The sequence below is a fragment of the Zobellia roscoffensis genome, assembly GCF_015330165.1.
Classification (GTDB): Bacteria; Bacteroidota; Bacteroidia; order Flavobacteriales; family Flavobacteriaceae; genus Zobellia; species Zobellia roscoffensis.
This window is the reverse complement of sequence record NZ_JADDXT010000002.1, coordinates 4,325,368-4,383,038: the sequence shown is the minus strand read 5'-3', so window position 1 is coordinate 4,383,038 and position 57,671 is coordinate 4,325,368. Positions and strand designations below refer to the sequence as shown.

Here is a 57,671-nt window from a genome sequence, read left to right as displayed (position 1 = left end):
AAGATTATTTTAACTAAAAATAAAGATAATAACACTCTTAAACCTAAAAATAAAACAGTTTTTTCTTACTTTTTTAAATTCAAAAAACTACAATTTTTATATTTTTGTGATCGAACTTATGTAATTAATTACCATTCATCTATCAATTTTAATCGCCTTATAAATAATTCTTATATTACATCAAAACTTTGACTTAAATGAATAGATTTAAGCGATTGGGGTGGGGGTTGCTTGCTCTTATTGGTGTACTGGCAGTGGCTATTGGCAGTTTTACATATCATTTGAAACCTGACTACGACGGTGAAACAAAACTTCGGGGTCTTTCTGAGGAAGTACAGGTTTATTACGACACTTACGGAATTCCACATATTTATGCGGAAAATGATGCAGATGCTTTTAAGGCGCTTGGTTATGTTCATGCGCAGGATAGGCTTTGGCAAATGGAGTTGTTGCGTCGTATCGGCAGCGGTAGACTTGCGGAAGTTTTTGGAAAAGATTTACTGGGAACGGATAAGTTTTTCTTGGCATTGGGCGTAGATGATTATTCCTCAGAAACCATAGCTAAAGTAAACAGCAATGATGAGTCGGTTCAATTGTCATTGGCTTATTTAGATGGAATTAACCAGTTCATTGACGAAGGCCCTACGCCTGTAGAGTTTTACCTTACTGGTACAGAAAAGAAACCGTTTGTTTTAAAAGATGTGTACAATACTTTGGGCTATATGGCTTTCAGTTTTGCTATGGCGCATAAAACGGATCCTTTGTTGAGTAGGATAAAAGATAAATTGGGTTTTGAGTATTTAAAGGATTTAGAAATAGATAGTGATACAACTACACTATGGATAAAGAACTATCCCCGTAATCGAGCGGATTCTATACAAAAATCAATTTCCGAGGTGATGTCTTCTTTGGAAAAATTATCAATTCCTCTTTTTGAAGGGAGCAATGGTTGGGCAATAGCAGCAGAAAAGACCAAAAATGGAAAAGTCATTTTTGCAAATGACCCTCACATAGGGTTTTCTCAGCCTTCCGTGTGGTATGAAGCTCATGTAAGTACGCCTAGTTATGAGAAGTACGGGTATCATTTAGCAGGTGTGCCGTATCCTGTTTTAGGGCACAATAGGAAGTTAGCTTATGGTATGACCATGTTTGAGAATGACGATGTTGATTTTTATTACGAAAAAACACATCCAACGGACCCAAGAAAGTATAAAAAGGGGGATGAATGGAAAGATTATGAGATAATATCTAAAACTATAAAAGTCAAAGATTCAGACGATATCCATTTTTCCTATAAAAAAACACATCATGGCCCTGTTTTAAATGGTATTGCAGATCAGGTTACCGGAGAACGACCTGTTTCTATGTGGTGGGTATTTACCAAGGTGGAAAATCAATTATTGAATAGTTTGCATAATATGTCTTACGCAAATGGCCTAGGTGAATTTAAAAAAGCTTTAGAAGGGCTTCATGCACCTGGTTTAGGTATTGTTTATGGGGATGCAGAAGATAATGTGGCCTATTGGGCTGCGGCTAAGTTGTATACGATTCCGGACAGTATACATACAAAATTTGTGAGTGAAGAAGGTAAGGGGCTTCCTGTAGAAAAGGAATATTTAGATTTTAGTGAAAACCCCCATACTATTAATCCACCTTGGCATTATGTTTATTCAGCAAATAATCAACCAGATTCTATTGCAGGAATGTTGTATCCTGGTTATTATCTTCCTGAGAATAGGGCTAGACGAATCTTTCAACTTTTAGAAAGTAAAGGTGATTGGGATAAGGAAGCTGTTGGTCATATGATTAATGACAATACCTCTCCGGTCAATGTTGAAATTGTAACCATGCTCCTTAGTAAACTAAAAATAGATGGCCTGAGTACGGGGCAACTGAAAATTTTAGATGCTTTAAAACAATGGAGAGGAGATTACCCGAAGACAAGTATAGAGGCTACTGTTTATCATAAATGGATGTATTGTATTTTAAAACACATTTTTAAAGATGAATTGGGAGATATTCTTTTTGAAGAAATAATGAATACGCACCTAATAAAGCGTACCATGGCTCCTATTTTTGCTAATGAAAATTCCATTTGGTGGGATGATATTAGCACGTTGAATATTGCAGAAAGTCAAACTGATATAGTCAATGTTTCATTTCGGGAAGCATTACAAAATTTAGAAACAACTTTAGGAGAAGATAGTGCTTCATGGGTTTGGGGTAGAGTTCATACCATAGAGCATGGTCATCCTATTGGTCAAATTGAGGCGCTTAGGTCATTTTTTAACGTGGGGCCATTTGGGGTAAACGGAACGCGTGAGGTTATAAATAATTTATATTTTCCGTATACGGAAGATGGGGTTTATAAAGTTAGCTCGGGACCTTCCACTCGCAGGGTAATTGATTTTTCTGATGTGGAAAATGGTATAAGTATTTTACCAACGGGCCAGTCAGGCAATCCATTTAGTGAGCATTATAAAGACCAGGCAGGAATGTACGTGAATGGAGAGTTCCGTAAGATGATGCTTAATAAAGAAGAGATAGTATCAACTTCAAAATCACAACTTACTTTAAAGCCTGATAATTAGGGATGCAGATTGAAATATATTTAAATAAAAAACTAACCATAGTATACTAAATAGCAAATAAATATGCTCACCAAAGTTTTTGGAAGTGCCGTTTTTGGAGTAGATGCAACTACTATAACATGCGAAGTAAATGTTGATAAAGGAGTTGGATACCACTTGGTAGGTCTACCTGATAATGCCATAAAAGAAAGTAACTATCGTATTGCAGCAGCACTTTTAAATAATGGGTATAAGATTCCGGGCAAGAAAATCACCTTGAATCTTGCTCCGGCGGACTTACGAAAAGAAGGTTCCGCATATGACCTGACTCTGGCCATTGGTATTCTAACGGCATCAGGTCAGATTAAATCAGAGAACGTAGAAAAATATATTATAATGGGTGAGCTTTCGTTAGATGGAAGTCTTCATCCTATAAAAGGAGGATTACCAATTGCAATTAAAGCAAAAGAAGAGGGTTTTGAAGGTTTTATTCTTCCGAAGGAAAATGCAAAGGAAGCTGCTATTGTGTCTGACTTAAAAGTCTACGGAGTTGAGAATATAAGTGAGGTTATCGAGTTTTTTGATAAAGGAACTCCGTTAGAACAAACTATTATCAACACGCGAGAAGAGTTTTATAAGACATTGGATTTTCCTGAATTCGATTTTGCAGATGTAAAAGGACAAGAGAGTATAAAGCGTTCTATGGAAATCGCTGCGGCAGGCGGTCATAATATTATTTTGGTGGGACCTCCCGGAGCGGGAAAAACAATGCTCGCCAAACGGTTGCCATCAATTTTACCGCCTATGACTCTGCATGAGGCTTTGGAGACCACAAAAATTCATAGTGTGGTTGGAAAGATAAAGAACATGGGACTTATGAGTCAGCGTCCGTTTAGAAATCCTCATCACACTATAAGTTCTGCTGCACTCGTCGGTGGAGGAAGCTATCCACAACCAGGTGAAATTTCATTATCACATAATGGTGTCCTATTTTTAGATGAACTACCAGAATTTGAAAGAAGAGTATTAGAAGTAATGCGCCAGCCTATGGAAGACCGAGAGGTGACCATAGCACGTGCGCGTTTTACGGTTACATACCCCAGTAGTTTTATGTTGGTGGCGAGTATGAACCCTAGTCCGGGTGGCTATTTTAATGATCCAGATGCTCCAGTGACTTCCTCTCCGGCTGAAATGCAACGGTATTTAAGTAAGATTTCCGGGCCCTTGTTGGATCGTATTGATATTCATATTGAAGTGACTCCGGTTCCTTTTGAGAAATTGTCAGAAGATAGAAAAGGAGAGAGTAGTGTGGATATTAGAAAACGGGTTACAGCGGCAAGAGAACTTCAGACCAAACGCTTTGAAGAGCTTCCAAGTGTTCATTATAATGCACAAATGAATACAAAACAGATACGGGAATTCTGTAAGTTGGATGAAGCTTCAAAAGAATTATTGAAGAATGCTATGGAGCGACTGAATTTGTCTGCACGTGCCTATGACCGTATTTTAAAAGTAGGACGCACTATTGCGGATTTAGCAGGTGTGGAGGCGGTAAATGGAACTCATATTGCTGAAGCTATACAATACCGCAGCTTGGATAGAGAGGGTTGGTTGGGGTAGTGATTTCTGGGAGTTAAGCCATAAAAAAGCCCCTAACTTATACTAAAGAAAGGGGCCAGGTAATCTAAGTTTGAAATTTTGACAATCCTAAAATGGAGAATTGTTGTAAAGAAAAATCGCCATCGCGATTATAAAAATTACATTGAATGCAACATAGGCGTAGGTGAGTTTGTCTCTTGTTTTCATAAAATGATTATCTGTTGTTCCTTCACAAATGTAAAAGTATACACGCATAATAAAGCAAAGAAAAACCCCACAATTTTTGGGTAAAAGTTCCCTGAATTTTGGGGTATTTATTGATGCGTTCCTTTGTCAGATAAACGTTCAGCTTTGATAAAGGTATTCTGATGTCTGCATTTATTGGGGTCAGGGTACTATTGTGAAAAATATAACATACAGCGACCATAAAAAACAAAAGGCGCAAAAGGCATAAACAAGATAATCGTTAAGTGTAGTTTTTTCTTTCATAGTAAATGGTTTATATATAAAACGTAATTCTATGATGTTGATACCGGTATATATCGTGCAAAGGGCATTAAATTCGATTGAAAACCAGAACGTCGGTAAGCAGTAGTTATAGTTCTACGAAAGGAAAAGGTCAAAAATCGCCTGAACAGCCTTTTAAAACAGTTCGTCTAGCGTTAAAATTAGTGTAGGAGGTGTAGGGTTGGATTAAGTACGTTAGCGTTGTTACTTGTATAGGCAGCTAAGAGCGCTGAAGTTGAATTGTAGGAATTTATATGGTTGTACGTATTAAGTACCTAGAATAGCTTTTTGCAGGGGTAGCCTTTTATTTTAAGTGTGTATGAGGGGTAATACTTATAACTGGAACTCCCCGTTTCCGTGGTCTTCTTTTCCTTTCTTGCTGGCAGCAAAGACATCTTTTAAGATATAGGCAACTATGATGGTTATACCTATAGCAAGAAGAGGAATAGCATAGGATGCATTCAGCATGTTTAAAAGGCTTCCGGCAATAATAGCCAAAGCACCTATTACCATAGCTAAATTCCATAGTACACGGGCCATGTTATTTTTTTGTCTACGGTCCTCGTCCAAAAAGTAGGCTGTGCCTTCCATGATGAACCAAGTAATAAAAGAAATGGCGATAAGAATTTGAAATAACAGGGTAAAAGGTAAGTCTACTACCCTAAAAAGCCCATTAAGAGCCCAACTTGTTACCATTACCATTTTAACAATGTCAATAAAGAGTTTGGTGTCCTTTTTCCAGAAACGGATAGTATATAGCACAAGAATAGCCGTAAATGCTATAAAAATAGTTTCTGTGGCATACGCCCAATGAAAAATACGTGATAACATGCCCAACAACAAAATTGCGATTGAAATTCTCAACGGAGTCTTTAAAATCTTTGTAATATTTGACATGGCAATAAGGTTTTAAGTTTATATCGCTTTGATATGTACACGCAAGCCTTCCATTATCCCTAGAATATTTGTAACGGTTTCTTTAAGATAATATTTTATAAGAACGTGAGGTATTCTTATAGTGGTAAAGCCATTCTTGAAAGAATGCATGGCTTCTTCAAGGTCATTTATAGCTTGTTCATGAGTCATCATGTGGTACTCAGTATCTACTTCAATATTAAGTTTTACTCTAGAGATAGCTATGTCTATAGATTTTGAGCCATCCCACCATTCCAACATAGAAGGAATGCCTGCTTCCTTTAAACCATAATATAGTTGTATAGCTTCACGAGGGGTTTTGTTAATCTCTATTAACTTTAGCATTCTTGGTCTATGTTCACTACATAATTCAACACCTAAGGTGTCCATTGAATGTTTGTGGTCCGTATAACCAAGTTCTTTATTACATTCTAAACAATTCATTTCAGTAGGTCAATTTGGCCCCTGTTAAAATGAGGGGGGAAGTTCGATTTGGGATAATAATAACCCGTAAATTTTCTGGATATTATAAAGATTCGACATACAGCACCCTAGTTTTAGATGAACTGCAATTTTTTAGATAAACGGCATTAAAAAATGTTAAAACTGTGGTGAAACGAGGGCTTACGAGAGATGGTTTATTGGGTCTATTCTTGGTTAAGACAAGGTGTTTTCTCACAAAAAGTCTAAAAGTTAATGAGTATTTTAGAAATTTAAATTTTAAGATGAAGGGTAACTATATTGATTTGAACTGTGATGTTGGGGAGGGTATTGGCAACGAAAAACTACTACTGCCTTTGCTTTCTTCCTGTAATATAGCTTGTGGAGGTCATGCGGGTGATAGGAGGACAATGAGTCATGTAGTGCAGTTGGCAAAAGCGAACAAAGTATTAATGGGAGCTCACCCTTCATACCCTGATAAAGTCAATTTTGGAAGATTTTCTATGGAGATTGATTCAAAAGAACTTATTACGAGTATACGGGAGCAAGTAAAAAACTTAGTTGAGGTGATGAGGAAAGAAGGAGTAAAACTTCATCATATAAAACCACATGGAGCTCTGTATAATGACATAGCTAAGAATACTTCTTTGGCACTTTGTTTCTTAGAGTCTATTGAAGAGTACAGGAAAGATATTTGTATTTATGTGCCATATGCTTCAGAAATAGCAAAGGAAGCATTGCGGGAAGATTACAAAATACAATATGAAGTATTTGCTGATCGCAATTATCAGGCCAATTTAAGTCTGGTGCCCAGAAAAGAAAGTAAGGCCCTTATAATAGATAAACGACAAGTTTTAAAGCATGTGATAGAAATGGTAAATTACAATAGAGTGAAGACCGTTAGTGGAGAAGTAGTTTCAATTTTAGGAGATACCTTTTGTATTCATGGAGATACACCTTTGGCATTAGAAATAGTATTGTATCTTACTCAAGAATTACCAAACCATAATATTTTTATAAAAAAGTGAATAATTATTCTATTTCCATACGTCCTTTTGGGATTCATGCTATTCTATTAGAGTGGCCGGGCAGGGTAGATGTGGCTATTTTAGAAGATATATTGCAATTTACCCAGTATCTTAAAAAATGTTGTTTAAAGAATGAGGAATGGGAAATTGTACCCGCATATAATTCAGTCACGCTTATCTATAGGGAAGAACCAATTAATTTTAAAGAATTAAAGACTAAACTCCTTAATTGGTATAAGGAAGATATTAAGGTGGTGAAACGTCAAAAGGTGTTGTGGCGTTTGCCCGTGTGCTATGATGAGGATTTTGGGATTGACTTAAATGAAATTTCTCAAAAATCAGGAAAAAGTATAAAGGAGATAATCGAGCTACATACATCTCAGGTGTATACGGTGTTCGGTATAGGTTTCTTACCGGGGTTTACATATCTAGGTGGGGTTCCAGAAGAATTACAATTTAATAGAAGGGAGGAGCCGCGTTCTAAGGTTTTGAGTGGCGCCGTTGGTTTAGCAGGGAAGCAAACCGGCGTTTATCCTCAGGAATCACCTGGCGGGTGGAATATAATAGGAAATTGTTCTGTGCCTATGTTTGACCCTAAAGCAGAAGAACCATGTTTTGTAAGTGTTGGAGACCAAGTACAATTCTACAAGATTACAAGGGCCGAGTTTGATTTGCGTAAAATTGAAAGTGAAGTAGGTATTTACAAACTGGAAAAAATAGTATTAGATGCTTAAGGTGCTCAAATCAGGTCTTTTTACAGCTGTACAAGATATTGGTAGGTACGGTTATTTAAACAAAGGTGTTCCTGTTGCAGGTTTTATGGATGGTTTTTCTGCAAAGAAAGCCAACCAGCTTTTGGATAATGATGCCCATGCCGCAGTATTAGAAATAACTATGACGGGACCAACCTTGCTGTTTGAAGAGGAAACGTATATTAGCATGGGAGGGGCTTTGCTTTCTGCTACGTTAAATAATGAGCCTATTGCTAATTATGAGGTGATAAAGGTGAATAAAGGAGATATCCTCTCTTATGGGAAGCTTAAAAAAGGTTTCAGAAACTATCTAGCTGTAAAAGGGGGCTTTAAAGCACCTTTGGTCTTAGGGAGTCGTTCATTTTTCTCATCGGTAACAAAAAAGAACCACTTAGTGGATGGTGATGAATTGGCGTATGATGTGTGTTCGTATTTTGAGCCAAAAATCAGCAAGTTAATAGTAGATTCCTTTTTAGATGAAATAGAATTGAAAGTGGGTCATGGACCTGAGTATGAAAATCTTTCGGATAAACAATTGGAAATGTTGTTTGGAAAGAAATTCAGTATATCTAATGAAAATAATAGAATGGCCTATCAGCTTGAAGAAAAAATAGAAGGACTCCAAATTTCTATGATTACATCTGCTACGCTTCCTGGAACGGTGCAGTTAACTCCATCTGGTAAATTGATTGTTTTAATGAAAGATGGTCAGACCACAGGGGGGTATCCGCGTATTTTACAACTGTCGGATAGGGCAATTTCTGTACTTGCCCAGAAAAAATATGGTGATGAGGTTCGTTTTAAATTGAATTCACAATTATAATCAAGAATTTCTGCGAATAATTTATTGGTATACACTAACATTTTGTCTAATATTGTTCTAATGAAAACAAACACACGTGCTATCATAGTGGTGAAGGTCATTCTCAAAAGGGAGTGATGCAGTTTTTCATTGTTTAGAAAGGCCTGTATCTAATTTATTTGATATAGGCCTTTTTTTGTTTTTCGGATTGTGGTGCAAGGAAAATTCTGATTTGCCCATTATTGTAAAGAAATTCGGTTCAATTAGTGTGAATTGAATATGATAAAATTTACTAGTTAAAATATTGAAAATTAGTATTTTATATAATTTTTTAAGCTATTGGATTTAGATAGGAAAGCCACACTTAAAATGTTGAAATTAAGAAAAGAATACCTTTGAGTATAGAGAGTACATATTGTAAAAAGAACAACCAATTATATAGCGCTTAATGGAACTGAATAAATACAGTAAAAACGTAACACAAGATTCAACACAACCAGCTGCACAAGCAATGCTTTATGCGATAGGTTTTAAGGATGAAGATTTTAATAAACCATTAATTGGGATTGCAAGTACCGGTTACGAGGGGAATCCTTGTAACATGCACTTGAATGATTTAGCCAAATTGGTAAAAGAGGGTGTTAATTCTAAAGAAACTGTGGGTCTTATTTTTAATACTATTGGTGTAAGTGATGGTATATCTATGGGAACCCCTGGAATGCGTTTTTCTCTTCCGTCAAGAGATATTATTGCAGATTCTATGGAGACCGTTGTTCAGGGAATGTCATATGACGGTCTTGTAACTGTTGTTGGCTGTGATAAAAATATGCCGGGAGCCCTTATTGCAATGTTGCGTCTTAATCGTCCTGCTATATTGGTTTACGGTGGTACCGTAGCATCAGGATGTCATAATAATAAAAGATTGGATATTGTTTCTGCTTTTGAAGCATGGGGAGAGAAAGTAGCGGGCACTATGGAAGAGCCCGAATACAAAAATGTCATAAAAGAATCAATTCCGGGAGCCGGGGCTTGTGGAGGTATGTATACAGCTAATACAATGGCATCTGCAATTGAAGCTTTGGGTATGTCTATGCCTTACAATTCTTCTAACCCAGCTATTAGTAATGATAAAAAAGAAGAAAGTATAGCTGCGGGTAAGCAAATGCGTATACTTATTGAGAAGGATATTAAGCCTTTGGATATTGTTACACGTAAATCTCTTGAGAACGCTATCCGTTTAGTGACAATATTGGGTGGTTCAACAAATGCGGTATTGCACTTCTTGGCTATTGCAAGAGCTGCGGATATTGATTTTACATTACAAGATTTCCAACATATTAGTGATACAACTCCGTTTATTGCGGATTTAAAACCTAGCGGTAAATATTTAATGGAAGACGTTCACCGTGTTGGTGGAATTCCAGCGGTATTGAAATATCTATTAAAAAATGGAATACTGCATGGTGATTGTTTGACCGTAACAGGACAAACCTTGGCGGAGAACCTAGAAAGTGTACCGGATTTAGAAGAAGGTCAAGATGTAATCATGCCTTTGGATAAGCCTATTAAGGCTACGGGGCACTTGCGTATGTTGTACGGAAACTTGGCTGAAAACGGTTCAGTCGCAAAAATTACAGGTAAAGAAGGGTTGTTGTTCAAAGGAACGGCAAAAGTATTTAACGGTGAGTATGCTGCAAATGATGGTATTCGTACGGGCTTGGTGAAAAAAGGAGATGTTGTAGTCATACGTTATGAAGGGCCAAAAGGAGGACCGGGTATGCCGGAAATGCTAAAGCCTACTGCAGCTATTATGGGTGCAGGACTTGGTAAGGATGTTGCTTTAATAACAGATGGTCGCTTTTCAGGAGGTACACATGGTTTTGTTGTAGGGCACATTTCTCCAGAGGCACAAGAAGGTGGGAACATTGCCTTGGTAGAAGATGGGGATATTATTACTATTGATGCTGAAACCAATTCAATAAATGTTGAGGTATCAGACGAAGTATTTGCAAAAAGAAAAGAATCTTGGGTAGAGCCTGAGTTGAAGTTCAAAAAAGGAGTGTTGTACAAATATGCACGATCAGTATCATCTGCCGCGCAAGGTTGTGTAACTGATGAGTTTTAATGAATATGAAAGGGTTTCTCTAAACACGATGAGAAATCAGAAGCAGAGTGGTCTCTGCAATTAGTTATATAAGGATTACAGACCTATGGAAACATTAAAAATGAAAACGGAGGAAAACCCAAAGAAAACAAAAATGAAAATAAGTGGTGCAGAAGCCATCATACATTGTTTGCTGGCTGAGGGTGTGGATTTGCTATATGGTTACCCTGGTGGTGCTATTATGCCCGTTTATGACGAATTATATAAATTTCAGGATAAACTTACCCATATCTTAACGCGTCACGAGCAAGGTGCTACGCATGCCGCTCAGGGGTATGCTAGGGTTTCGGGTAGAGTAGGTGTCGCCATGGCAACATCTGGTCCTGGGGCAACCAACTTGGTTACAGGTCTGGCCGATGCTCAGATAGATTCTACACCAATGGTGTGTATCACAGGTCAGGTTACGCGTCATTTGTTAGGTTCCGATGCATTTCAGGAAACGGATATTATTGGAATCTCTACTCCGGTTACAAAATGGAACTATCAGATTACTGAAGCTTCTGAAATTCCCGAAATAATGGCAAAGGCATTCTATATAGCCAAGTCAGGTAGGCCAGGTCCGGTTTTGGTAGACATTACTAAAAACGCTCAAATAGATGAGTTTGAATTTAGTTATGAAAAATGCACGGCAGTAAGAAGTTACAATCCTGTGCCTAAGCCTAAGGTTAAGCAAATTGAAGCTGCTGCGGAACTTATTAATAATGCCAAGAAACCACTTATTGTTTGGGGCCAAGGTGTAATTTTAGGTAAAGCGGAAGAAGAGCTGAAAGCATTGGTAGAAAAGTCAGGGGTTCCTGCTGCTTGGACTATTATGGGGGCTTCGGCTTTAGATAATGAGCATCCCTTAAATGTGGGTATGGTCGGTATGCATGGTAACTATGGACCAAACGTATTAACGAATGAATGTGATGTGCTAATTGCTATCGGTATGCGTTTTGATGATCGTGTAACAGGTAATTTAGATACATATGCCAAACAGGCTAAAGTTATCCATTTTGAAATCGACAAAGCAGAAATCAATAAAAATGTACACGCAGATGTACCTGTTTTAGGTAACTCCAAAGAAACGTTGGGTATGTTATTGCCTTTGATCAAAGAGAATAAACATGAGGCTTGGCACAACGAATTCAAAGAGAAGTATAAAGTTGAATTTGATCAGGTAATTAAAAACGATATTCAGCCTACAAAAGAAGGGTTGACCATGGGTGAGGTTATTGAGCAGATAAATATAGAATCTGAGCAAAAAGCCGTAATTGTTACGGATGTAGGACAGCACCAGATGATCGGTTGTCGTTATGCAAAGTTCAAACAAAGCAAGAGTAATATAACTTCTGGTGGTCTTGGTACCATGGGGTTTGCACTTCCTGCAGCAATTGGTGCCAAAATGGGAGCTATGGACCGTGAGGTAGTTGCAATTATTGGTGATGGAGGTTATCAAATGACTATTCAAGAACTGGGGGTTATCTTTCAGCATAATGTACCGGTTAAGATAGTTGTACTTAATAATGAGCACTTAGGAATGGTACGTCAGTGGCAGGAACTTTTCTTTGATAGAAGGTATGCTTCAACTGTAATGACGAATCCTGATTTTGTTAAGATTGCAGAGGGGTATAGTATTGAAGCGAAAAGAGTAAGTACTCGTGAAGATATGAAAGCAGCGGTTAAAGAAATGATGGCTTCTGAAAACCCTTATTTCCTTGAAGTAAAGGTTGAACAGGAAGATAATGTGTTTCCGATGATTCCTTCTGGGGCTTCGGTTTCTGAAGTTCGCTTGAAGTAATTGACCCAAAATAAGGTTTGCCATTAAATATTCAAATAAATAAGAAAAGTGTTAGATTCCAATATACAGGACAAACCAAAAATCCATCAACAAATAGAGCAGAAATCCAAAGAGATAGGTTTTACTATGCCTTCGGATGTGTATATAGGCACGCTGTTAAAAACCCTTATGGCTTCAAAACCAGAAGGAAAGTTTTTGGAACTGGGTACAGGAATTGGCTTGAGTCTTTCTTGGATGGTAGATGGTATGAATGCTGATTCTGAGTTGATTTCAGTTGATAATGACTCAAAGCTAATTGATATTGTTTCGGAATATTTCAAAGCAGATAAACGTGTAAAGCTTATTTGTGAGGATGGTTCGGAATGGATAAAAAGATATTCGGGAGATAAGTTTGATTTGATTTTTGCCGATGCTTGGCCAGGAAAATATAGCGAAATAGAAGAAATATTAAGCTTTGTGAAAGTTGGTGGTTTTTATGTAATCGATGATATGACCGCGCAACCAAATTGGCCAGCAGGACATGAGGATAATGTAGCGCGATTAGTTGCTTATTTAGAGAACCGAGCAGACTTTACATTAACAAAATTGAATTGGTCCACAGGTTTGATTATTGCTGTTAGAAATAGCTAAATTTTGCTACTTCTTAGACAAAGAGTGTTAGATAGAGGTTGAAAAATAAACTAGTAAACAAGTAATTAGTAAAAATGACACAAGTAACACATAGTTGGAACGCCCAACTTTATAATGATAAGCACGCTTTCGTATACGATTACGGCAAATCGCTTATTGAGTTGCTTGCACCAAAATCGAATGAGCGAATACTTGATTTAGGCTGTGGTTCCGGTGAATTGACTTTTGATATAAGTGGCTTGGTGAAAATGGTAATGGGGTTAGATAAATCTCCGGAAATGATTGCTAAGGCGAAGTATAATTTTCCTTCTGTTAATTTTGAAGTTGCAGATGCTGCTAATTTTAAAGTTGAAGAAAAATTTGACGCTATTTTTTCGAATGCAGCACTCCATTGGGTGGTGCAATATGAAGAGGCAATAGCAAGTATGTACCAGGCTTTGTGTACTGGTGGTAGAATAGTTGTTGAGTTTGGAGGTAAAAATAATATACGAACTATAAGTGATGCACTCCGGGAAAGTCTTTATAAGCGAGGTTATGAGAAACAAGCAAGGATTAATCTTTGGTACTTCCCATCAATTGGGGAATACACTTCAAAGTTAGAAGAGGCTGGTTTTGAAGTTGTTTTTGCACAATGGTATGATAGGCCAACTGAATTGGTAGATAATCATACAGGTATTGTAGATTGGATTACTATGTTCGGGTCTTCCTTTTTTGATGGTGTCACTAATGAAGATATCATTGAGATAAGTAAAGAAGTACAAGATAAGGTAAAACCAGAGCTATTTAAAGACGGCAAATGGTATGCTGATTATAAACGGATTAGGGTTGTAGCTCGTAAAAAGTGATTGCCCTCCCTCGAGTGCGGTCGAGTGGTTTTGTGAAATGAGAATGTTTTTTATCGACTGCGCTCGATTAAACTATATTAAAAAGAACAATGGAAAAAGAATGGTTTACCATATCGGTATATTCGGAAAACAATGTAGGTTTACTGAATAGAATTTCTGGAATTTTCTTAAAGAGGCACATTAACATAGAAAGTTTAAATGTTTCAAAATCAGAAATAGAAGGTGTTTCTAAATTTACAATCGTTGTATACACTACCGAAAAGTGGACCCGTAATATCGTGGGCCAAATAGAAAAGCAAATAGAGGTGATAAAAGCGTTTTTTCACACAGATGAAGAAACTATTTATCAAGAATCTGTTTTGTTTAAAATAGCTTCTAATTTACTTTTTGACGAGAGACAAATTCAAAATATCATTAAGGATAACAATTCGCAAATTGTAACGGTTGCCCGTGACTTTTTTGTAATAGCAAAATCTGGTCGTAGAAATGAGATTAATGAAATGTATGATCAATTGAAACCTTTTGGTATTATGCAGTTTGTGCGTTCGGGTCGTATTTCTGTTTCAAAAGAAGAAATGCAGATTACCGCTTTACTCAATGAGTTTTATCAAGATAAATAACTAAATAGAAATCAATAATTAATTTAATAAAGGATTCCGGCTATCGTCTATTTTAGAATAACTTTGGGTGGAATTTGAAAAACACGATTGAAAAATGGCAAATTACTTTAATACACTATCATTAAGAGATCAGCTGACGCAACTGGGCAAATGTAGGTTCATGGATGCTTCAGAATTCGCAGATGGTGTATCAGCTTTAAAAGGGAAAAAAATAGTTGTTGTTGGTTGTGGGGCTCAAGGCCTTAACCAAGGTTTGAATATGCGTGATTCAGGATTGGATATCGCCTATACCTTACGTGATGCAGCAATTAAAGAAAAAAGACAATCGTTTTTAAATGCCAGTGAAAACGGATTCACAGTTGGTACATATGAAGAATTGATACCTACTGCTGATCTAGTGATCAACCTAACTCCGGATAAGCAACACACTGCTGTTGTTGGTGCTGTAATGCCATTAATGAAAAAAGGAGCGACTTTATCCTATTCTCACGGTTTTAATATTGTTGAGGAAGGCACTCAAGTTCGTGAAGACCTTACGGTAATCATGGTAGCTCCTAAGAGTCCAGGTTCTGAGGTGCGCGAAGAATATAAAAGAGGTTTTGGGGTGCCAACTCTAATTGCGGTTCACCCAGAGAACGATCCAGAAGGAAAAGGTTTAGAGCAAGCTAAAGCGTATGCTGCTGGTACAGGTGGTCATAGAGCTGGTGTTTTGGAGTCTTCTTTTGTAGCTGAAGTAAAATCAGATTTAATGGGTGAACAAACTATTCTTTGTGGTTTGTTACAAACAGGTAGTATTCTTTGTTTCGATAAAATGATCGAGAAGGGTATTGATGCTGGTTATGCTTCTAAATTAATTCAATACGGGTGGGAAACCATTACGGAAGGTTTGAAATATGGTGGTATTACCAACATGATGGACCGTTTGTCTAACCCAGCGAAAATTAAGGCTTTTGAATTGTCAGAAGAATTAAAAGACATTATGCGTCCTTTATTTCAAAAGCATATGGACGATATTATGCAAGGAGAATTCTCTAAGACCATGATGGAAGACTGGGCTAATGATGATAAAAATTTATTAGGATGGAGAGCAGCTACGGGAGAAACTGCTTTTGAAAAAACACCTGCAGGAGATGTAGAAATCTCTGAGCAAGAATTTTACGACCATGGTGTATTAATGGTGGCAATGGTAAGAGCAGGAGTAGAGCTAGCTTTTGAAGCAATGACAGATTCTGGTATTATTGGTGAGTCTGCTTACTATGAGTCATTGCATGAGACTCCGTTAATCGCTAATACCATCGCAAGAAAGAAATTGTTCGAAATGAACCGTGTTATTTCTGATACTGCTGAGTACGGTTGTTATTTATTTGATCATGCATGTAAGCCATTATTGACAGACTTCATGAAAAAGATAAATACTGATGTAATCGGTAAAGCATATGCTGCAGATAAAAGTTCTGGTGTTGATAATGCTAAATTAATCACAGTTAACAAAGCGCTTCGTGATCACCCAGTAGAAATTGTAGGAGCAAGACTTCGTGCATCTATGACGGCTATGAAGCCGATTGTGTAATTAATAAAACGACCCTGTCCTGTTTTTAGACACTCCTGTTGAAGGAAGTCAAAATTCTCGACAGGGTTTTTTAATATGACTTACTTTCCTAACATATCCGATATAAAAAAGGCGGCGTATACCATAGCTCAGGTAGCAACGGAAACGCCATTAATGCCTAGCATTCGTTTGTCAAAAGCTTTTGGTGCCAATGTACTCCTGAAGCGAGAAGATTTACATCGTGTACGGTCTTATAAAATTCGTGGAGCATTTAATAAAATTAGTTCGCTTTCGGAAAAGGAAAGAGAAAATGGGATTGTTTGTGCCAGTGCAGGTAATCATGCTCAGGGTGTAGCTTTTGCCTGTAATCACCTCAAGATTCAGGGAACCATATACATGCCATCTGTAACTCCAAAACAGAAAATTGAACAGACCAAAATGTTTGGTGGCGAATGGGTAACAGTTGTATTGGAAGGTGATACTTTTGATGATTCCTCAAAGAGTGCCCGGGCGTTTTGTGAGGAAAATGCAAAAACTTTTATTCATCCTTTTGATGACCCTAAGGTTATAGAAGGGCAGGGTACGGTTGGTTTAGAGTTGTTGGAACAGTTTAAACAACCAATTGATTATATTTTTGCTGCCATTGGTGGCGGCGGATTAGCCTCAGGGTTGATAGGAGTTTTTAAGGAACTCTCACCAAACACCAAAATTATGGGCGTGGAGCCAGAAGGAGCTCCATCCATGAAAACATCCATTAAGAATAACATTAATACTGAGCTATCTAAAATTGATAAATTTATTGATGGGGCTGCGGTTCAGAAAGTAGGGGATCTCACTTTTGAAATCTGTAAAAACGGACTTCATGATATGGTTACCGTTCCAGAAGGAAAGGTTTGTCAGACTATTTTAGATCTTTATAACAGAGACGCCATAGTTGTTGAGCCTGCGGGTGCATTGACCATTACGGCTTTAGATATGTTTTCTGAAGAAATTAAAGGTAAAAATGTAGTTTGTATTCTTAGCGGAAGCAACAATGACATTACCAGAACGGCTGAAATTAAGGAGCGAGCCTTACTTTACGGTCAGCTTAAACATTATTTTATCGTTCGTTTTCCGCAAAGGCCTGGCGCTTTAAAAGAATTCGTTGCAGAAATTTTAGGTCCAGATGATGATATTACTCATTTTGAGTATTCAAAAAAATCTAGTCGAGAGAACGCTCCAGCTATTGTTGGTATTGAATTAAAAAGTCCTGAAGATCTACAACCTTTGGTGCAACGAATGAAATCCAATAATTTTTACGGGGATTATTTAAATGATAAGCCAGATTTGTTCCAGTATTTGGTTTAAGGTTTCACAATTTGCACTTTTTTTATGAAAATTTGATACGGAAGGGTTTATTTAATTTTCCCATAACCAACACTGATATGTTAATTATGTATTTTCGTTATGCCTACTATGGTAGTATTTTAATCGATGACAATAAACCATTCTGAAAATGAAAGAAATACCCGAAGAATATCAGATTAGCCAAACTATAGACCAAAGAAAATATTTGGTAAACGGAGAACTAAAAACATGGTCAGGAAATTCTACTGAGGTGTTTTCTACTATTTCTTCAACTGAAGAATACAAGCCTACATTGCTGGGTAGTATTCCAGATATGGGAGAGCCTGAAGCTTTAGATGCATTAGATTCAGCTATGAAGGCTTTCAGTAGAGGGCAAGGTGTTTGGCCAACAATGCATGTAAAGGATCGTATTGAATGTATGGAGAACTTTGTGCGTCAGATGAAAACGAAGCGCGAAGTAATCGTTAAGCTTTTAATGTGGGAAATTGGTAAGTCATTACCAGATAGTCAAAAAGAATTTGATCGTACGGTTGATTATATCAATGACACAATTGAGGAATATAAGGACTTAGACCGCAATTCTGCTAAATTTCAAAAGCAAGATGGGGTTTATGCACATATAAAAAGAGGCCCATTAGGCGTTGTTCTTTGTCTAGGGCCATATAATTACCCGTTAAATGAAACCTTCGCTTTGCTTATTCCTGCAATTATTATGGGGAATACTACCATTTTTAAACCAGCAAAACATGGGGTTTTATTGATTACCCCACTTTTGGAAGCTTTTCAAAGTAGTTTCCCTAAAGGTGTGGTAAATATTATTTTTGGTAGAGGTAGGGCAGTGGCTGCTCCAATAATGCAAACCGGCAAAGTTGATGTACTTGCATTGATTGGAAACAGTAAATCTGCCAATGCATTACAAGAGCAACATCCTAAAAGTAATAGACTTCGCTTGGTTTTAGGTCTAGAGGCTAAGAATCCAGCAATTATTTTACCAGATGCCGATTTAGATTTAACTATTGATGAATGTATTGCGGGCACTTTGTCTTTTAACGGACAGCGTTGTACAGCGCTTAAAGTTATTTATGTTCATGAAGATATTAGAGAGGAATTTTTAAAACGATATTCAAAACGAGTAGATTCACTAAAATTTGGAAATCCTTGGGATAGCGGAGTGAAATTAACGCCACTTCCAGAACCGGGCAAACCAGCATATATTCAAGAATTGATTGATGATGCTGTTGCAAAAGGAGCTAAAATAAAGAATAAAAAGGGAGGTCAGCAATTCGATAATTACATATGGCCAGCAGTGTTGTATCCTGTAAATAAGGATATGCGAGTATATCAAGAAGAGCAATTTGGGCCTATTGTACCCGTACTTTCGTTCTCTGATATTGAAGAGCCATTGAACGATATGGCCGAAAGTAACTATGGGCAGCAAGTGAGTTTATTCGGAAAGGATGTGTATGCGCTGTCTCCGTTGATTGATACTTTGGTGAATCTGGTTTGTCGTGTAAACCTAAATAGTTCATGTCAACGTGGACCGGATATGTATCCGTTTACGGGAAGAAAAGATTCAGCACAGGCAACTTTAAGTGTTCATGATGCATTGCGCTCTTTTTCTATTCGGACTTTTGTAGCTTTTAAGGATAATGATTTGAATAATGAGACCGTTCAGCAGTTATTAGAAGCCAAGTTATCTAACTTTGTCAGCACTGATTATATTTTGTAATCCACGTCAGTCTACTAAGAAAATGCGAAGCTTTTCATTATAAGGCTAAGCATCTTTTAGGTTTTTACTATATATCTTGAGATATCAAATATTACCCCTTGTATTAGGGGTAATATTGTTTTACGGGTAATATTGAATAGAAATTTGATAATTACCCATATTTAAGAACCGTTTTCTCGTCATATCTTTGTTACAAAATTTTGATTAATTTTTGTGTAAGCTCCAAATCTTACAAATAATTATGTTTAACTAAAAAGATGTGCGCTATGAAAACAAACACAGCAAACAGAAAAGCATTAATTGCTTTAGCGATAGGCGGTTTTGGTATTGGATTGACGGAATTTGTTATCATGGGAATTCTTCCTGATGTAGCTAAAGGTCTAAATATTACCATTCCTCAAGCTGGTCATTCTATTGCGGCCTATGCACTAGGTGTAGTAGTGGGAGCTCCATTATTAACAAAAATAGGAGCCAAGTTAAATTCACGAACGGTTTTATTGTTATTGATGGGGTGGTTTACCTTATTTAATACACTATCCGGTTTTTCAGATAGTTATATCACGTTGTTGATTACTCGATTCTTATCAGGATTACCACACGGAGCCTTTTTTGGTATAGGTGCCGTAGTTGCTGGGAAATTGGTAAAGGCCGGAAAATCAGCTCAAGCAATTGCCGTAATGTTCTCTGGGTTGACCATTGCCAACGTTATTGGTGTGCCAATGGGAACGTATATAGGCCACCACTATGATTGGAGTTTGTCTTTCTTTATGGCGGGAATCGTTGGGTTTATGGCAATTTTAAGTGTGCTTTTTTGGATGCCAAAAATAGCACCGGACTTACCCAAGGCACAATCAAATGAGAATAAGGGGTTGAAAAATGGTGAGTTATGGGCGCTTATAGCATTGACAACAATTGGAACCGGAGGATTTTTTGCTTGGTATAGTTATATAGCTCCATTAGTAACGGATATTGCCGGAATGGGAGAGCATATGGTTAGTTATGCTATGATTTTAGCAGGTCTTGGCATGGTAGTCGGTAATTTTTTAGGAGCAAAAATGGCCGAGTGGTTCGCACCATTAAAGGCAGTAGCAATAAGTTTAAGTTTTATGGTAATTTTATTATTGATAAACGCTGTAGTTGCATCAAGCCCACAATTATTATTGATTATGACTTTTTTGATGGGATTGGCTTCTTTTACGGTTTCAACCCCCATACAGATGGCAATTATCAATACATCCAAAGGAAATGAAATGTTGGGTTCTTCAATGAATCAAAGCGCTTTTAATATGGGGAATGCCTCTGGAGCTTATTTAGCTGGATTGCCCATTGCGTACGGATATGGCGTGGTTTATTCCGGAGTTGTTGGAGCTATCTTAGCGGGTGTTGGCGCGGTTATGGCAGTCTCAATTCTGGTGTATAGAAGACAAAAAGCAAATAAATATAGAAAATTGGCTTATAATAGCTAGGTGTAGGATAGAAATTTACCTAGCAACTGAAAGCTGAATTACAGTTTAAATTATATAAAAAAACCTCCCAAGAATATTTCTTGGGAGGTTTTTGCTAATATGAATATCATTAAACGTTTGAAGCCAACCAATCGCCAACTTCGCTTGTTTTGTACGATTTGGCATCTTCGGAAAGGTCTTCGGTTACAATACCTTCAGCTAAAGATTTATTCACTACACGACGGATATCGTCTGCTTCCTGTTGTAGACCAAAATCTTCAAAAAGCATAGCTGCTGAAAGTACAGTTGCCAATGGGTTGGCAATGTCTTTTCCTGCGGCTTGTGGGTATGAACCGTGAATAGGCTCGTATAATTTTGTTTTTTCACCAACAGAAGCAGAAGGCATTAATCCCATAGACCCAGAAATAACAGAAGCTTCATCGGTTAAGATATCCCCAAAAAGGTTTTCAGTAATAATTACGTCATATGCTTTAGGCCATTGTACCAAACGCATGGCTACGGCATCAACAAATTCATAGGATACTTCAACTTCAGGATAGTCTTTTTCCATAGCTTGTACAGTTTCTCTCCATAAACGAGAAGATTCCAAAACGTTGGCTTTATCTACACAACAAAGACGTTTTGAACGGGTCAATGCCAATTCAAAACCTTTTTTCGCTAAACGTTGAATCTCTGCACGAGTGTAGGTCATGGTGTCAAAAGCAGTGTTACCATTATCTTTTCTTCCACGTTCTCCAAAATATACACCACCTGTCAATTCACGAAGGATAATTAAATCCGTTCCTTCAATGCGCTCACGCTTTAAAGGCGATTTGTCAATTAAAGAAGGAAATGTAAAAGTTGGACGTACGTTCGCAAAAAGACCTAATTTTTGTCTCATTTTCAATAAACCTTGCTCTGGGCGAACTTTTGCCGAAGGGTCATTGTCAAACCTCGGGTGACCTATAGCTCCAAAAAGTACAGCATCTGCATTAGCACAAACTTCATGCGTGTCGTCTGGATAAGGTTCTCCAACAGCATCTATAGCGGCAGCGCCTGTCAACGCAGGTTTCCAGCTAATTTCATGCTTATATTTTGTTGCGATTGCGTCGCAAACTTTTACGGCTTGGTCAATAACTTCGGGGCCGATTCCATCTCCGGCCAATAGTGCAATGTCTAGTTTCATTATTGTATTGATTCTATTTATATAATATTAAGCATCTTTTCTGTAGCCTTGATAGCGGATACCGTTTGATCGGAATCCAAACCACGGGTAATAAATTCTTTATTGTTGTTCTGCCATGTAATAATGGTTTCACAAAGTGCATCGGAATTACTTCCGGGCGGGATTCTAACGGCGTAATCTATTAATTTAGGCAACTCAATTTTTTTGGAAACATAGAGTTTCCGAATTGCGTTCATAAAGGCATCGTATTGTCCGTCTCCTTGCGCATGTGCTTCTAAAAGCTCTCCGTTTATTTCCAAAGAAACTGTTGTGGACGGTCTTAATCCTTTAGAGTGGGTGAGCACGTAAGATTTTATAAAAACCTTTTGCTGGTAGCTTCCACTATCTAAAATATCGGAAATAATATAAGGTAAATCTTCCTTGGTAACTCGTTCTTTTTTATCACCCAGTTCAATAATTCGTTGGGTAACTTTTTTAAGCTCATCATCATTCAAGGTGAGCCCAAGCTCTTGAAGGTTCTTCTGAATATTTGCTTTACCGGATGTTTTACCTAAGGCATATTTACGTTTTCTGCCAAAACGCTCTGGTAGTAAATCGTTAAAGTACAAGTTGTTCTTGTTGTCCCCATCGGCATGAATTCCGGCAGTTTGTGTAAATACATTATCGCCAACAATAGGCTTGTTGTATGGAATTCCAACACCTGTAAACGCAGAAACAAGCTTACTTACCTTAAATAGTGATGATTCGTTTACGTTAATATCAACATCGGTTAAAAAATCATTTATAACCGCAACTGCACTGGCCATTGGGGCATTACCTGCACGTTCACCCATTCCGTTAACGGTAAGGTGCAGTCCGTGGCAACCGCCTTTTACGGCTTCCATAACATTTGCAACGCCAAGGTCATAATCATTATGTCCATGAAAGTCAAAATGGCTGTTTGGGTATCGGGCAACTGTTTCTGAAATGAAATCGAAAGTTTCGGTATGTGTCAGAACCCCTAAGGTATCTGGCAACAAAATTCTTTTAACGGGCTGTTGCGTTAAAAAATCTAGGTATTGAAAAACGTATTCTTTTGAATTCCGCATTCCGTTACTCCAATCTTCCAAATACACATTGGTCTCAATATTGCTTTCTGCAGCAAGCGCTATGGTTTTGGCAATATCAGAAAAATGTTGTTCAGGTGTTTTTTTAAGCTGATGGGTAAGATGGTTTAAAGAACCTTTAGTAAGTAAGTTCTGAACTTTGGCGCCCACTTGGTTCATCCAATCTATAGAAACACCACCATCTACAAAGGTTAAAACCTCTACTTTGTTTAAGCACCCCTTTTCTTTGGCCCATTGAGAAATTTGTTTTACCGCTTCAAATTCACCTTCCGATACTCTTGCGGAAGCAACTTCAATACGGTCTACTTTTAACTCTTCAAGTAGAAGTTTGGCCAAAGTAAGTTTTTCCGAAACCGAAAAAGATACTCCTGAGGTCTGTTCCCCGTCCCGTAGGGTGGTATCCATTATTTCCAGCTTTCTTTTCATTTGCTCTAGATGTTCTTTATACTATTTTTTTGGATTGATTTATCTGGTATTGTAAAGGAAAACAATCTGCTGAAACCAAGGTTCAGCAGATTGTTTCTTAATGCTTCTTATTGACTGCGGCTTATAAAGGCCTGTCAGAAGCAAATTCTTTAATTTCCTTCTGGATATTTAAAAGGTAATCAATATCATCAAAACCATTTAAGAGGTTCGCTTTTTTATAAGCGTTGATGTCAAAGCTTTCTGATTCTCCACTACCTTCAATAGTAATGGTCTGCTCGGGTAGGCTCACTTCAAAAGTAGCATTAGGGTCCGCTTCAATTGCTTTTAATACTTTATCAAGAAACTCGGCACTTACTTGAACCGGAAGAACACCGATGTTCAAACAGTTGTTTCTAAAGATATCAGCAAAGAAACTAGAAATCACAACGCGGAATCCGTAATCGTAAACTGCCCATGCCGCATGTTCACGAGAAGAACCAGAACCGAAGTTCTTGCCACCCACTAGAATTTTACCGCTATAGGTAGGGTTGTTCAGTACAAAGTCTTTCTTTTCAGTTCCGTCACCGTTATAACGCCAATCTCTAAAAAGATTATCGCCAAAACCTTTACGTTCAGTAGCTTTTAAGAATCTTGCAGGTATAATTTGATCGGTGTCCACATTCTCTATAGGAAGAGGTACTGCCGATGATTTTAATGTGTTGAATTTATCGTATGCCATTTTGTTCTAGTTATTCGTTGATGGTTGTTCGTTGATGGTTTAATTTTTCTTCTTTGCGAAAAATAACGATCAATTTTTAACCGGCAACCATTTCTGTCATTAACTCTCTTGGATCTGTAACCTTTCCTGTAACAGCTGCAGCTGCAGCAACTAACGGGCTAGCTAAAAGGGTTCTTGAACCAGGACCTTGTCTACCTTCAAAGTTTCTGTTGGAAGTACTAACTGCGTATTTTCCTGCAGGTACTTTATCATCGTTCATAGCTAAACAAGCAGAACAACCAGGCTCACGAAGTTCAAAACCGGCATCGTTCAAAATTGCTAAAAGACCTTCATCTTTAATAGCTTTTTCAACCTTGTGAGAGCCAGGAACCAACCAAGCAGTAACATTAGGTGCTTTCTGACGTCCTTTAACCAAAGAAGTAAACAATCTAAAATCTTCGATTCTTCCGTTGGTACAGCTTCCTAAGAAAACAAAATCGATAGGTTTCCCCATCATACTATCGCCTTCACTGAAGTTCATGTACTGCAATGATTTTTTATAAGTAGCAACGCCACCCTCCACAGCATCCGCTTGCGGAATACCATTAGAAATTCCGATGCCCATACCCGGGTTTGTACCGTAGGTAATCATCGGTTCTATGTCTGCTGCGTTAAAAGTAATTTCTTTATCAAATTCTGCACCTTCTTCTGTAGGTAGCGTTTCCCAATACGCCATAGCTTTATCCCAAGCTGCACCGTCAGGAGTAAACTCTCTTCCTTTCACGTATTCAAAGGTTTTCTCATCTGGAGCAATCATACCTCCACGAGCACCCATCTCAATACTAAGGTTACAAACGGTCATACGCCCTTCCATGGTCATATCGCGGAAAACTTGTCCGGCATACTCAACAAAATAGCCAGTAGCGCCAGAAGTAGTTAACTGAGAAATAATATACAAAGCAACATCCTTAGGTGTAACGCCTCGGTTCAAACTGCCTTCAACATTAATTCGCATACTTTTTGGTTTGGTCTGCATAATGCACTGCGTAGCCAATACCATTTCTACTTCAGAGGTACCAATACCAAAAGCGATAGCTCCAAAAGCACCGTGAGTAGAGGTATGGGAATCTCCACAAACAATGGTAGCACCTGGTTGGGTAATACCATATTCAGGACCAACAACGTGAACGATACCGTTCTTTTCGTGACCCAGCCCCCAATATGAAATACCAAACTCATTTGAGTTTTCCTCTAGCATACGAAGTTGGTTCGCAGAAAGAGGATCTTCAACAGGAAGGTGTTGGTTGATCGTAGGCGTGTTATGGTCTGCCGTAGCAAACGTTTTTTCAGGATGCATCACTTTGATACCTCTAGTTTTTAAACCTAAAAAAGCAACGGGACTCGTTACTTCGTGCACCAAGTGGCGGTCTATAAACAATACGTCTGGTCCGTTTTCTATGTGTTGTACCACATGTGAATCCCAAACTTTATCGAATAATGTCTTTTTTGTATTCATCTCATTTAAATTCTAAGCTCACAAATCTAACGAAAGTGGGCGTTGTTAGGAAATTATAGTGGTTGAAAATTACGATGTTCAACGTATGTAATTCTATTTTTTTGTGTTTTATAAGTTGACGAAATGCATATTCGTGGACCATTTTTTTTGGTGGTAAGTAAAAACACCGTTGAAAGGTAATGTTCTTATCCGATTAACGAAATATGAATCACGATAACGAAAAAAATATCGGAGCTTAATAATAGACCCTACTTTTGTTGTGCTATATGTTTAAATGGCAAGGTCTATTATCCCAAATTACCTTAAACCTACTTGTTTATGAAGCTGAATTCTATATTTATCCTTTTGTTCATTGCATTTTCTTCTGTGGTAATGAAGGCGAATAATTCACCCATACCTGTAACGGTCAATGAGAGTATTACGGTTACGTTATTCTTTCCTTCAGAAATAAAAAAGGTAATAGAACCAGCCCCCCATTATAAATTCAGCTACGAACCAAACGGTAAAATGGCAACCCTGTTAGCCAGAAAGGGAGCGGCCAGTAATCTTACTGTTATTACCAAGGATGGTAGTATTTTTTCATTTCTTTTACAATATAATACTCAAGTCAACAACTTCACCTACATGTTGGCTGAAGATCAAGCAATAGGAAAAATGAATGGTTCTAGTGTTGTCGCGGTAAGTGCTACAAATATAGAGCTGAACACTCATGATGAAAATGCTGCCGACCAAAAGCCTATTGCGCAAACAGAACCTGATACTTCTGAAAATCCATTCTTAAAAGAAAACAGGTACACTAAGGAAAAAGAGGTGGTTAATTTAAAAGCTAGTAATCCTTCTGTAGAAGAAACACCTGAAATTACCGGAAGTAGTCTTTATAACTCGGATAGGGAAGGGTACTATCAGATTTTTTGTGAAAACAGTTATAAACAAAAAACGCGATTCAAAAAAAGTTCAAACACGATAAACTTAATAGGGCTGCATCTTAACAATATCATTAAGGACCACAATGACCTGCATTTTGTATTAGAAGTGAAAAATGATTCATGGACGGATTACAAGGTAAAATCGTTGAAATTTTTCATCAAATCTCCGGATGGAAATCACGAAATAGAAATAGAAGAATTGTTTATTTATAACTTACAGGAGACTATTAAGGAGCACAGTGGCAATCATCTTGTGTTTGTTTGTAAAGACTTTGTTCTTGGTGAAGGTCAGAATATGTATGCCATTTTGGAAGAGGAGGGTGGCAGAGAACGCTCTGTAATGTTAAGTTTAAATGCAAAACAAATCAAGCCTAGTAGATAAACTACTTGTGCTTTTCTCGCGATATTTTAAAAAAGAAAGTTATCTAAATGTTTAGGTAGCTTTCCTTTTGGTTTATCATTGGTTTTTAGTTCTATCGCCAGCGCACTACTTAAGCGGTATCTCCTCCTAGTTTCTTTCTAAAATTATAAAGAGAAATTAAGACTCCCGCACCAATTAAGAGGTAAAGTCCGTACGATTGTAAAAAAGAAGTTTCCGGGGATTTTGCCAAGGTAGGATTAGCCGGGTCGTAATAGACCGTTACAGAATCATTAACCGATTTTAAGGTGCCAATAAAAGGAATAGCCAATAATTCTACCCTACTTTGATATGGCTCACCATTTTCTCCAGTGTAGGAAACCGTAGCAAAAGACCTTGTTCCTCTTGCTTTTATATTGTTGTGTATTTCGGTAATCTTAGCCTCGGTCTCAATCCAGTTTTTAGAAGAGTCCTGAGCACTAATGGGCCAATAGAGTAGGGTGGACAAAAGAAATAGTAGGGATGTTTTCATTAGGGCATCTTGTTTCTACAAATATGCACATCATTTTGGTATTTCAAGAAAATTTTAAAGCTTTAGTTGGTTGCTATTTTTGAACGCGAATCTCTTTTGAATAGCTCAACTCTATTTTACAATGACTATATTTTCATAAGCTATCTAAATATTTAGATAGCTTTGTTTGTTGTTTCTTACTCTGTACGGCACTCGTTACAAACGAGCGCTAGCGAGGGGCTTAATCTATTTCGTATTCTTCATATAAATTTTCAATTTCATTAAAAATGTTTTCTGGGATCCCTTCAATATATTCCTCTGAACTCAATACTTTTTCTCCATCTATTTTATCAAACATAACCGGTGGTATTTTGCTACTATCTAAATCAGGATATTCTTGTGTCCAGTCTAAACCATCATCATCTTTTGGGTTAAAACTTAAATTTTGGTTACTATAAAATCCAGAAGTATATTTTTTTTCAATCTCATTTTGATATTCAAAACCATGTTTAGGACTTGACATCCAGTAAATCATTAGAATAGTTGCTATTTCTGTTTGTTGATTTGTAATTAACCATTTCAAAAAAGTTTTACTACTATCATAGTTCCAATCTATGGCCATTTTGTGCCATTCTATCGGATTGACTGTTTTTGCATAATCAATTATTTTATCGTCTGCTATTTTTCTAATTTCTTGTTCAGTCATAATTAAAATTTTAACTACCCCAGCTAGCGCTCGTATTTCACGAGTGCCGTCCCAGTTACTTCCTATCGAAAACCTAAAAACACCAATGGTAAAACCAAGGCTTTTATTGCCAGGGTTTCTTCCTTTACCATTTTCTACTCATTGTTTAAAAATACAAAAGCTATCTAAATGTTTAGATAGCTTTGTTTGTTGTTTCTTACTCTGAACGGCACTCGTTGCAAACGAGCGCTAGCGAGGGAGGCATGAATGTTTAATAGTTACATCTGAGCCACATTAAATGAATATTTCTCATCCTCTCTAGGATCTTTATAACCATCAAATTGATTTACGCTTTCTAATTCAAAAGAAAAACCAAAGTTAGCTTGGGGATATTCTAATTGCTTTTTATGTTTATAGGCTTTTATATTTATCAAATATTTCCCTTTAGGTATATCGAACCTATGAGAGCCATAGCATTTTTGACCATCCAAAGTTTCGTACGAATTAAAGTCTTTATCTTTTGGGTAATCTTTTGGGTTCCAATTATGAAGATTACTTAAAGAACCTATCCATAAGCTATTATCATTTCCAACCTCTATATTAAACCCTTCTATCTTATAAATTTCAATCCAATCCTCACTTAATGCCTTATTGACTTGAACTATATACTCTATAGAATCAATGGGAAGGATTGGTAACCATGCACCTTCCTCTATTGACTTCAAATATTTGTCATGATTCTTTTGAAAGAAACTTAAAAGTTTTTTGCTTTTTATCTTTTCACTCTTTAAAAACGAATTCATCCTATCTGGTGAAGAAAGATATAATCCATAATCACTTACTTCTAATTGTTTATTTGCCATATCATTATTTACACGGTATTTTACCTTTTTTATGTAATTCTTGTAGTTTTTCTATTCCTTCCAAAGGAGTTACATTTTTAAGTAGCTTGTTATCAGTACCTGGTATTTTCATATATCCTTTTACATCTATATCCTTATATGCTTTCTTAGCAGCTTCAAAAAACTCATCAGAAGTACCTTTAAATTTACTTCCATGATAAGGTATCCCTTCATCTATTAAATCTCTATGTAATTGTTTATGTAAATCTGCTGTGTTAGCACCGTTGTTTGGATACCATGAAAAAGCATTATCTGGTGAAAGTTCACCAATCCCAAGACTTTTAGCTATACTTCTTGGCATAAGATGGTGTCCCATTCCTGACCCTAATAAATCGGAATATAAACCATATTGGTCAACCCAAGCATTACTGTCATGAGTGTAACTATACATATTGGGCATGCCCCCAGCAAGCCCAATCGGATCCTGCGATATATAAACTCCTTCATCAGCCGAATAATACCTAAACCTATTATAGTATAACCCAGTCTCTGAATCCTCATATTGCCCTTGATATCTAAACGGACAATCTTCCAAAGAACCTTCAACAAGTTTACGTACTTTTCCGTAAATATCATATTCAACCGCCCAAGTTTTTTTGCCTTGCGCATTGTACATTTCAACAGGGGTGCCCAAGTAATCTGTAATGATAGAGAATTGCTCTCCATCAATAATTTTAGCGGTAGGTTTGAATGTTGCTTCGTCAAAGACCCAAGTCACTAAATTATCTATTGGTTCTTCTTTATCCTTAGAAAGCATTCCCCATTCATCAACCACCCATTCAGGACGGTCTTTTAGCGGGTATTTCCATTCGTGTAAGGGTATGTTGCCGTCCCACACAAAGCGAGTTATGCCGCTTCTCGACTGCGCTCGAAGTGGCATTGTTTTTTTGGCGGTTCTACGACCTAGGGCGTCGTATTCAAATTCTACTCTTTCTCCATTGGTTTTGGTTACCGCTTGTAGCATACCGTTGCCGTACCATTCGTAGGCTTCATCTCCGTCTGGTGTCCGCTTTTCAATCAGGTTACCTTCATCATCATATTTAAAGGAGGTGTTACCATCTTTTAGCAATTGCCCACCAGCGCCATATTTTCTATCGCCTTTATTTCTGGAGCGGTAGAGGTTGCCCACTTCATCGGGCAACTTATAGTCCATATCATTGTTCTCATATTTGGCGGAAGCTAAATTACCAAAAGCGTCATGTGTATAGCTTACCTGTCCTTTATTCAGCTCGTCCACCATTCGGGTCAAGCGGTCGTTTGCGCTCCAATTGTAGGTGCGGTGGCGCATTTCGCTACTGCCACGGGTTACCTTTTGTTGAATAGGGCGCCCTGCTTCATCATATTTCATTTGGGAAACAATTCCGCCAGGGAGCAGGCGTTCTACTTCCATACCAATGCTGTTATACGCAAAGTCAGCACGCCAAGCTTGAGCATTTTTAGTCGCCCCAGTTTTCTCTTCTGATTGTATGTCATTGACTTGGGCATTCATCGCTTCAATCTGGCCCAATCTGTTGCGCAATAGGTCAATTTCTGCACCTAGGCTACTGGTAATTTGTATCCGGTTACCCAAGTTGTCATAGGCGCTTTCAACAAGGTGCCCATCTTGATTTTCGGCAATGACCCTGCCCGCCTTGTCGCGAATGAGTTGTACGGTACTATTTTCGTTTACAGCTTCAATCAAGTTACCATTACGGTCATAACTGTAGGTTTCCCAAGTGCCATCACTATGTTCGGCACGGGTAATCCGCCCATTGGTATCGTACTCGTATTCCGTAAACTTGCCACCAGGGCGGTTTACCCGGTAAACTTTACCGGCCCGGTCGCGTTGATACATTCGGGTAAGGCCATCAAAACCGGTTTCGGTAATAATCTCCCCATTGGGGTTACGTTTAAAGCGGTACCGCTCTCCATGTTCATTATCTATATAACGCAGTTGCTCTTCCGTATCATAATTGAAGAATACTTTTCGCCCCCGTTCTTCCCTCATTTTCAGGCTTCCCATTGGGGTGTATTCAAACTTTACTTTTCCATTTTTTTGATGTAGTTCCGTAACTTCATCATAGGCATTGTACTTTAATTGTACGGCATTGTTATCTGCTTCTACCACTTGTTTTAAGCGGTCTAAATCGTCATAGATGAAATTCTGTTCGTGACCGGTCGCATTTTTTGTTTTATGACAACGGCCCCAAGCATCATACATCCATGTAGCAATGGCTTTATTGGGCAGTTGCATTTTAGACAGGTTAAAATCCTTGTCATAACTTAGTGTAGAAATATTCCCGGCATTGTCCCGCACTTCGCTTATGAGTCCGTTTTCATTGTAATCAAAAGAGGTTACGCCACCATCAGGCGAAATTACAGCATGCAAACGGTCTTCTTTAAAGGTACGTACCGTAGAACCGCCAACGGGAGGTTTGGTGAGTACCAAACGGTCATTTTTATCGTATACGAAAGTAGTTACAGCACCATCGGGCATAATGGCAATCACCTTGTTTTTGTTTGCAAAGACTTTGCTTTGGGCAAAGGTCAAAATATTTATGTGGTGCTTGAAGAGGAGGAGGGCAGAGAACGCTCTGTAATGTTAAGTTTAAGTGCCGAACAGATTAATCGTAGCAAATAAAGTAATTAACTTTTCTGTCAATACTTAAAAATACAAAAGCTATCTAAATATTTAGATAGCTTTGTTTGTCGTTTCTTACTCTGTAGGGCACTCGTTGCAAACGAGCGCTAGCGAGGGACTAGAAATTTTCTTAAGCCTTGCTTCTTGGGTAATTTTATATTTATTTTATTAGAAATGACAAAACCTATCTAGATGTTTAGATAGCTTAGTTTGTTCTTTCTTACTCTGTACGGCACTCGTTACAAACGAGCGCTAGCAAGGGGGGAATAATCAAAATGCATTTAAAACCTCTATACCATTAGCTTCAAATTTATTTGGGTTTCTTTTTATAAGATTTTCGATTACCTGCTTTAATAGCATCAAATTTTCTGAACTTATATTTTCTAGTTTCACCTGTTGTATCATTTCCTTTCTTGACGCATCATCATTTAAAACTCTAAGCACCATTGTTTCTAACCATTCTTTAGCTTTTTCTTTCATAAAATGAATTGACTCTAAAAACTTTTCTGTGGCCCTGTCAGTACCAAAAATTTGATCATATGCCTCGATTCCGTGAATCAAAGAAAACATCACTGCACGATCTTCTGTATTATCATCAAACGCCTGGCAATAGAATTTTATATTGTCTATATCATTAACTCTATATAATGCATTCATTGCCTCTTCAAAATTTTCGATTTCTTCATCTGAGCGCATTAAGCGATTAGCTATTAATCTCTTAACTTCTTTCTCTGTTTCCATCTATATGCCCAAAATCAATTCTTAAAAGTCCATTCTTCATATTTTTCATCTATCATTTTTTTAACAATTTCGTACTTCTGCCATGTGTCTGGTTCGTGAAAAACAGTTTCATTTTCATCGTCCGATAAATCAATATAGTCATCAAAATATGCATTGGTTCCATAGTAGAACTCCGCAAATCTGTTGGTGTTAGGGTTCAAATTTTTAGCGGCCAATCGCGAATCAGAGGATAGTTTAAGAAATTTAGCACCAGTAATTTCCCTATTCTTGAATTTATCTATGTTTTCGTTAAAACGTTCTTTTAATAAATCACTTTCAAATCCTTTATCCAGGGCCCAGCCCATAAACATGCCCATATGTGTTAGTGCAGCTTCTTTCGGGAGGTCTTTTGGAAAATCGTTTGCAATGTGCCATTTGCAATCGTCGTAGACTGAGGCATCTTTTTTAGCATTATAGTATCCAGGAAAGTTGGGGTTTTTGGTTAAAATTTCATCTAGGGTTTCCGTCATGATATTGAACTGAACAAGACCCTTTATTTTTTCGGGAGCAGTTCCGGAGAAAATCGACTTCACAATTTCCACACATTCGTCGTAAGTGGCGTATTTTTGAAGACATATATGTTTTTCCATATCGTATGGGATATCAACTACCCATTTGTCCTCACCCTCCCACGTAAATTGTATCGGTTTTGATTCCGTTTTAATTCCAAAAAAAGAACCCTCAACATCCGATAGTTCGTAAAACTCTTTTAAACCCTCTTGAAGGTTCAATTCTTCATCTTGAAGCTCATGATTGGCCTCCACATCATATAAAAATATTTTCACACCCTTATTTTAACTTACTAAGCATTTTTATAGCCTTCAATTTAGCTTCTTGAACATCCCCAGAAACATCTCCGTAATTCGATTCTTTTATGCCCAATTTCTTTTTATGCAAATCTTGCAGGGTAATAATCATACCTGTTAAAGCTTCCGGATCTTTTTCACTCTCAATCGCTTCCTTAATGTATTTCGTAACCCTGTTTTTAACCGATTTCTTGTTATACCAAATTTGTCGCATGGCCGTGGCGGCATAGCCCCTTAGCTGGCCATCTTCATCATTTATCATTCGTTCATTTAAAACATCCAAATCTGTCATTGTTGTTCCTACCCAGCCCATAACAATTATGCAACGATAACGGATATCCCTATTTGCAGATTTTATTTCGTCATGAACAATTTCTTTTACGAGAGGACTTCTAAGGTTACCGAGTATTTGAATCAAATCGGCTTTTAGCAAGGGATTTTCAATTCCGTCTTTGATTTTTGTTGCAATAAAAGCAGATACTTTTTTTTGGTCTTTTCTTTTTGAAAAAAAAGAGCGTATGTCTCGAACAAGGTATGGATCGTCTCTATCATTCAAAATGTCTATGTGGAACTGTAAAACATCTTCATCATCATCTTTTAATAGAAGATTTTTAAACTCAAAAATTCCGTCATCCGAATCTTCTAATGCTTTTAGTTCTTTGTATTTTATTTTAAGTTTAGAAATATCCATTTAATTTAGGGTTTTGGGTTGTAAGGTTTATTTGCGGGGCCAAAATCGTGATATTGATCACCACACACTTTATGCCGTTTGCGATGAACTGATTTCTGTTGTGTTTTCATGTTATCCGCTTTATCCAATTTTGCCTTGCCTTTATTTGTTGTTCTAGTGTATAAAGGTTTTTCGTGTGATACTTCATGTCCTTTTGGCACTTTTTTACCATCTGAATCTAAAATTTGTTTTCTTGCCCTATCGGAAAGTCCACTATTGGGGTCTTTGGCATCTCGCAATAAAGTTTTCCTTCGTTCTGCCGCACTTCTTTTATATGCGTTTGAATTTTTCCCCTTCGCCTTAGGATCTTTTGCAAAAGTACCATCTTTATTCCTTAGCTTCCCATTTTTATCCCTAAAGGTTCCTGGAGGGTCTGCAACTTCATCTAGTTGCTTCACAACATCATCTGCGCCTTTACCACCAGCTTCCAATACTTCATCTGTGCCTTTTGCAAAATGTCTCAGGACTCTACCTCCAACTTTTTCGACGACCTTCCCAGCCCCCAAAAACAAAAAACCAAGCGCAACTTCCTTAAACAAGGCTTCTTCGTCCCCATCCTGTGAGTAGTCATAAAGGGCTTTAACGGTCAACAAACAACCCGCAACTTCCAAGGCGGCAACAGTAACTGCAATTCCTGTTGCTAAGGCACCAGAGGCCGCTCCTATAGCAGCTATGGCAGCAAGTGCCGCACCACCGGTAACCACTATTAAAGCAACGGCAGCCACTACCAAGACCACTTTTCCTAAGGTTTCCCAAAAACTGGATTCTTCCTCGGCACAGGCAGCCGTAGCATCTTCGAGGGAGTAAAAGATTTCTATTTTACCACCAACACCACAAGGTAATACCGAGTCTTCTAATAAGGGATTAAAAAAGCCTACGAAAATTCCATCCTCGAAGCCGTCCCACATAATCGGGGCGGGTACACAGGCGCTGCTGGTTACCGTACAAACACCCATGGGTTGTACGTTCACCATAGGCACCATATCACCCGTGTTGGCTACGGGCTCGTCAAACAAGAACGAATTATTGTTGTTCGTAATCATGAACTCCATGGGCACAGTGCCCTTATCACAGGCTAAATAGGTGCCTTGCGGTACATATTTTTTATTCGCCATGTGTTTTGTTTTCTAGTTCGGTAATTTCTTGTTTGCTCTCGGTCATATAAAAACCTGGAATCTTAACTTTTACTTGTTGTGTTCCCTTAACTAGCCAATGCTCACGGTCAAACTCCAAACGTTCTTTATAGTCCACCTGAAGCTCAACTTTCATATTTATTTTGTCCTTAAGGGTACGTATGAACTTGGTCAGTTCCTTGGCATCTAGTTTATCCTCGTCAACAGTGCCAATACCTTCAATGACCAAAGGGGCTTTGGCATTCCCCGGCGATTTGAGCTTGTATTCGATTTTTAAGGGTAGGGGCTGGGTGACCAAAAACTTGGCGAGCTGCCGCTTTACGATGGTTTCAGAAGTAGCGCTATAGGTACCATGTAGACCTGGAAATAAAAAGTATAGAGCGCCGGAATTGGCAACCTCTTTTTCAAAACTACCATTGGCTAGGTTGTCCTCTACAATGGCGATGGTTTTGTTGATTTGCTCACGAGTATCTTTGTTGGCTTCTTTTTTCCATTGTTTACGAACCTTGGTCCATTTTTCGATTACCGTTGGCTTGTTGTATATTTTTTTGAAATTTCCCTTTTCATCGGTACCTACGGAGATATCGTGTAGCAGGGTATTCATTTCTTTGTTTAGTTTTTCCGTGGCACCGCCCTTACCATAAGTTTCGGAAATTGTTTTCACATCAAAAATGTGGCCCTTGCCTGAAATATTGGGCTGCACATAGGTTTTTTGTAAAACGGTTTCAGATGAGTTTTTCATCATCATGTCCTTTGTGGCTACAATAGATTTTGATGTATGGCGGTAGTTTTTATGCTGTAGGGCATAAGGTTTTATCTGCAGTTCTGCCTCCATCTTAACCTTTGTTTACATGAACTTCACCACCGCTAAGCTTGCTAGTTGATTTGCCGTGCATGGCGAGTTCGTTTCCAGAAAGGATATCCACTTTGTCGTTTCCAACAATATTGGTAGTCGTTTTTGCTTTTATCTTAACTTCGGCTTCATTACTTCGTATGTCAACATTTTCTTTACCACTAATTTGAACGGTAGCTTCAGTACTATGCATACCAATAGCTTCTTTGGCTCCGATGGCGATGGTCGATTCTTCCGATTTCATCGTCAGCGCATTTTTAGCCTTAATATCTATAGTATCTGCAGTTAACGAAAGATTACCAGGAGCACTTATACTGATACTGCTATCTTTAGTATTCAGAAAAATCTTGTTGCTGTTTTTATCCGTTATCGTAATACTTTCTTCACCATCCGTATCGTTCAGCTCGATCAAATGCCCACTACGGGTTTTAATGGCCTTTATGTTGTTATCCGGGTCATAAAAATCGCTCTTGGCGTTAACATTGTATCCGGCACTGGAGACATACGGTTTTTCCGGGTTTCCGGCCTCAAAACTAACCAATACTTCTTCTTCCTTTTCCGGGATAAAATAAAAGCCTTTTCCGCTGCCACTATATGGGGTAGGAACTTTTATCCATGGCGTACTGGTACCCATAGGTTTCTGCCAAGGGAACTGTACTTTAATTCTTCCTAAACCATCCGGATCGGCATTGTCCAGTACAAGTCCGCGTTGATCGGCCGCCCTTGGTGCTACAAAACTGTTAGAGTAGGGTAGGTGCTCTGTACCTTGAGGTACGCCCTCAAAAGAATTAGTGTAATGTCCGCTATGGTCAAAACGGTGTACTACTTTTATAATATCGTAAGACCCATAGGAGTCTTGTTTTGTGGGGTCAGTAAAATTAAGTCCTTCTAGTTCAAGCGTATCGCCCACGCGCATCGCTACCAGTTCCGAGGTCCCGGAAGCGGTGACCATACCAGATGCTCTTCCAAAGGTATTCACCTTGGTGGCCGTATCAAGACCGGCCTGAGCGCTGTACTCGTGTTGGCCAACGGTATAGTCGTAACTTCCCTTTTTATTGAAAACGGCATCCGATTCTCCCTTTACTGGCGCGAGATACGGATGGGACGAATTTGCCACATGAGAGGATGAAGTTGCTTCCAAGAGTGTATCGTTTACCCAGTCATGTCCTTTTATGTCAAAAACCTGTTCCCTTAACGAAGTGGAAAGATTGAAAGAAAGTACATCCTTTCCGTAAACGCCATTAAGGGTAGTACTGCCTGCTCTTCCAATACAAAAATCCAAACCATTATGGTAGAGCCAAACTCCGTAGCGACTACAGAGCCTTTGCAGAAACGAAAGATCGCTTTCGTTGTATTGAACGGTATAAGGTAATGTAACGTCTGTACCGGTTCCGATACTTTTTTTCAATATATCTGTGGAATGTCCTTTTAGGGTATCTTCTACAACCTGCGATAATGATGTGCCTTCTTCATAACTGAAGCACTGTACCGAATTGGCCAATAGAACCGCCGGGCCATGGCCAGAGATTACCAACGTACCGGCTGCACCGGCACCTTTTTGAAGGTCCACATTGGTAATGATTCCTGTAAATTCCATTTTACTACCGTTCAGTCCTATAGACATTTTCTTGCCGATAAAGCCAAGTGCATTTTTCATAAGAGGACCTGCATAGGTTTCGGTGGCATGCGCCGGAAAGGAGACCCTAAAGGCACTGTGGCCACCTATGGCCTGTTCTACGGAAACGGAATAGCCCGAATTGGGGAGAAACGTGTTCCCGTTTAAAATAAGCTTGATCTCTACAATTTTGGACATGCGGTTGTATTTAAGCGGTTTAAGGTATTTAGAAATATACGAGTAACCAAAAATTCAGGATTTAAATCGATGAACGGTATTTCGCACAAGTTCTCTTTTTACATACGGTTAAATGTAGGGTAAGGGATTGGAAAGGTTTCACTTTAAATGAAAAAAATAATTTGAAGATTCTATCTTTAAATCATAATTATTTACAATTGTTTAGCCAACATTGCCACGGGAATGGTCATTGCAATCGATTTAAATTCTTAAAGGTTGCTACCGATAATATCGAGCCAATTAATAAACCAGTTTCACTTTGATTCAAAAGAGTTTTGAGAATTTTGTAGTTCTATAACTACTGAGATGTTGGTATATCTCACAAATTATTTTTTAGGCAATAGTACAATTCACAAAGGTCAAAAAACAGGATATTTTAAAGTAATATTATTTTGATGGTCATTTTGAAAAAGGTAGTCTTACTTTTTTGTCAAAAAAGGTTAATGAAAAAACCGGAATATAGATACTATAATTTAAGCGTAGCTATATGGCTGCGTATATTTAGTTTTAGTGCTAGTTTTTTCTATTGTTGCTCCATTCGGTATATTCAGTAGTTTCCTGTGATTTGATGATGTATTCATGGCCATTTTCACGTGTGCCATAAGAAACACTTTTATACCTGCGCTCTGGTTGTGCCATATCTCGCGGGCGAATAACGTACATGCCTCCTACTTGTTCAGGGAACATTTCCTCTGGTTTTTGTATAATGAACAACACGTCCTCACGACCACCATTTGCAGTTGGTATCTTATAAAGTTGCAGTTCAGGATCTTCGTAGTTGCTGTATCTTTTTATTCGGAGCGTGTCGCCCAGGGGCATGTAAATTTCCAAATACCACCAACCTGCGGAATAACTATAGCTGTTTAGCCCCTGGTTCTCTTTCTCAAAAAAGGTGCTTTCGTATTCCTTCATCTTAATTAGATTATTATCTGTTGCCCCTTGTTGAGGGTGGTAGTACTCCGGGGCCAAATCTCTAAGGTCAACCATTTGTAAATCTTGGTCCTCTTTTTCCGGATATTGGTCTTTTAAATTTTCAGGTGTACCCTCCAAGGTATTTTCCATAAAGTACCATTTATCCTCAATTTTAAGATAGTACTTATTTGAATTATTTTGGGATATAACTACATGTGAGGCCTGATTATAACATTCTTCAAACTTGCCCATCCATATTTTTGGATCTGTTTCCATAGCCACAAATTCATAGATATTTTCTATCCTTTTCAGGGAAAATGGATCTAGGAATTTATGTTTGGTGGTATCTCCATTTACAATCCAGTTATAATAAAAGTCAAAACCAAACATGGAACCATCTTTTATTGAACCTGCATCCGTTGGGCCCTCTTCCAGAACTTCCCCGTCTATAGAAATTTTCAATCTTTTATATTGTATCTCCCTTTTGTTTAATGGATTTGTCTTTCCAAATATATTAATTTCACCATTTTTATTATTCAACAATGGTTTTATCACTTCAAAATCTTTTGAGAACAGAGCTTGAATCTCATAATTTTCACTACCATTATTTTTTTGTAATTCTTCAAATTCTTTTTTATCAAATTTATCTTTTGGCCCCATGGTACAGCTTATGAATATTAAAAGAAGGGTAAAATAGAATATTGTTTTCATACTAAATTATTTAAGTAGCTTTTTTGTTACAACTTTAGTATGAATGGATTTTATTTGATTCTCCCGCAATACACGTTCTAAAGATTTTAGTTTATCTAATTCTCGTTGTGCACTTGTGTCGCCGAACTGTTTCAATAGCTCGTCAACCACTTGCTGTTCGGCATCAGAGCGAACGGGTTCTTTGTAAAGTTCATCCGAAGCCGCTCTATCATTGCTAAAGGTATCTATAACATCTTTAATATAAGCGGAATTAGCTATGCCAGTATCTACCATTTTACTTATACCCTCTCCCTTAACATAATCTTTTTGTATAATTCTCTTTTGTTCTGAGGTCATTTCTCCCTGTCCTTCACCCGTTCCATATTCAACCCGATAGAACTTATCCTGGCCTACCTTTTTTATACGCTCCCAAACAGTGCCGCCAAGACCATCATTCTCGAAGTCAGGATGCTTTAATATTTTCTCATTGTGTATAAACGATACCGGAGCAAAATGGGCATACAAGTCGGCAATCTGAATGCGTCCATATTGGCGAATTAATTTACGATATCGATTGTTCATCACGGCAAGTTTGACGTTTTCTTCGGCTTTATCATAAAGGTAAGGGGCGGTAAAAAAGAGGTCCTTTAAACTGAATTTACGACCGGCTACTTTTTCATAGGCTTTTTTTGCATTTATATACTCACCCATGGCCTCACCCCAATCTAATGCGAGACTGCGATAATCGGCCCATTCTTTAATCTCGATTATTGACGGGTCATTTTCATTTTCTTCTGCTTTTAACCTAGGCACCGCTGCATGGGATGGTATAACCACCTCACCACCCGAGGGCATACTTAAAATTTCTTTACCTTGATTGTTCAGGTATTCGTTCATATTTTTATCTGAAAGGCCATTACCAAAAAACTCCACACTAAAAAGCGAACTATCTATTTTAGGATTACAGGCACAGTCTATTTTTGGAATATCTCCGTCCCTACAAACAATATCGGCTCGATCATTGGCGAAAGTGAATTGCACTGATCTATCTTTCAAAGCATTGAAATCGGTAATAGCCTTCAAATGTTCGTAAATACCTCTTTTGTTACGTAATTTGTGGTGTTCGGAACCAAATAATTCAGAAATGCCGTTCAGGTACTTCAAAATATTTTGATCTTCGGGTTTATTTTTTAAGTACTGAGAAAGCCCTAGCGCAATTTTAGCTGGTTTCCCACCAGACACCAAAGCAGCACGCTCCCAAGCGGCTAACGAATCCCAAAAATCGCTATCTGCTTGATAATGGTTAGTCTTTACCTTTACAAAATTCTCGTACTCTTCTTCCCAAAGGTTTTTGGGTTGGTGTACTCCTAGATAAATAAGGTTCAAGGCCATTTTGTCCCAGCCTAGCTCATTCGCATATTTCATTGCACCCAGTGCAAAACCGGCGCCCGGTGCATTTCCTTGGCTATGCATAACAATGGTAATAGGCTTATAGGCAGGAGAATAACTTTCTATATAGGGCACTTTTTCCTTGGAATCATCAACTTCTTGTTTTGGGATAATTCCCCATTGGTATTTAGCCCAATGGTAACCTTGTGCAATACCATGGTCTAAACGGTGGGGGCCATTGGAACCCAATCCATGTGATCCGTTTAAAAAATGCTCATTGTTTTCGGCATTAAAGTACTTAGCATAAGTTTCGGATCCCTTTCTGTTATTTCCTAATTGGTTCCAGTATCCCCAAAATACATTTTTCTTCTCTTGTCCCGTAAATTTAGGAGAGCTTTTAATATCTGTAGGAATATTTAGATAATTATCTTCAAGGACAGGAATCATTGCAGGTATTCCTGACATTGTAGGAATTCCAGGAGACATACTTAGAGGATACGGATAACTATAGGGAACGAATTTTAAAGATTTGTATTTGATAGCGGCACCTTCAGCTTCTTTTTTATTTTCTATTGAAGTTTTTGCATTGATTTCTTCAAGTTCGGAGTCTAATAGAATATCCTCCCCATCTATCATATCGACTTCGTTTGTATTGTGTCCTCGTTGTAAATCTGGATTAGGCTCATCAGGGTTCAAGTCTAATACCGCATTTAAAGCTCCACCAATAGAAGAACTGAGATAGCCGTTCGCAAAAATGATTTCTCCTTTGAGTTCTGGATATTTTTCATCAAGCTCAAGCTCTTCTTTTCCTGTACCGACTAGATTTTGACCTGTATCTTTCACAGTTACCAAACCGCCTTTGCCACATTGTATTTTAGAATCCATCATGACAAAGCGCTTATCTCCCATTTTTGATTTTTTACTTGTCATTTGCCAATCTTCGAAAATAGGGGAACATGGTGGATTAGGGGAAGAGCAGGTGCAGGAACCAAAAAAAGGAGGTTTGAGCGTTTTATCATTGTTGGTCGCTTTTAACTTCTTTTTGATTTTTACTTTTTGTTGTGAAGTCACCAATATTTCGCCTGGTGCTGTGCCTAATGTGCATTCCAACATTCCACCCTCTACTACATAGTCTCTTCTTGCCATTCTAAAATTTTTTCATGGTTTTTCTTATTATGTATACTAGATTCGCTAATAAAACAGGGGTTGAAGCGATGATATAAGAGATTGTTAGAGTTGCTGTTTTGAATGTAAATGCAAGTAGCATCTAATAAAAATCAATCTAACAACTTTTCCTTATTTCCTTTTCAATAATTTTTAAATCTAAAATAGCGATGTTTAATTTCAATCGCCATAATCAACCTCAGATTTACTTTGCAAAGTAAGCTTACCCGTACTATCAATCAACATTTCTCCTTGATTGGTCTGCACGATGGATTCACCTGAAACCTGTTCCAACTTTTTGCCTATATTAATTTCTTTATTGTTAAAGACCCGTTCAGTACTGTTTTTACAATCTGTATCATAGTTTTTCTTGACGGAAACCTTTTTACTACCACCAATGTCAAAATCCATATCTTCATGTATGTTGAACCTTACGTTTTTTGCATTGAACTCCATATCACCTTGGGCGGTAAAGGTCATATTTCCCTCTGAAGTATTAATATGTATGCTATTGCCGTTTTTGTCGTTAATCGTTATACTCTCCCCGCCATCGGTATCATTCAATTCTATGATATGTCCACTTCTTGTTTTTATCGCTTTAATATTATTATCGGCATCCGCAAAGCCACTACTGGCACTGCTGTTGAATCCTGCACTAAGTACAAAGGGTTTTTCCGGGTTTCCGCCTTCAAAGCCTACCAATACCTCTTCGTCCTTTTCGGGAATGAAATAAAACCCCTTACCACCACCACTGTAGGGAGTAGGTACTTTTATCCACGGAGTGTTCGTCCCCATAGGTTTTTGCCAAGGAAACTGCACTTTTATCCGTCCGAGGCCATCGGGATCTGCGTTGTCCAAAACAAGTCCACGCTGATCGGCAGACCTTGTAACAGCAAAACTGTTGGAGTAGGGAAGGTGTTCGGTACCTTCTGGCACGCCTTCAAAAGAATTGCTATAGTGTCCGCTATGGTCAAAACGGTGTACCACTTTTATAATATCGTATGATCCGTAAGGATCTTGTGCTGTAGGGTCGGAAAAATTAAGACCCTTTAAGGAAAGCGTATCTCCCACGCGCATGCCCACTAGCTCGGAGGATCCGGAAGCGGTCACCATACCGGATGCCCTTCCCAAGGTGTTCACCTTGGCAGCGGTATCAAGACCGGCCTGTGCACTATATTCATGTTGTCCTATGGTATAGTCGTAACTGCTTTTTTTATTGAACAGGGTATCGGATTCGTCTTTTACGGATGAAAGATAGGGGTGGGACGAATTGGCGGTATGGGCGGCCGAGCTAGCCTCCAATTGGGTGTTGTTTACCCAGTCGTGCCCTTTAATGTCAAAAACCTGTTCTTTGAGCGAGGTAGATAAATTGAATGATAGAACATCGATCCCGTACACGCCGTTAAGGGTAGCGCTGTCGGATTTTCCCACGCAAAAATCACGTCCGTTATGATAGAGCCAAACCCCGTATCGGCTGCACAATCTTTGTAGGAACGAGAGGTCACTTTCATTATATTGTACCGTGTAGGGCAATGAAATACCTGTACCCGTACCTATACTTTTTTTCAATATATCCGTGGAATGTCCTTTTAAGGTGTCCTCCACAACTTGGGATAACGATGTACCTTCTTCGTAACTAAGGCACTGTACCGAATTTGCCAGTAGAACGGACGGTCCATGGCCCGAGATGACCAGGGTACCGGAAGCACCGTTTCCTTTTTGAAGGTCTACATTGGTAACCACACCTATAAATTCCATTTCACCGGAATTGAGCCCAATGGACATTTTCTTGCCGATATAGCCCAATGCATTTTCCATAAGGGGTCCGGCATAGGTTTCCGAGGCATGGGCGGGAAAAGCGATACGAAAAGTACTGTGGCCGCCAATGGCCTGTTCTACGGATACGGAATAGCCCGAATTTGGAAGAAATGCATTACCGTTTAAAATGAGGTTGATATTGACGATTTTGGACATGCGGTGGTTTTTTAACTGATTAAGATATTTAGAATTCTAAGGGTTACCAAAAATTCAAATGACAATTCGATGAACGGTATTTCGTACAAGTTGCCTGTTTGTATACAGGCAACTTTGTAAATTATAGTTTACAAATTATATAACGCTATAAGCTAACGTATTACCCTATTGGGTTATTATAGGTTGCTAGGTATAGAAAACCCGAAACGGCAAAACGTTGGCTGATCTGGTCTTTATGCCGATCAACAGTTCTTTTTTCAAATGTTCCCAGTCCGTCTCACTATAATCGGCATCTACATTCCGGGTTATGTAAATATCGGTAGTAGGGGTGTAGCCCACGGAGTTGCTTTGGGATACCATAACACCTTTTTCTACTTTTACTTTTGTTATGGCATCTTTGAATACGGCATAACAGTGGTGAATGATGTCCTGACGGGTAATGATACGCCCTCTAGAGAGCACTTGTTCCCTGTAGGCATAAATTTTTTCGCTTGGATTGGGTTCATCATGACCGCCTAAGCTTCCTGTTATAAACACCAGTGATTCCGGCTTAAAAGCGGTTCCCGAGTATTGGAATAATTTACTGTACGGATTTATTTTATTGGCCTTCTCACCCGTAGTTGTCCAATAGTCCGTAAAAACTATTTTGTCCCTATTTTTTTCTACACTATTTCGGTTGACGATCAAATATGGGATTTTGTGTTTTCTGAAATTGCGTAGTTCTATTTGCTGCTCGATCCGGGAAACAATTTGCTTTAAGTCCTTAAGGTTGCTGTTTATAAAATCATCGCCCATGGCGGAAAAAGCAACACTGTCTTCTTTTAGAAGGTCTAAGGTATAGTTTAATAATTCCGAAGCATCGCGCTCATCAAACCTACTTACACCTCCATAACGTAAATAAGCCTGGGGGCGGGTATCATCTTTTTTGTTTCTGTCACGTACATAATATTCATTACCGCTGTCTCCCAATACGTTGTGGACATCCAAAAAGAAATCTTCTCCCGCCTCTAATGGAATGATATTGAAATTAGGCTGTAACCGCTTACTAACACTGTGCGATTTTTTATTTAAGGTAGGGAAGCAGTTGATATGGCAGTGCAGGTTCTCTAACATGGAAGAAGAGACCACTGTAGAAAACTCTATTTTTATCCATAACAAAGGCGTAGTCAAGGCATCTAAATCTTTCTGACTCAAGAATTCCTTAAACTCTTCCGGGTATTTTTTAAGCTTTCCTTTTAGATTGATGCTACCTTCCAGCGTATAAAAATGATCTCTGTAAAACTCCCTTACGTATTCCTCGTAAAACTGTATCTTGCTTTGTATGCTTTCGTTAATATATGCGCTGTAGTCGTCTTTAACTATTTCTGGTTGCGCATACCCCTTAACTACGTTTAATAGTTCTCCGTTAATAGACCAGTCCGCAATACCTAAATGGTGTACCAACAACTCTTTGTTGGTAAAGTTTAAAAGGTCAAAATAGCAAATGAGGTCGTCAATGGTCTTTATGCCTGGAGCAGGCTTTATACCCATATAGATACTGCTATTTTCCGGACTACCGATAAAATCCGAACTATTGAGCCATGGCGTTGTTCTATGATTATGGTGCGAAACTATTTTATCCGGAAAGGCTATATAGCTAAGCTCGCAATTGTTTAAAGTAAATTCACCCGAAGGGCAAAAGAAAAAATCCTTAAAATCTTCATTTCCGCTATCCCTGAACAGCGGCATGCGTTTTCTATGAAAAAATTGACTTCGTTCGTTTATTACCATTTTACCATCAACGGGTAAGGCATGTACAATAGCATGTGCGGGTTTGGCCGTAACCGATATTTCCGGTGTAAGCAAATCTACCAAACGCTCCGTAACCTTGGTACGACTAGTTTTAATGGTGTCTGAGATACGTTCAAACTCATGAGCACAAGCATCAAAAAGAATCCCGACAATAGGGTCAAAGGAATATTCTATTTCCATATCGTCTACACCCCAATCCTCGGCGGCCCTTCGGATCAGTCTGTCTTTTATCTCCTCTTTTGTAAGGCTCTTCATTTAGTTGTTTTTTGGCTGATAATTGAATCTAGTTCTTCGGTACTAACTCCTATTAACTTATTATTTATACGATAATGGAGCTAAATAGTAGTCTCCATTAAATGTAAACGGCTCATCTGTCTTTACAATTGTACCTTTTATGGTGATATAGAGGTATTTCTTTAAGCGAACCTTATTGGTTTTGGAAGACAGGCTTTCCATCAACTCAATATTTAGGTCTATATTCGATAGGCGTTTTTCGTAAGTCTTTATTTGTGCCGTTAACGACTTTTTAATTCTCTCTTTTAGAACATTGGTATTTACCAAAAGGTCAAAATCCGTTTCCCAGATTTCACTACCAAAATGCTCATCAAAAGTATATTCCTCAAAATAGGTGGTTATAATCACACTTATGAATTGAGAAATAGAATCTTGTAGCGTTAATTTCTTTAGCTCTTTCTTTTCAAAAAAACGTTTGAAATCAAATGGTGCTTGGTAATACGGTTTAGCCATTATTTTTTTTCAGATACGGTTAATACTACTATGAACGAACTAGCTTGCTTATTTCTTTACCTTAAATTCCAGTTCACCTTTCTTTAACGCAACATTTACCGTTTGTGGTGCCTTTATCTCTCCCGAGATAATCATTTTGGACAACGGCCTTTTTAATTTATTACGGATAACGGCCTTGAGCGGGCGTACACCATAGGTTGGGGAGAACCCGTCTAAGGATAAATGTTCTTTGGTTTTTTTGTCTATTTCTAAGGTTATTCCCAATCTTTCCGTTAGTACCAAGAGCTCCTTTTTTAAGTGTAAATCGAAAATAAACGGAGCGTTTTTCTCGGAAATGGGAGCGAAAGGAACAATTTCAGTTATTCGGCCTAAAAATTCCGGTCTAAAATAGCTGGCCATTATTTCTAGCAGCTCATTGGATTTGGGTATTTTTCCTCCTTCTATTGATTTGCTGATAAAATCGGAACCAATGTTTGAAGTGAACAAGATAACGGCGTTTGAAAAATCACCCACTTTCCCCAAACGATCGTTTAGTTTCCCTTCGTCAAGTATTTGTAAGAATACATCAAAAACGGATTGATGGGCTTTTTCAATTTCATCAAAAAGTACGATTGAATATGGTTTTTGGCGTATTTTATTTACCAAGACACCGCCTTCTTCATACCCTACATATCCCGGAGGAGCTCCATAAAGCAAGGCTGCGGAATGTTCTTCCTTAAATTCGGACATATCAAAGCGTATGATGGCCGATTCATCATTAAACAGAAATTCCGCTAACGATTTTGCCAGTTCCGTTTTACCGGTTCCGGTAGGTCCTGAAAAGAAAAAAGAACCAATGGGTTGCCCGGCCTTGGAAAGCCCTGATCTAGATTCTATAATGGCTTCCGTAACGGTTTTAATGGCGTTATCTTGACCAATGACCCTTTTCATAAGCGTAGTCTCCATTTCCAGCAGTCGCTCACGTTCTTGGGATTGTACCTTTCCTGCAGGAATACCAGTTATACCGGCAACCATGGCTGCTAAATCCTCTTCGGTAACAGCAGTTCGTTTTTCTTTGGAATGTTCCGTTATACCGGATAATATACTATTTATGTAAGCTGATTTTTTTTCATAGGTAGGTAGACGTAAGCTATCTTCCGTATCAAATTTTCCGGTTACAATAGGACTTAATCTATTTTTTAATTCGATGTAGACCCAATCTATAGCTTGAATTTTTTCGGACTCCTTTTGTTTTTCCGTTTTAGAAGCTATTGCATTGAGCTTATCGTTCAGATCTTGTAAATCTGTTGGCAAGGATTGTGTGGACACATTGGCGGCGGCCATTGTTCTATCTACCAAATCCAATGCGGAATCTGGTAAGCTTTTCTCTTTTAAATACCGTTTTGCCAGGCGAATGGATTCTTTTAGCGCCTCATCATCAATAGTGAGCACATGATGCTCAGTATAGGTCTGGCCAACACTTTTTAAGATACGAAAAGCCATTTCTGGATCAGGCTCTTTTACGGTAACGGATTCAAATCTTCTGTTAAGTCCGTCATCATTGGCGATGTGTTTTCTATAACTATCTGCTGTGGTTGCCCCGATCAAGATAACCTCACCTTTATTTAATTCCGATTTAATAACATTTAAAATGCCTTGGCTTGCAGACGCGTCTTGTAACAGCACATGAAAGTCATCTATAAATAGAATAGGTTTTACCAGGTTTTTTGCCTCGTTAAAGATACTTTGTAAACGATCTTCAACTTCTCCTTTATACGAAGCTCCAGAAAGTAAAATGGCGGTATCTACTTCTAATAAGGTGGCCTCTTGTAAAGTATCCACGATTTTTCTGGAGTGAATTTCCTTGGCCAAATTATGTATCAAAACAGTTTTGCCTACACCGGACTCGCCTTGCACCATTACGTTGGGCTTGGATTTTCGGCTAAGGATTTCAGCGATTTGCTTTAGCTCCCGATCACGATTTATGATATGGTCATAATAACCACCGGCAGCTTCAACAAGTAAATCGTTGGTATATTTTTTTAGAACATCGGTGTCGGGTGTAAAATCGTTTGTAGTATTTACGCTTTTCTTGTTAGCTGCACCTTTGCTATCCGTACCGTTAGAAAAACTATCGAATAGTTCTGAGCTGCTAACGGGTAGTGATTTTACTTTATCGAAACTAAAACCTACACCTGGCGTAATAGCAGATATGAATAAGCAGATAAGGTCTACATCTGGTCTGTTTAACTTGGTCTGTATCTCTTCCGCCTCAACAAAGACCATTTTTGCCTCTGAACTAGCTTTTACCGCCAAAGTGCGACTGGTACGTTTAGGGTGGGATTCCATATTAACATCTGCCCACTCTTCTATAAAGTATACATCAACCCCTTTGTCGTGTAAAATACGAAGTAAAGAAAGGTCCCTGTTTAAAGAGGCTTTGATTAAATGAGCGGGGCCAAAGCTTTCATGTTGGTGTTCTTCGGCAAGTTGTGTGGCAATATGTATAGCTTTCTCTAATTCAGTATTCATGCAATGGTTAGTTTCGGTTCATACGTTTGGCAAGATCTAATGCGGTATTGAGCCTGCTGATTTCTTTTTCGTAATCGGTAATTTGCTCCTCTAGGTCGTTTATTTCCTGTCTGGCGCTCTCTACTTGCTTTAAATCTCTTTTGGCATCTACCAATTTGTTGTAGGTAAGGACCAAGTTTTCGTACATACTGCGGTCATCCAAAGAATCTTTAGGAATATCACTTCTAAGGTCTATAAGGTTTTTGATAATGGACTGTTCTACAAAAAACCAACCTTCTTTTACGGTATCCAAAGAATCTATTTGTTTGTCCACCCCTTCTAGCGCATTTATAAATTTTTTCTGGTAGATAAATTCATATTGCATTTTTTTATTCTCCTTACGCAGAACGGCATTTTCCTTCCAAGGTAGTTTGTAGCTATAGAAAAAAGCCGTGAACAGAATACCCACCGTTATGGCGAACATTAGTAAGAACAATAGGAAAGAGGAAGTTCGTTCTTTTTTGTTTAGTATCTCCATAATAGAATTTTAATCAGCTAGGAAAGAAGGTTTGTTGGATTTGTCCTGTTTGTTCTGGACTATGTTTTCATTTACGAAAATGCCCATATCCCTTCGTTTTCCGATATAATCAACTTGTGTTAACACGGTAAGCAAACGGTCAATAACGTTCATGAAGCCAGACGCTAAAATTAGGTTTTGGTTCACATCGTTATGATTGTATTGCATGTTGATTACATCCGTGAAAATTTTTTCATAATCACCTCCTTTTAATTCGGTCCATTCTCCAAAATAATTAAAAAGTTCTTCTTTATTCTGTGATGATGAGATGTCTACAGATCCTTTAAAAACTCGGGCAAAACTCACAATAATTTCTAAAAGCTCCTTTGGGTGCATATCATACTCTTCCCATTTTATCTTTGTAATCTGCTGAGCAAGGTATGCATACGCTTTATCAACCGCCAAATGCATGGCATCCGCAACGGGATTATCGCTCTGCTTCGCCATAATTTTTTGAACGATAAGAATTGCGTTGCGTTCTGTCATTTTTACGAAGTTTTCGGTATCGTTATAAAAGTCGATTAAACTTTCATGAGCGCCTAGAGTTAAACTAGGAGGTATATAGTCTGTTGCAATAGAAAGGCTTTTGCCTTCTTTTTGAATTTTGGCAATTGGGAGTTGGTTGCCGGACAGTCCTGATTTTGCTAAATCATCACTGGTAATAAAAGTAAAAAACTGACCGTTGGTCAAAAATGGATGTCTTGGTGGAATTTCCTTTGGGTCCTGTTCTCCAAAAGGTATGGTGTGCTCCGTATCTAGGTTTATTAGCAGAAAGCCTTCATCAAGCTTACTGTCCGCTAATTCATCAACCACAATTTCTTCTTTAACGGAAGGCGTATTTTCTGTAATCTCTATTCGGTTTCCGTTTGGGGTAATCGCTCGTAATTTTTTGATGCTTACCTTTAGGCTTTTGTGAATGTCCAGGTTTATGGCGTACTCATTATTACCATCCAGATAAGACGCTAAAAAACCATGACCGTATCTTCCTTTACGAACAACATAGGCATCTTTTATACTGTTTTCGGCAAAATTCTGAAGGCTTTCAAAATGCTCCTTGGAGATTTTCATGCCGTCTACCCAATTAATTTTAAAGTTCTTGATATCCTCTATCATGATATTTACGTTATATACGTTGGCAAATTACTACATCGCCATCGTTTAGGTTATTATCTTCTACAGTAAGCTCTGAATCTATATGTTTAGAAGCTCCGTACCACTTTGGTTTGCTATAAAAATACCAACCGTGAGGGTCACCTGATGCATCCGTTAGTTCTATTTTGGTTGTTGTTTTTTTAACGTTATAATCGTTTATAAAGAAAAAGAACAGCCGGCCGAATTCCATATTTTTGGGTGCTTTGGCTTTAAAGCTGGTCATTTCCCCAGCTTCGGTATTTTTGTAGAACATAAAGTTAAGTATGATCATGTTCTTTAGTTCGTAATGCTCAGGTGTATCGTATTTTTTCTGTAACGGGTAATACCATTTGGTGTATAACTTTACAGGAATTGAAACCGAATATTTATAGAGTACAAAAAAGCTTGTAGGTATGGTAAATGCCGCAATCGTCAGAAAATAATAGGGCAGATATTGCAAATCTTTATAGTGCGCCGCAATAAGGATTACGGGGACCATAACCGCAAAGGAGGTTATAATTCCATAAAGTAATTCTTTTAGCCCCTTATCTATATCGAATTTTTCAAACAGATAGCGGTAGAAAAACACGTGAAGACCGCCCATTACCGTTGCAAAGGCTAATATCCAAAAATAACGGAACATTAATGCAGACTGTTTCAGGTTGTATATTATTGCTAAAAATATGCCCATTACGGCAATTAGCGCAGCAAGGTAATAGTAATATTTTTTCCTTCTAGTTTTGAAACCAGGGGTTTTCCGGGCCAGTAAACCAAGAGCCAACAAAATAAAAACCAAGACCATTGCAAAAGGAATCAGGGCTTCTACGTTTATAAATCTTTTCAAGTAACTTCCAATCATAGGGGTCTAAATTGTAGCGGATACGCCAAGTCTTCCGGAATATATATCTTCGCTCATCACAAATTCTCTTTCTTTATCTGCCAGCGTAAATTTTATTTCAAAATCGGCCTCATAGGGCAAGGTGTGTTCCAAAAAGAAATTCATTAGTACATTAATTTTTCCATTGGGCATGTAATCAACTATTTTTTCAGGTCGTCTTATTTTGTCAATGATAAAAATGTATTTTGGAAGAAAGGTAACAGGTTTTCCTTCAGTAGCCATATTTATTCCCAATTGCCATGGTTCTTGCTTCGTTTCCGATGCTATAGTGGCATAATCTTTCTCAATTATTAGCTTTTCTTCAATAATGTTTTCCAATACTAATTGTAACAACGGCAAATCACCGGCTATCTTGTACATGAAAGGCATTGTTTTAAGAATTTTTGCAGCCGTACTTGCCGGGATTCTAGAGTCTATTTGCCAAAGATTTAATAAAAAGCCAACCAATTCCGGACTGCCTAAAGATTTAAAGGTAAGGTCTTCAGCTGACTCTATGGCAACACGCTGAAGAAAAAATTCGGTTTCCAAGGGCTTGAAAAACTTTCGGGCATTTTCTTCTTCAATCTTTCTACCGTTATAATCCGTAACCATGGTTTCTACATATGGCGTTCCGGAATAAGTTTGGTGAAAAAAACGTTCGGGAAAAATATTATAAAAACTTCTGCGGCTTAACGATACCTCTATAGTGTTCTTTTTGTCCAGACTTTCCTGTATAGTCGTTATGTCTTTACTAAAGCGTCTTTTAAAGAAGTCTCTAAGAACTATATCAATTGCTGTCTCTTCATTATTTAAATAAGAAATAAAGGTTTCTGCCTTTAGATCAAAATCAAGGTCGAACAGCTCTTGCTGTATTTTTTCTGGGGAAAGGCTTTTCATGTTTACAGGTTTTTGAGCAAACGTGCGCCAGAGACGAATCTATCTTGCCAATATTTTGAGTTCAAGTCTGCAATTTGAACTCCATGGGGGGAATTTGATCCTGTAAATTTTCCGTTTTGAAGGTAAATGCCCACGTGGGAAACCACTTTGTCTTCATCTCGTAATCTAAAAAAAAGTAAATCCCCTTGTCTTAAAAATTTTTGACCGGAAAAGTGAGCTTTTATATCAAAATCAAACTGTTGGATAGAAGTTCTTGGAAGTTTTAAACCATAAACTTTTTCATAAATATCTTGTACATAGGCAGAACAATCAACTCCATTTTTGGTAGTGCCTCCCCATTGGTAGGGCGTGCCCATCCATTCATCTATACTTGCATACAATTTTTCGTTTTCTAGGTCTTCATACGGGACACCTAATAATTCAGAAAAACCCAGTCTTTGTTCCTTAGTTAGGTAGGAGGGTTCTACTATGGTAATTTCTTTTTTATCTTGCACTACTTTTGCTGCGGCCAAACGTTTGGATTTTTCTATTTCTTGCCTATAATACTCGCCTTGGCCGGCTACGGCAGTTTTATTGGCACAACCGCTAAGCAAGGCAATAATTAAAAGAAAAGACAGTTTTAATTTCATATAAAAAATCGTACATTTAATTGAAGGGAACAATGGATAAAATTAGAGATTAATTATGAATAATAAAAGTATTAAAACTCACTTTGACCTTAACGTGTTTATCACTTTTTTAGTATTGTTCTTTGCGGGATTAGCCCTTTTTTCTTTTCGTTTGAACAGTGAGGTTGATTGTAGCAATGTAGATTTTGAGATTATTTCCAATTCCTACACAACTGAAGATTTAATAGAATTTAAAAGCACGGATCCTTCAGGATTTAACTGGACTTGGAATTTTGGGGACAATGAACCTGAGGCGTTCCGGTCAGACGTTGTTCATCAATTTAAAAAACCTGGTAAATATTCGATTTCTTTACAAATGAATGGCGAATGTGTAGCATCTCGTGAAATTGTAATATCTAAGGACAAGATAGTGCGTGATGCTAAGCTTATTCCCAATATTGTTTTGCCAAAACAGGTTAGGGTAGGTGATGAAGTCGAATTTTTTAACGATTCCAAATTCGCTACTTCTTGGCAATGGAGCTTTGGGGAAACAGCAACTGTAGACGGCAATGATAGAAGGGAAACATATACTTACAAGTCTCCCGGGGAAAAAACGATTCTACTTGTGGTGAATGGTGATCGCAGACACGAGGCAAAGCGTATTTTAACGGTATACCCTTCCAAAAAGAAAGTAAGAATTAGTAGAAGTAGAAATGCTAGTGCGCCCATAGAAAATGTTTTGGCAACAATTCCTGAAGCCCCAAAAGAAGAGAAACCTATAGTTGTAGAAGAAGATACTGTAGACAAACCTCCATATATTGAAATCTCAAATGAAGAGATAGAAGATATGTTATTAAGGTACTCGGTCAGAAATCTAGATGACGTTAGCATCCGAAACTATTTTTGTGTAACGAACATTCCTGTTTTCAATAAAAGCGGAGATCGTTTTACGGTTAGCCAATTCTTTAAAGCGGTACGGGACGTTAAAATAGAAATCAATAGCCTTAAACTCTATAGGGATAAGCAAACTGGTTGTATAAAAAGTATGACAGTTGACATGCGGACCAAAAAAGGATTGTTCTGGAAGAGTTTTTAGTGGATGCTTTCGTGCGGACTTAATATAAGAATTACTAGGTTGGTGTGACTCGACAAGAGGAAGAAGAGTGGTTTTTTAAAAAACTTGCATTTTTTATCGGGTCTTAATTCAGGTTTATGGAATAGGTTTACTTCACGAATTGTTCCCTGTTAAAATGGTATATTGGCAATGAATTTATCTTCAGTATATAGTGGTATTTGCTATTATTAAAATAGCTTTTTTCCTACGTTATTTTTTATGTCGAATACTTATAAAAGCTTGCACTTTATCGAAAAATATTTGGAGACTATCAGATATTTAATAGTTTAGCATTGTCTTATTGACGTTTATATATATTTAATCAGGTATTAATTACCACAAAAATTATTTTTTATGTCTTTTAAAGCTAAATTGAATTTAGGAGGAAAAGAGTACAACATCTTAAATTGTAACTACGATCTTTTTCAAGAAACAGATCCAACAGGTCGTCCATCTTCTGTAACAAGAGGAGGTAAGATTACTGTTACTGTAGAATCCAATGACGACACTGCCGGTGTTGAATTAATGATGGATAACTTCGGTAAGAAAGATGGGTCTATTACTTACACAAAAAGAGATACGGACGCTAAACTTAAAGAAATCAAGTTTACGGAAGCCTATATGGTAAAGTACAGAGAAAACTTTGATGCCTCTGGAACCAATCCTTTAACGGAGACGTTTACTTTGTCTGCAAAAGAATTGAGTATTGGTGGTGGTCAGCACCAGAACGAATGGGTAATGTAATCCATTTATCAATCTATAATATGAAAAGGAGGCAAGCAAACGCCTCCTTTTTTTTACTGTTTTAACCAACGAACTATTAAATTTTACATTTCATACCTGTTTCCTAGGTAATTGTGATGAATCTATATCGTATAAATGCCTTTTAAATATTGCTGTTAGGAAAGTTTATGATTCAAAAGTACTGATTGTCGTATTTCTATACGTAGATAACGTTTAGGTAATATTAAGGAAAAAACCTACCTATGTACAATCGGTTACTTTATTTGCGCATAACTTTTTTTTAAGTAAATTTAGAAATTAAAACAAATTAAATATGGCTATTGATAACGTAGGTATTGGTGGTAACGAAGTAAAAGGCGATGCTAGTGAAGCCTTGAACGAAATTCCACAGAACAGAGCTTTAATTGCCGGTAAGCTCACCCCAAATGCACCGGTAAAGCCAGAAGTGGTAGAAGGTCTAAGAACCGTTGAGGATATTTTTGAACATTACGAACCCGAACTCAAAATTCCTTTTGAAGATAAAAACGGCGGTACCGTAAACGAAACCCTGAAATTTAAAAACCTGGGTGATTTTGGTAAAAAAGGCATTATTAATAATAGTGTTTTTTTAAAGGAGCTTGAAATTGAGAGTGATCAATACAAAAAAATCATTAAGCAATTAAAGACCAATAAAATCTTGAAAGCCGCTTTAGAAGATCCTGAAGCTAAAAAATCTTTGGTAGGTACCATAGATGCTTTGATCGAAGAAATTAAAAATACTAAATAAACTTAAATGGCCGATACACAGAACAACCAAAAAGCTGCTCAGCTTAGTGAAAAGCCCTTTGCGCAACAGATAAAGGAAAAATCGGACGGACTTGTCAAATACGGTGGATACGACCTTTTGGAGTCTGCCATTGACGATGTACAGAACTTAAACCCCGATCGTAAGGCACGAAGAAAAATGTTCCTTACCGAAAACAATAAGAAGCAAGAGCGCGAAGAGCTTTTAAAGAAATTAGAACTTTGGTCAGAAACCCTTAAGTCTGGTGATGATATCATAGATTTGGTACAAGCAGCAGATGATAAGGCAGCTTTATCACAACAGGTACTTACAAAAAACTTAAAGGCAGCTCTAGAGGAAACACGAGAGTTGGAAACCTCTTACCGTTCCGTAGCTTTGTTCTATAAAAATACGGATTTACCTTCTTTAAAGAACGTTTCTATTATCAACGCGGAACTAGACCAACTTACGGATTTGGACAACACCCGTTTCTTTGATCATATACGTGAAGAACTGGTTTCCAAATACGATCGTTTAGACCTTCGTGAGAACTATTCACTTATGGTGCTTCCTGGATACTTGGGCTCTAAATCCGTAGTAGATAAATGGGCGAAGGTAGCTCATGACAATAAGGTAACCTTGGTAACGGATTTTGCGCATTTAGATGAGCCGGACGATGTTATGGAAATGTTTGAAAGTGCCAATCTTGCTAGTGGAGATATGTACTTGTCCAATACCATTATGACCTGTAACTGGTTGGTAGGCCGTGGCAAACATGATGAAGTAGGTGAAGAAGAAGATGTACATGTACCGCCTTCTGGAGCACTTGCCGGTAAAATTTACAAAACCCTAATGTCTCAGGTAACTGCGGGTAAAAAGCACGGTGGCCTTAGTGAGGTAGATGGTGTAAGCTTTGATCTAAGAAAAAGCGAAATTGCCAATCTTGAGAATCTAGGTTTGGTGCCTATGGTGAACGAATATGGTAAGGTAATGGCATTTTCTGCCAAGACCCTTTTTAATGGAGACAATTTAGGTCTTCAGACGTATTCTGTAGTTCGTGTGTTTGATTATGTAGCCAAGGTGTTAATGGACTTTCTGAACCGTAGAGCCTTCGAGAATTTTACAACAAGAACTCGTAACGAGATTCAGTCACAGATTGTACGGTTTTTAGATGATATTACAGGACCGGATAAACTAATAGAGAATTTTGAGATCCGTAGGTTTGAGCAAGACCCGAACCAAAAAGACCGTATTTATTTAGATGTACGTCTAAAACCTTATTTCCCGGCCAAAAACTTTATGATCAAAATGGATGGTCAAAAAGGAGATGAAGGTACGGATTGGGATACGGAGTACGCACAACAGTAAATAGGACAATTCTGAACGAAGCTACTGCTTCTAAAGTCTTGTGATAGAGAATAATAAACAAAAACTTGGGTTTTGGTTAGGATGGTTTTTGCTCAAAAGTGAACCTATAAACAATACCCCGCTATTTTTAAAACCTGAAAAATTATGTCATTTTTAGCAAAACTTACTGTTGACGGGCAGATATATAATGTGCTTCATTGTATTTATAATTTTGAACAGCCCATGGATGGTACGGGTAAGCCGGCAGGAAAACCTTTAGGCGGTCAGATTTCTGTAACCATTGAGTCGCAAGGCAAGTATGATCTTTTTCACTGGATGAAGGAGCCTGAACAGACAAAAGATGGGGCTATTGTTTTCTTTAAACGGGATGCCATGTCAAAGCTACAGGAAGTTAAATTCTCTAAAGCCTATTGTGTTAGTCTTGAGGAAGAGTTTGATGCAAATGACGAAATGCCTATGCAAAAACGGATAGTTATCTCTGCAAAATCGATTACAGTAGGTGATATGGTTTTTGAAAACAGTTGGGGAGAATAAGCCTATGGATGCTCTAACCCAAAAATCACGTCAGCAAAGGTTAAAGCGGGAACTTAACAAGTCGCTAGCAAACGTGCGTCTTTCAAAGAAC

48 protein-coding genes (1 of these 48 running past the window's edge) are annotated in these 57,671 nt (G+C 38.0%); 21 read left to right on the top strand and 27 right to left on the bottom strand.

Annotated features, from left to right (window positions below; translation table 11 throughout):
* Positions 1-197: 197 nt before the first annotated feature.
* Positions 198-2,591, top strand: a complete 2,394-nt coding sequence (locus IWC72_RS17840; protein WP_194530715.1) for a penicillin acylase family protein — start codon at positions 198-200, stop codon at positions 2,589-2,591.
* A 63-nt stretch (positions 2,592-2,654) separates the two neighbouring features.
* Positions 2,655-4,190, top strand: coding sequence for a YifB family Mg chelatase-like AAA ATPase (locus IWC72_RS17835; RefSeq protein WP_194527529.1), 1,536 nt, complete (start codon positions 2,655-2,657; stop codon positions 4,188-4,190).
* Between the two features lie 819 nt (positions 4,191-5,009).
* Here IWC72_RS17835 and IWC72_RS17830 read toward each other — a convergent pair.
* A complete protein-coding gene (locus IWC72_RS17830) occupies positions 5,010-5,573 on the bottom strand; it encodes a hypothetical protein (protein WP_194527528.1) in 564 nt (187 codons plus the stop codon).
* A gap of 18 nt (positions 5,574-5,591) precedes the next feature.
* Positions 5,592-6,035 carry a hypothetical protein gene (locus IWC72_RS17825; protein WP_194527527.1) on the bottom strand — a complete coding sequence of 148 codons (444 nt, stop codon included), beginning with the start codon at positions 6,033-6,035 and terminating at the stop codon, positions 5,592-5,594.
* 281 nt (positions 6,036-6,316) lie between these two features.
* On the opposite strand from IWC72_RS17825, the gene pxpA reads away from it, so the two are divergent.
* The 12 genes from pxpA to IWC72_RS17765 all read left to right on the top strand — a co-directional run bounded on the left by pxpA (position 6,317) and on the right by IWC72_RS17765 (position 20,744).
* On the top strand, positions 6,317-7,060 hold the full coding sequence (pxpA, locus tag IWC72_RS17820; RefSeq protein WP_194527526.1) for a 5-oxoprolinase subunit PxpA: 744 nt from the start codon (positions 6,317-6,319) through the stop codon (positions 7,058-7,060).
* Positions 7,057-7,794, top strand: coding sequence for a 5-oxoprolinase subunit PxpB (gene pxpB / locus IWC72_RS17815; RefSeq protein ID WP_194527525.1), 738 nt, complete (start codon positions 7,057-7,059; stop codon positions 7,792-7,794). Before pxpA ends, pxpB begins: the two co-directional genes overlap by 4 nt.
* A complete protein-coding gene (locus IWC72_RS17810; RefSeq protein ID WP_194527524.1) occupies positions 7,787-8,635 on the top strand; it encodes a 5-oxoprolinase subunit C family protein in 849 nt (282 codons plus the stop codon). Before pxpB ends, IWC72_RS17810 begins: the two co-directional genes overlap by 8 nt.
* A gap of 427 nt (positions 8,636-9,062) precedes the next feature.
* A complete protein-coding gene (ilvD, locus tag IWC72_RS17805; RefSeq protein ID WP_194527523.1) occupies positions 9,063-10,739 on the top strand; it encodes a dihydroxy-acid dehydratase in 1,677 nt (558 codons plus the stop codon).
* Between the two features lie 85 nt (positions 10,740-10,824).
* Positions 10,825-12,558: a biosynthetic-type acetolactate synthase large subunit gene (ilvB, locus tag IWC72_RS17800; protein ID WP_194527522.1), complete on the top strand. Its 1,734-nt coding sequence runs from the start codon at positions 10,825-10,827 to the stop codon at positions 12,556-12,558.
* 48 nt (positions 12,559-12,606) lie between these two features.
* The gene (locus IWC72_RS17795; RefSeq protein ID WP_194527521.1) at positions 12,607-13,188 is read left to right on the top strand and encodes an O-methyltransferase; all 582 of its coding nucleotides are present in this window, start codon (positions 12,607-12,609) and stop codon (positions 13,186-13,188) included.
* Between the two features lie 74 nt (positions 13,189-13,262).
* A complete protein-coding gene (locus IWC72_RS17790; RefSeq protein WP_194530714.1) occupies positions 13,263-14,033 on the top strand; it encodes a methyltransferase domain-containing protein in 771 nt (256 codons plus the stop codon).
* 89 nt (positions 14,034-14,122) lie between these two features.
* Positions 14,123-14,653 (top strand): acetolactate synthase small subunit, encoded by a 531-nt coding sequence (gene ilvN / locus IWC72_RS17785; protein WP_194527519.1) that lies wholly within the window; start codon positions 14,123-14,125, stop codon positions 14,651-14,653.
* Positions 14,654-14,747: 94 nt separating this feature from the next.
* Positions 14,748-16,223: a ketol-acid reductoisomerase gene (gene ilvC, locus IWC72_RS17780; RefSeq protein WP_194530713.1), complete on the top strand. Its 1,476-nt coding sequence runs from the start codon at positions 14,748-14,750 to the stop codon at positions 16,221-16,223.
* 75 nt (positions 16,224-16,298) lie between these two features.
* The gene (ilvA, locus tag IWC72_RS17775; RefSeq protein ID WP_194530712.1) at positions 16,299-17,549 is read left to right on the top strand and encodes a threonine ammonia-lyase IlvA; all 1,251 of its coding nucleotides are present in this window, start codon (positions 16,299-16,301) and stop codon (positions 17,547-17,549) included.
* A 148-nt stretch (positions 17,550-17,697) separates the two neighbouring features.
* Positions 17,698-19,278 (top strand): NADP-dependent glyceraldehyde-3-phosphate dehydrogenase, encoded by a 1,581-nt coding sequence (locus tag IWC72_RS17770; RefSeq protein ID WP_194530711.1) that lies wholly within the window; start codon positions 17,698-17,700, stop codon positions 19,276-19,278.
* A 266-nt stretch (positions 19,279-19,544) separates the two neighbouring features.
* The gene (locus IWC72_RS17765) at positions 19,545-20,744 is read left to right on the top strand and encodes an MFS transporter (RefSeq protein ID WP_194530710.1); all 1,200 of its coding nucleotides are present in this window, start codon (positions 19,545-19,547) and stop codon (positions 20,742-20,744) included.
* Positions 20,745-20,853: 109 nt separating this feature from the next.
* Here the strand turns inward: IWC72_RS17765 and leuB are convergent, their stop codons facing one another.
* From leuB to leuC, 4 genes are all read right to left on the bottom strand, one after another.
* Entirely contained in the window at positions 20,854-21,909 is a 1,056-nt protein-coding gene (gene leuB / locus IWC72_RS17760) for a 3-isopropylmalate dehydrogenase (RefSeq protein WP_194527514.1), read from the bottom strand.
* Positions 21,910-21,926: 17 nt separating this feature from the next.
* Positions 21,927-23,441, bottom strand: a complete 1,515-nt coding sequence (locus IWC72_RS17755; protein ID WP_194527513.1) for an alpha-isopropylmalate synthase regulatory domain-containing protein — start codon at positions 23,439-23,441, stop codon at positions 21,927-21,929.
* A gap of 121 nt (positions 23,442-23,562) precedes the next feature.
* Positions 23,563-24,159, bottom strand: a complete 597-nt coding sequence (gene leuD, locus IWC72_RS17750) for a 3-isopropylmalate dehydratase small subunit (protein ID WP_194527512.1) — start codon at positions 24,157-24,159, stop codon at positions 23,563-23,565.
* Between the two features lie 76 nt (positions 24,160-24,235).
* The gene (gene leuC, locus IWC72_RS17745; RefSeq protein WP_194527511.1) at positions 24,236-25,654 is read right to left on the bottom strand and encodes a 3-isopropylmalate dehydratase large subunit; all 1,419 of its coding nucleotides are present in this window, start codon (positions 25,652-25,654) and stop codon (positions 24,236-24,238) included.
* A 318-nt stretch (positions 25,655-25,972) separates the two neighbouring features.
* Between leuC and IWC72_RS17740 the strand changes: the two genes are divergently transcribed.
* Positions 25,973-26,962, top strand: coding sequence for a DUF4138 domain-containing protein (locus IWC72_RS17740; RefSeq protein ID WP_194530709.1), 990 nt, complete (start codon positions 25,973-25,975; stop codon positions 26,960-26,962).
* Between the two features lie 109 nt (positions 26,963-27,071).
* On the opposite strand, the gene IWC72_RS17735 is transcribed toward IWC72_RS17740, so the two are convergent.
* The 21 genes from IWC72_RS17735 to IWC72_RS17635 all read right to left on the bottom strand — a co-directional run bounded on the left by IWC72_RS17735 (position 27,072) and on the right by IWC72_RS17635 (position 53,078).
* Entirely contained in the window at positions 27,072-27,470 is a 399-nt protein-coding gene (locus IWC72_RS17735) for a DUF3592 domain-containing protein (protein ID WP_194530708.1), read from the bottom strand.
* A 220-nt stretch (positions 27,471-27,690) separates the two neighbouring features.
* Positions 27,691-28,155 (bottom strand): DUF4274 domain-containing protein, encoded by a 465-nt coding sequence (locus tag IWC72_RS17730; protein ID WP_194530707.1) that lies wholly within the window; start codon positions 28,153-28,155, stop codon positions 27,691-27,693.
* 257 nt (positions 28,156-28,412) lie between these two features.
* Positions 28,413-28,997, bottom strand: a complete 585-nt coding sequence (locus tag IWC72_RS17725) for a hypothetical protein (RefSeq protein ID WP_194530706.1) — start codon at positions 28,995-28,997, stop codon at positions 28,413-28,415.
* 4 nt (positions 28,998-29,001) lie between these two features.
* Entirely contained in the window at positions 29,002-31,524 is a 2,523-nt protein-coding gene (locus tag IWC72_RS17720) for an RHS repeat domain-containing protein (protein WP_194530705.1), read from the bottom strand.
* A gap of 402 nt (positions 31,525-31,926) precedes the next feature.
* A complete protein-coding gene (locus tag IWC72_RS17715; RefSeq protein WP_194530704.1) occupies positions 31,927-32,397 on the bottom strand; it encodes an Imm30 family immunity protein in 471 nt (156 codons plus the stop codon).
* A 14-nt stretch (positions 32,398-32,411) separates the two neighbouring features.
* On the bottom strand, positions 32,412-33,221 hold the full coding sequence (locus IWC72_RS17710) for a DUF7832 domain-containing protein (RefSeq protein WP_194530703.1): 810 nt from the start codon (positions 33,219-33,221) through the stop codon (positions 32,412-32,414).
* Positions 33,222-33,225: 4 nt separating this feature from the next.
* Positions 33,226-33,933, bottom strand: a complete 708-nt coding sequence (locus tag IWC72_RS17705; RefSeq protein WP_194530702.1) for a HEAT repeat domain-containing protein — start codon at positions 33,931-33,933, stop codon at positions 33,226-33,228.
* 5 nt (positions 33,934-33,938) lie between these two features.
* A complete protein-coding gene (locus IWC72_RS17700) occupies positions 33,939-35,087 on the bottom strand; it encodes a DUF4280 domain-containing protein (protein WP_194530701.1) in 1,149 nt (382 codons plus the stop codon).
* Complete coding sequence (locus IWC72_RS17695) at positions 35,077-35,940, bottom strand: hypothetical protein (RefSeq protein ID WP_194530700.1); 864 nt, start codon at positions 35,938-35,940, stop codon at positions 35,077-35,079. The genes IWC72_RS17700 and IWC72_RS17695 overlap by 11 nt, the downstream gene beginning before the upstream one ends.
* A 1-nt stretch (position 35,941) precedes the next feature.
* The gene (locus tag IWC72_RS17690) at positions 35,942-37,771 is read right to left on the bottom strand and encodes a type VI secretion system Vgr family protein (protein WP_194530699.1); all 1,830 of its coding nucleotides are present in this window, start codon (positions 37,769-37,771) and stop codon (positions 35,942-35,944) included.
* Positions 37,772-38,323: 552 nt separating this feature from the next.
* A complete protein-coding gene (locus tag IWC72_RS17685) occupies positions 38,324-39,433 on the bottom strand; it encodes a hypothetical protein (RefSeq protein ID WP_194530698.1) in 1,110 nt (369 codons plus the stop codon).
* A 6-nt stretch (positions 39,434-39,439) separates the two neighbouring features.
* Positions 39,440-41,947, bottom strand: a complete 2,508-nt coding sequence (locus IWC72_RS17680) for a DUF4280 domain-containing protein (RefSeq protein WP_194530697.1) — start codon at positions 41,945-41,947, stop codon at positions 39,440-39,442.
* Positions 41,948-42,145: 198 nt separating this feature from the next.
* Positions 42,146-43,939: a type VI secretion system Vgr family protein gene (locus IWC72_RS17675; RefSeq protein WP_194530696.1), complete on the bottom strand. Its 1,794-nt coding sequence runs from the start codon at positions 43,937-43,939 to the stop codon at positions 42,146-42,148.
* A 186-nt stretch (positions 43,940-44,125) separates the two neighbouring features.
* A complete protein-coding gene (locus IWC72_RS17670) occupies positions 44,126-45,985 on the bottom strand; it encodes a type VI secretion system baseplate subunit TssF (protein WP_194530695.1) in 1,860 nt (619 codons plus the stop codon).
* A gap of 60 nt (positions 45,986-46,045) precedes the next feature.
* Positions 46,046-46,477 carry a GPW/gp25 family protein gene (locus IWC72_RS17665; RefSeq protein WP_194527500.1) on the bottom strand — a complete coding sequence of 144 codons (432 nt, stop codon included), beginning with the start codon at positions 46,475-46,477 and terminating at the stop codon, positions 46,046-46,048.
* A 48-nt stretch (positions 46,478-46,525) separates the two neighbouring features.
* Positions 46,526-48,988 carry an AAA family ATPase gene (locus IWC72_RS17660; RefSeq protein WP_194530694.1) on the bottom strand — a complete coding sequence of 821 codons (2,463 nt, stop codon included), beginning with the start codon at positions 48,986-48,988 and terminating at the stop codon, positions 46,526-46,528.
* Positions 48,989-48,995: 7 nt separating this feature from the next.
* A complete protein-coding gene (gene tssO, locus IWC72_RS17655; protein WP_194527498.1) occupies positions 48,996-49,505 on the bottom strand; it encodes a type VI secretion system TssO in 510 nt (169 codons plus the stop codon).
* Between the two features lie 9 nt (positions 49,506-49,514).
* Positions 49,515-50,657: a hypothetical protein gene (locus IWC72_RS17650; RefSeq protein WP_194527497.1), complete on the bottom strand. Its 1,143-nt coding sequence runs from the start codon at positions 50,655-50,657 to the stop codon at positions 49,515-49,517.
* 10 nt (positions 50,658-50,667) lie between these two features.
* Positions 50,668-51,519, bottom strand: a complete 852-nt coding sequence (locus IWC72_RS17645) for a TssN family type VI secretion system protein (protein WP_194527496.1) — start codon at positions 51,517-51,519, stop codon at positions 50,668-50,670.
* Between the two features lie 21 nt (positions 51,520-51,540).
* Complete coding sequence (locus IWC72_RS17640; protein WP_194527495.1) at positions 51,541-52,449, bottom strand: hypothetical protein; 909 nt, start codon at positions 52,447-52,449, stop codon at positions 51,541-51,543.
* A gap of 2 nt (positions 52,450-52,451) precedes the next feature.
* Complete coding sequence (locus IWC72_RS17635; RefSeq protein WP_194527494.1) at positions 52,452-53,078, bottom strand: C40 family peptidase; 627 nt, start codon at positions 53,076-53,078, stop codon at positions 52,452-52,454.
* A gap of 55 nt (positions 53,079-53,133) precedes the next feature.
* Here IWC72_RS17635 and IWC72_RS17630 point away from each other — a divergent pair, with 55 nt between their 5' ends.
* The 6 genes from IWC72_RS17630 to IWC72_RS17605 form a co-directional block, all read left to right on the top strand.
* Entirely contained in the window at positions 53,134-54,153 is a 1,020-nt protein-coding gene (locus tag IWC72_RS17630; protein ID WP_194527493.1) for a PKD domain-containing protein, read from the top strand.
* A 372-nt stretch (positions 54,154-54,525) separates the two neighbouring features.
* Positions 54,526-54,915, top strand: a complete 390-nt coding sequence (tssD, locus tag IWC72_RS17625; RefSeq protein WP_194527492.1) for a type VI secretion system tube protein TssD — start codon at positions 54,526-54,528, stop codon at positions 54,913-54,915.
* 313 nt (positions 54,916-55,228) lie between these two features.
* A complete protein-coding gene (locus tag IWC72_RS17620; RefSeq protein ID WP_194527491.1) occupies positions 55,229-55,681 on the top strand; it encodes a hypothetical protein in 453 nt (150 codons plus the stop codon).
* A 6-nt stretch (positions 55,682-55,687) separates the two neighbouring features.
* A complete protein-coding gene (locus IWC72_RS17615) occupies positions 55,688-57,046 on the top strand; it encodes a DUF5458 family protein (protein ID WP_194530693.1) in 1,359 nt (452 codons plus the stop codon).
* A gap of 144 nt (positions 57,047-57,190) precedes the next feature.
* A complete protein-coding gene (tssD, locus tag IWC72_RS17610) occupies positions 57,191-57,580 on the top strand; it encodes a type VI secretion system tube protein TssD (RefSeq protein ID WP_194530692.1) in 390 nt (129 codons plus the stop codon).
* Between the two features lie 4 nt (positions 57,581-57,584).
* On the top strand, positions 57,585-57,671 hold the beginning of the coding sequence (locus tag IWC72_RS17605; protein ID WP_194530691.1) for a hypothetical protein. 945 nt of this gene lie beyond the right edge of the window; only the first 87 of its 1,032 coding nucleotides appear in the window; it begins with the start codon at positions 57,585-57,587; its stop codon lies off the right edge, out of view.

What these genes read in the sequence shown, in the direction of transcription:
- pxpA (WP_194527526.1), top strand. Translation starts at nt 6,317, where the DNA reads ATGAAGGGTAACTATATTGATTTGAACTGTGATGTTGGGGAGGGTATT.
- IWC72_RS17615 (WP_194530693.1), top strand. Translation starts at nt 55,688, where the DNA reads ATGGCCGATACACAGAACAACCAAAAAGCTGCTCAGCTTAGTGAAAAG.
- tssD (WP_194530692.1), top strand. Translation starts at nt 57,191, where the DNA reads ATGTCATTTTTAGCAAAACTTACTGTTGACGGGCAGATATATAATGTG.
- IWC72_RS17650 (WP_194527497.1), bottom strand. Translation starts at nt 50,657, where the DNA reads ATGATAGAGGATATCAAGAACTTTAAAATTAATTGGGTAGACGGCATG.
- IWC72_RS17640 (WP_194527495.1), bottom strand. Translation starts at nt 52,449, where the DNA reads ATGAAAAGCCTTTCCCCAGAAAAAATACAGCAAGAGCTGTTCGACCTT.
- ilvC (WP_194530713.1), top strand. Translation starts at nt 14,748, where the DNA reads ATGGCAAATTACTTTAATACACTATCATTAAGAGATCAGCTGACGCAA.
- IWC72_RS17675 (WP_194530696.1), bottom strand. Translation starts at nt 43,939, where the DNA reads ATGTCCAAAATCGTCAATATCAACCTCATTTTAAACGGTAATGCATTT.
- IWC72_RS17810 (WP_194527524.1), top strand. Translation starts at nt 7,787, where the DNA reads ATGCTTAAGGTGCTCAAATCAGGTCTTTTTACAGCTGTACAAGATATT.
- IWC72_RS17830 (WP_194527528.1), bottom strand. Translation starts at nt 5,573, where the DNA reads ATGTCAAATATTACAAAGATTTTAAAGACTCCGTTGAGAATTTCAATC.
- IWC72_RS17835 (WP_194527529.1), top strand. Translation starts at nt 2,655, where the DNA reads ATGCTCACCAAAGTTTTTGGAAGTGCCGTTTTTGGAGTAGATGCAACT.
- ilvD (WP_194527523.1), top strand. Translation starts at nt 9,063, where the DNA reads ATGGAACTGAATAAATACAGTAAAAACGTAACACAAGATTCAACACAA.
- IWC72_RS17735 (WP_194530708.1), bottom strand. Translation starts at nt 27,470, where the DNA reads ATGAAAACATCCCTACTATTTCTTTTGTCCACCCTACTCTATTGGCCC.
- IWC72_RS17680 (WP_194530697.1), bottom strand. Translation starts at nt 41,947, where the DNA reads ATGGCAAGAAGAGACTATGTAGTAGAGGGTGGAATGTTGGAATGCACA.
- IWC72_RS17715 (WP_194530704.1), bottom strand. Translation starts at nt 32,397, where the DNA reads ATGGAAACAGAGAAAGAAGTTAAGAGATTAATAGCTAATCGCTTAATG.
- tssD (WP_194527492.1), top strand. Translation starts at nt 54,526, where the DNA reads ATGTCTTTTAAAGCTAAATTGAATTTAGGAGGAAAAGAGTACAACATC.
- IWC72_RS17620 (WP_194527491.1), top strand. Translation starts at nt 55,229, where the DNA reads ATGGCTATTGATAACGTAGGTATTGGTGGTAACGAAGTAAAAGGCGAT.
- ilvB (WP_194527522.1), top strand. Translation starts at nt 10,825, where the DNA reads ATGGAAACATTAAAAATGAAAACGGAGGAAAACCCAAAGAAAACAAAA.
- IWC72_RS17840 (WP_194530715.1), top strand. Translation starts at nt 198, where the DNA reads ATGAATAGATTTAAGCGATTGGGGTGGGGGTTGCTTGCTCTTATTGGT.
- leuC (WP_194527511.1), bottom strand. Translation starts at nt 25,654, where the DNA reads ATGAATACAAAAAAGACATTATTCGATAAAGTTTGGGATTCACATGTG.
- IWC72_RS17825 (WP_194527527.1), bottom strand. Translation starts at nt 6,035, where the DNA reads ATGAATTGTTTAGAATGTAATAAAGAACTTGGTTATACGGACCACAAA.
- IWC72_RS17690 (WP_194530699.1), bottom strand. Translation starts at nt 37,771, where the DNA reads ATGTCCAAAATTGTAGAGATCAAGCTTATTTTAAACGGGAACACGTTT.
- leuD (WP_194527512.1), bottom strand. Translation starts at nt 24,159, where the DNA reads ATGGCATACGATAAATTCAACACATTAAAATCATCGGCAGTACCTCTT.
- tssO (WP_194527498.1), bottom strand. Translation starts at nt 49,505, where the DNA reads ATGGAGATACTAAACAAAAAAGAACGAACTTCCTCTTTCCTATTGTTC.
- IWC72_RS17730 (WP_194530707.1), bottom strand. Translation starts at nt 28,155, where the DNA reads ATGACTGAACAAGAAATTAGAAAAATAGCAGACGATAAAATAATTGAT.
- ilvA (WP_194530712.1), top strand. Translation starts at nt 16,299, where the DNA reads ATGACTTACTTTCCTAACATATCCGATATAAAAAAGGCGGCGTATACC.
- IWC72_RS17790 (WP_194530714.1), top strand. Translation starts at nt 13,263, where the DNA reads ATGACACAAGTAACACATAGTTGGAACGCCCAACTTTATAATGATAAG.
- IWC72_RS17755 (WP_194527513.1), bottom strand. Translation starts at nt 23,441, where the DNA reads ATGAAAAGAAAGCTGGAAATAATGGATACCACCCTACGGGACGGGGAA.
- IWC72_RS17695 (WP_194530700.1), bottom strand. Translation starts at nt 35,940, where the DNA reads ATGGAGGCAGAACTGCAGATAAAACCTTATGCCCTACAGCATAAAAAC.
- IWC72_RS17670 (WP_194530695.1), bottom strand. Translation starts at nt 45,985, where the DNA reads ATGAAGAGCCTTACAAAAGAGGAGATAAAAGACAGACTGATCCGAAGG.
- ilvN (WP_194527519.1), top strand. Translation starts at nt 14,123, where the DNA reads ATGGAAAAAGAATGGTTTACCATATCGGTATATTCGGAAAACAATGTA.
- IWC72_RS17705 (WP_194530702.1), bottom strand. Translation starts at nt 33,933, where the DNA reads ATGGATATTTCTAAACTTAAAATAAAATACAAAGAACTAAAAGCATTA.
- IWC72_RS17630 (WP_194527493.1), top strand. Translation starts at nt 53,134, where the DNA reads ATGAATAATAAAAGTATTAAAACTCACTTTGACCTTAACGTGTTTATC.
- IWC72_RS17665 (WP_194527500.1), bottom strand. Translation starts at nt 46,477, where the DNA reads ATGGCTAAACCGTATTACCAAGCACCATTTGATTTCAAACGTTTTTTT.
- IWC72_RS17725 (WP_194530706.1), bottom strand. Translation starts at nt 28,997, where the DNA reads ATGGCAAATAAACAATTAGAAGTAAGTGATTATGGATTATATCTTTCT.
- IWC72_RS17685 (WP_194530698.1), bottom strand. Translation starts at nt 39,433, where the DNA reads ATGAAAACAATATTCTATTTTACCCTTCTTTTAATATTCATAAGCTGT.
- leuB (WP_194527514.1), bottom strand. Translation starts at nt 21,909, where the DNA reads ATGAAACTAGACATTGCACTATTGGCCGGAGATGGAATCGGCCCCGAA.
- IWC72_RS17765 (WP_194530710.1), top strand. Translation starts at nt 19,545, where the DNA reads ATGAAAACAAACACAGCAAACAGAAAAGCATTAATTGCTTTAGCGATA.
- IWC72_RS17770 (WP_194530711.1), top strand. Translation starts at nt 17,698, where the DNA reads ATGAAAGAAATACCCGAAGAATATCAGATTAGCCAAACTATAGACCAA.
- IWC72_RS17740 (WP_194530709.1), top strand. Translation starts at nt 25,973, where the DNA reads ATGAAGCTGAATTCTATATTTATCCTTTTGTTCATTGCATTTTCTTCT.
- IWC72_RS17700 (WP_194530701.1), bottom strand. Translation starts at nt 35,087, where the DNA reads ATGGCGAATAAAAAATATGTACCGCAAGGCACCTATTTAGCCTGTGAT.
- IWC72_RS17635 (WP_194527494.1), bottom strand. Translation starts at nt 53,078, where the DNA reads ATGAAATTAAAACTGTCTTTTCTTTTAATTATTGCCTTGCTTAGCGGT.
- IWC72_RS17660 (WP_194530694.1), bottom strand. Translation starts at nt 48,988, where the DNA reads ATGAATACTGAATTAGAGAAAGCTATACATATTGCCACACAACTTGCC.